Annotated in this window: 54 protein-coding genes and 1 pseudogene (2 of these 55 only partly in view); 30 read left to right on the forward strand and 25 right to left on the reverse strand. The window is 60.3% G+C overall.

Annotated features, from left to right (window positions below):
* Positions 1-1,060 carry the 3' portion of a glutamate-1-semialdehyde 2,1-aminomutase gene (hemL, locus tag ABDX87_RS10610; RefSeq protein WP_346832826.1) on the forward strand. It extends 224 nt beyond the left edge of the window, so only the last 1,060 of its 1,284 coding nucleotides appear in the window; the start codon falls outside the window, past its left edge; the stop codon is at positions 1,058-1,060.
* Between the two features lie 376 nt (positions 1,061-1,436).
* Positions 1,437-2,000, forward strand: a complete 564-nt coding sequence (locus ABDX87_RS10615) for a tetratricopeptide repeat protein (protein ID WP_346832827.1) — start codon at positions 1,437-1,439, stop codon at positions 1,998-2,000.
* A 621-nt stretch (positions 2,001-2,621) separates the two neighbouring features.
* Here the strand turns inward: ABDX87_RS10615 and ABDX87_RS10620 are convergent.
* The gene (locus tag ABDX87_RS10620) at positions 2,622-2,948 is read right to left on the reverse strand and encodes a DUF1820 family protein (protein WP_062384926.1); all 327 of its coding nucleotides are present in this window, start codon (positions 2,946-2,948) and stop codon (positions 2,622-2,624) included.
* Positions 2,949-3,077: 129 nt separating this feature from the next.
* Here ABDX87_RS10620 and miaB point away from each other — a divergent pair, with 129 nt between their 5' ends.
* From miaB to lnt, 5 genes are all read left to right on the forward strand, one after another.
* Positions 3,078-4,406, forward strand: a complete 1,329-nt coding sequence (gene miaB, locus ABDX87_RS10625) for a tRNA (N6-isopentenyl adenosine(37)-C2)-methylthiotransferase MiaB (RefSeq protein WP_346832828.1) — start codon at positions 3,078-3,080, stop codon at positions 4,404-4,406.
* Between the two features lie 289 nt (positions 4,407-4,695).
* Positions 4,696-5,700 (forward strand): PhoH family protein, encoded by a 1,005-nt coding sequence (locus tag ABDX87_RS10630; protein ID WP_346832829.1) that lies wholly within the window; start codon positions 4,696-4,698, stop codon positions 5,698-5,700.
* On the forward strand, positions 5,693-6,193 hold the full coding sequence (ybeY, locus tag ABDX87_RS10635; protein ID WP_346832830.1) for an rRNA maturation RNase YbeY: 501 nt from the start codon (positions 5,693-5,695) through the stop codon (positions 6,191-6,193). The genes ABDX87_RS10630 and ybeY overlap by 8 nt, the downstream gene beginning before the upstream one ends.
* A 5-nt stretch (positions 6,194-6,198) precedes the next feature.
* Positions 6,199-7,041 (forward strand): HlyC/CorC family transporter, encoded by an 843-nt coding sequence (locus ABDX87_RS10640; protein ID WP_074757034.1) that lies wholly within the window; start codon positions 6,199-6,201, stop codon positions 7,039-7,041.
* Positions 7,042-7,068: 27 nt separating this feature from the next.
* Positions 7,069-8,589: an apolipoprotein N-acyltransferase gene (lnt, locus tag ABDX87_RS10645; RefSeq protein ID WP_346832831.1), complete on the forward strand. Its 1,521-nt coding sequence runs from the start codon at positions 7,069-7,071 to the stop codon at positions 8,587-8,589.
* A gap of 139 nt (positions 8,590-8,728) precedes the next feature.
* Here the strand turns inward: lnt and ABDX87_RS10650 are convergent, their stop codons facing one another.
* Positions 8,729-9,490: a YdcF family protein gene (locus tag ABDX87_RS10650; RefSeq protein WP_346832832.1), complete on the reverse strand. Its 762-nt coding sequence runs from the start codon at positions 9,488-9,490 to the stop codon at positions 8,729-8,731.
* Positions 9,491-9,576: 86 nt separating this feature from the next.
* Complete coding sequence (locus ABDX87_RS10655) at positions 9,577-9,960, reverse strand: hypothetical protein (protein ID WP_346832833.1); 384 nt, start codon at positions 9,958-9,960, stop codon at positions 9,577-9,579.
* Between the two features lie 303 nt (positions 9,961-10,263).
* Here ABDX87_RS10655 and leuS point away from each other — a divergent pair, with 303 nt between their 5' ends.
* From leuS to ABDX87_RS10680, 5 genes are all read left to right on the forward strand, one after another.
* Complete coding sequence (leuS, locus tag ABDX87_RS10660) at positions 10,264-12,870, forward strand: leucine--tRNA ligase (RefSeq protein WP_346832834.1); 2,607 nt, start codon at positions 10,264-10,266, stop codon at positions 12,868-12,870.
* A gap of 87 nt (positions 12,871-12,957) precedes the next feature.
* Positions 12,958-13,563 (forward strand): LPS assembly lipoprotein LptE, encoded by a 606-nt coding sequence (gene lptE / locus ABDX87_RS10665; RefSeq protein ID WP_346832835.1) that lies wholly within the window; start codon positions 12,958-12,960, stop codon positions 13,561-13,563.
* Positions 13,564-13,605: 42 nt separating this feature from the next.
* The gene (gene holA, locus ABDX87_RS10670) at positions 13,606-14,643 is read left to right on the forward strand and encodes a DNA polymerase III subunit delta (protein WP_346832836.1); all 1,038 of its coding nucleotides are present in this window, start codon (positions 13,606-13,608) and stop codon (positions 14,641-14,643) included.
* A 286-nt stretch (positions 14,644-14,929) separates the two neighbouring features.
* Entirely contained in the window at positions 14,930-15,088 is a 159-nt protein-coding gene (arfA, locus tag ABDX87_RS10675) for an alternative ribosome rescue factor ArfA (protein WP_346832837.1), read from the forward strand.
* A gap of 87 nt (positions 15,089-15,175) precedes the next feature.
* The gene (locus ABDX87_RS10680; protein WP_346832838.1) at positions 15,176-16,510 is read left to right on the forward strand and encodes a lytic murein transglycosylase; all 1,335 of its coding nucleotides are present in this window, start codon (positions 15,176-15,178) and stop codon (positions 16,508-16,510) included.
* 257 nt (positions 16,511-16,767) lie between these two features.
* Here ABDX87_RS10680 and lipA read toward each other — a convergent pair whose 3' ends face one another.
* The 12 genes and pseudogenes from lipA to ABDX87_RS10740 form a co-directional block, all read right to left on the reverse strand.
* Positions 16,768-17,808, reverse strand: coding sequence for a lipoyl synthase (gene lipA / locus ABDX87_RS10685; protein WP_346832839.1), 1,041 nt, complete (start codon positions 17,806-17,808; stop codon positions 16,768-16,770).
* Position 17,809: 1 nt separating this feature from the next.
* Entirely contained in the window at positions 17,810-18,457 is a 648-nt protein-coding gene (lipB, locus tag ABDX87_RS10690; RefSeq protein ID WP_346832840.1) for a lipoyl(octanoyl) transferase LipB, read from the reverse strand.
* On the reverse strand, positions 18,457-18,732 hold the full coding sequence (locus tag ABDX87_RS10695; RefSeq protein ID WP_074757012.1) for a DUF493 domain-containing protein: 276 nt from the start codon (positions 18,730-18,732) through the stop codon (positions 18,457-18,459). Before ABDX87_RS10695 ends, lipB begins: the two co-directional genes overlap by 1 nt.
* Before the next feature lie 96 nt (positions 18,733-18,828).
* Complete coding sequence (locus ABDX87_RS10700; protein WP_346832841.1) at positions 18,829-19,989, reverse strand: D-alanyl-D-alanine carboxypeptidase family protein; 1,161 nt, start codon at positions 19,987-19,989, stop codon at positions 18,829-18,831.
* Between the two features lie 196 nt (positions 19,990-20,185).
* Positions 20,186-21,217 (reverse strand): septal ring lytic transglycosylase RlpA family protein, encoded by a 1,032-nt coding sequence (locus ABDX87_RS10705; protein ID WP_346832842.1) that lies wholly within the window; start codon positions 21,215-21,217, stop codon positions 20,186-20,188.
* On the reverse strand, positions 21,217-22,227 hold the full coding sequence (gene mltB, locus ABDX87_RS10710) for a lytic murein transglycosylase B (RefSeq protein ID WP_346832843.1): 1,011 nt from the start codon (positions 22,225-22,227) through the stop codon (positions 21,217-21,219). Before mltB ends, ABDX87_RS10705 begins: the two co-directional genes overlap by 1 nt.
* A 41-nt stretch (positions 22,228-22,268) precedes the next feature.
* Entirely contained in the window at positions 22,269-23,372 is a 1,104-nt protein-coding gene (gene rodA, locus ABDX87_RS10715) for a rod shape-determining protein RodA (RefSeq protein ID WP_062384967.1), read from the reverse strand.
* Positions 23,373-23,403: 31 nt separating this feature from the next.
* Positions 23,404-25,305, reverse strand: a complete 1,902-nt coding sequence (gene mrdA / locus ABDX87_RS10720) for a penicillin-binding protein 2 (protein WP_346832844.1) — start codon at positions 25,303-25,305, stop codon at positions 23,404-23,406.
* Between the two features lie 31 nt (positions 25,306-25,336).
* Entirely contained in the window at positions 25,337-25,804 is a 468-nt protein-coding gene (gene rlmH, locus ABDX87_RS10725) for a 23S rRNA (pseudouridine(1915)-N(3))-methyltransferase RlmH (protein WP_062384870.1), read from the reverse strand.
* Positions 25,805-25,813: 9 nt separating this feature from the next.
* Positions 25,814-26,191, reverse strand: a pseudogene (rsfS, locus tag ABDX87_RS10730) (ribosome silencing factor); the annotation flags it as partial.
* A 114-nt stretch (positions 26,192-26,305) separates the two neighbouring features.
* The gene (gene nadD / locus ABDX87_RS10735) at positions 26,306-26,932 is read right to left on the reverse strand and encodes a nicotinate-nucleotide adenylyltransferase (protein ID WP_431061249.1); all 627 of its coding nucleotides are present in this window, start codon (positions 26,930-26,932) and stop codon (positions 26,306-26,308) included.
* A 100-nt stretch (positions 26,933-27,032) separates the two neighbouring features.
* On the reverse strand, positions 27,033-28,307 hold the full coding sequence (locus tag ABDX87_RS10740) for a glutamate-5-semialdehyde dehydrogenase (protein WP_346832845.1): 1,275 nt from the start codon (positions 28,305-28,307) through the stop codon (positions 27,033-27,035).
* 247 nt (positions 28,308-28,554) lie between these two features.
* Here ABDX87_RS10740 and ABDX87_RS10745 point away from each other — a divergent pair, with 247 nt between their 5' ends.
* Both ABDX87_RS10745 and ABDX87_RS10750 read left to right on the forward strand, forming a co-directional pair.
* Complete coding sequence (locus ABDX87_RS10745) at positions 28,555-29,238, forward strand: DNA-3-methyladenine glycosylase (RefSeq protein ID WP_346832846.1); 684 nt, start codon at positions 28,555-28,557, stop codon at positions 29,236-29,238.
* Positions 29,239-29,241: 3 nt separating this feature from the next.
* On the forward strand, positions 29,242-30,558 hold the full coding sequence (locus ABDX87_RS10750; RefSeq protein ID WP_346832847.1) for a bifunctional DedA family/phosphatase PAP2 family protein: 1,317 nt from the start codon (positions 29,242-29,244) through the stop codon (positions 30,556-30,558).
* A gap of 58 nt (positions 30,559-30,616) precedes the next feature.
* Here the strand turns inward: ABDX87_RS10750 and ABDX87_RS10755 are convergent, their stop codons facing one another.
* Genes ABDX87_RS10755 through ABDX87_RS10765 form a run of 3 tightly spaced genes read right to left on the reverse strand, consistent with a single transcriptional unit; the run spans position 30,617 to position 32,293 of the window.
* Complete coding sequence (locus ABDX87_RS10755; RefSeq protein ID WP_346832848.1) at positions 30,617-31,207, reverse strand: LON peptidase substrate-binding domain-containing protein; 591 nt, start codon at positions 31,205-31,207, stop codon at positions 30,617-30,619.
* A 10-nt stretch (positions 31,208-31,217) separates the two neighbouring features.
* Positions 31,218-31,934, reverse strand: coding sequence for an LrgB family protein (locus ABDX87_RS10760; RefSeq protein ID WP_346832849.1), 717 nt, complete (start codon positions 31,932-31,934; stop codon positions 31,218-31,220).
* Positions 31,931-32,293, reverse strand: coding sequence for a CidA/LrgA family protein (locus ABDX87_RS10765; protein WP_346832850.1), 363 nt, complete (start codon positions 32,291-32,293; stop codon positions 31,931-31,933). Before ABDX87_RS10765 ends, ABDX87_RS10760 begins: the two co-directional genes overlap by 4 nt.
* 327 nt (positions 32,294-32,620) lie before the next feature.
* Here ABDX87_RS10765 and ABDX87_RS10770 point away from each other — a divergent pair, with 327 nt between their 5' ends.
* The 3 genes from ABDX87_RS10770 to ABDX87_RS10780 all read left to right on the forward strand — a co-directional run bounded on the left by ABDX87_RS10770 (position 32,621) and on the right by ABDX87_RS10780 (position 35,712).
* Positions 32,621-33,076 carry a MaoC family dehydratase gene (locus ABDX87_RS10770; protein ID WP_346832851.1) on the forward strand — a complete coding sequence of 152 codons (456 nt, stop codon included), beginning with the start codon at positions 32,621-32,623 and terminating at the stop codon, positions 33,074-33,076.
* 141 nt (positions 33,077-33,217) lie between these two features.
* Entirely contained in the window at positions 33,218-34,942 is a 1,725-nt protein-coding gene (locus ABDX87_RS10775; protein ID WP_346832852.1) for a C13 family peptidase, read from the forward strand.
* 128 nt (positions 34,943-35,070) lie between these two features.
* A complete protein-coding gene (locus tag ABDX87_RS10780) occupies positions 35,071-35,712 on the forward strand; it encodes an oxidoreductase (RefSeq protein WP_346832853.1) in 642 nt (213 codons plus the stop codon).
* Positions 35,713-35,882: 170 nt separating this feature from the next.
* Here ABDX87_RS10780 and ABDX87_RS10785 read toward each other — a convergent pair whose 3' ends face one another.
* From ABDX87_RS10785 to ABDX87_RS10800, 4 genes are all read right to left on the reverse strand, one after another.
* Complete coding sequence (locus ABDX87_RS10785) at positions 35,883-36,173, reverse strand: YceK/YidQ family lipoprotein (protein ID WP_346832854.1); 291 nt, start codon at positions 36,171-36,173, stop codon at positions 35,883-35,885.
* Positions 36,166-36,795, reverse strand: coding sequence for a flavin prenyltransferase UbiX (ubiX, locus tag ABDX87_RS10790; protein ID WP_074756983.1), 630 nt, complete (start codon positions 36,793-36,795; stop codon positions 36,166-36,168). Before ubiX ends, ABDX87_RS10785 begins: the two co-directional genes overlap by 8 nt.
* The gene (gene mpl / locus ABDX87_RS10795) at positions 36,792-38,141 is read right to left on the reverse strand and encodes a UDP-N-acetylmuramate:L-alanyl-gamma-D-glutamyl-meso-diaminopimelate ligase (protein WP_346832855.1); all 1,350 of its coding nucleotides are present in this window, start codon (positions 38,139-38,141) and stop codon (positions 36,792-36,794) included. The genes ubiX and mpl overlap by 4 nt, the downstream gene beginning before the upstream one ends.
* A gap of 245 nt (positions 38,142-38,386) precedes the next feature.
* Positions 38,387-40,303, reverse strand: coding sequence for a sigma-54-dependent Fis family transcriptional regulator (locus ABDX87_RS10800; protein ID WP_346832856.1), 1,917 nt, complete (start codon positions 40,301-40,303; stop codon positions 38,387-38,389).
* 322 nt (positions 40,304-40,625) lie between these two features.
* Between ABDX87_RS10800 and exaC the strand changes: the two genes are divergently transcribed.
* From exaC to ABDX87_RS10865, 13 genes are all read left to right on the forward strand, one after another.
* Complete coding sequence (gene exaC / locus ABDX87_RS10805) at positions 40,626-42,146, forward strand: acetaldehyde dehydrogenase ExaC (protein WP_346832857.1); 1,521 nt, start codon at positions 40,626-40,628, stop codon at positions 42,144-42,146.
* A 348-nt stretch (positions 42,147-42,494) separates the two neighbouring features.
* A complete protein-coding gene (locus ABDX87_RS10810; protein ID WP_346832858.1) occupies positions 42,495-42,947 on the forward strand; it encodes a GNAT family N-acetyltransferase in 453 nt (150 codons plus the stop codon).
* 348 nt (positions 42,948-43,295) lie between these two features.
* Positions 43,296-43,943 carry a DedA family protein gene (locus ABDX87_RS10815; protein WP_346832859.1) on the forward strand — a complete coding sequence of 216 codons (648 nt, stop codon included), beginning with the start codon at positions 43,296-43,298 and terminating at the stop codon, positions 43,941-43,943.
* A gap of 4 nt (positions 43,944-43,947) precedes the next feature.
* A complete protein-coding gene (locus tag ABDX87_RS10820; RefSeq protein WP_346832860.1) occupies positions 43,948-44,766 on the forward strand; it encodes a zinc-dependent peptidase in 819 nt (272 codons plus the stop codon).
* A gap of 107 nt (positions 44,767-44,873) precedes the next feature.
* Positions 44,874-45,401: an inorganic diphosphatase gene (gene ppa / locus ABDX87_RS10825; protein WP_062384817.1), complete on the forward strand. Its 528-nt coding sequence runs from the start codon at positions 44,874-44,876 to the stop codon at positions 45,399-45,401.
* Positions 45,402-45,913: 512 nt separating this feature from the next.
* On the forward strand, positions 45,914-46,636 hold the full coding sequence (locus ABDX87_RS10830; protein WP_346832861.1) for a LexA family transcriptional regulator: 723 nt from the start codon (positions 45,914-45,916) through the stop codon (positions 46,634-46,636).
* A gap of 843 nt (positions 46,637-47,479) precedes the next feature.
* The gene (locus tag ABDX87_RS10835) at positions 47,480-48,505 is read left to right on the forward strand and encodes a glycosyltransferase (protein ID WP_346832862.1); all 1,026 of its coding nucleotides are present in this window, start codon (positions 47,480-47,482) and stop codon (positions 48,503-48,505) included.
* Positions 48,502-49,626, forward strand: a complete 1,125-nt coding sequence (locus tag ABDX87_RS10840) for an NAD(P)/FAD-dependent oxidoreductase (RefSeq protein WP_346832863.1) — start codon at positions 48,502-48,504, stop codon at positions 49,624-49,626. The genes ABDX87_RS10835 and ABDX87_RS10840 overlap by 4 nt, the downstream gene beginning before the upstream one ends.
* Positions 49,613-51,112, forward strand: coding sequence for a hypothetical protein (locus ABDX87_RS10845; RefSeq protein ID WP_346832864.1), 1,500 nt, complete (start codon positions 49,613-49,615; stop codon positions 51,110-51,112). The genes ABDX87_RS10840 and ABDX87_RS10845 overlap by 14 nt, the downstream gene beginning before the upstream one ends.
* Complete coding sequence (locus ABDX87_RS10850) at positions 51,109-51,891, forward strand: pyridine nucleotide transhydrogenase (RefSeq protein WP_346832865.1); 783 nt, start codon at positions 51,109-51,111, stop codon at positions 51,889-51,891. Before ABDX87_RS10845 ends, ABDX87_RS10850 begins: the two co-directional genes overlap by 4 nt.
* Entirely contained in the window at positions 51,888-52,724 is an 837-nt protein-coding gene (locus ABDX87_RS10855; RefSeq protein ID WP_346832866.1) for a sugar phosphate isomerase/epimerase family protein, read from the forward strand. Before ABDX87_RS10850 ends, ABDX87_RS10855 begins: the two co-directional genes overlap by 4 nt.
* On the forward strand, positions 52,721-53,077 hold the full coding sequence (locus ABDX87_RS10860) for a multidrug transporter (RefSeq protein WP_346832867.1): 357 nt from the start codon (positions 52,721-52,723) through the stop codon (positions 53,075-53,077). Before ABDX87_RS10855 ends, ABDX87_RS10860 begins: the two co-directional genes overlap by 4 nt.
* A complete protein-coding gene (locus tag ABDX87_RS10865) occupies positions 53,077-53,901 on the forward strand; it encodes a glycosyltransferase family 2 protein (protein WP_346832868.1) in 825 nt (274 codons plus the stop codon). Before ABDX87_RS10860 ends, ABDX87_RS10865 begins: the two co-directional genes overlap by 1 nt.
* 189 nt (positions 53,902-54,090) lie before the next feature.
* On the opposite strand, the gene ABDX87_RS10870 is transcribed toward ABDX87_RS10865, so the two are convergent.
* The 3 genes in view from ABDX87_RS10870 to ABDX87_RS10880 are tightly spaced (at most 58 nt apart) and all read right to left on the reverse strand, a layout consistent with a single transcriptional unit that may run on beyond the window.
* On the reverse strand, positions 54,091-54,972 hold the full coding sequence (locus ABDX87_RS10870; RefSeq protein ID WP_346832869.1) for a LysR family transcriptional regulator: 882 nt from the start codon (positions 54,970-54,972) through the stop codon (positions 54,091-54,093).
* Between the two features lie 58 nt (positions 54,973-55,030).
* The gene (locus ABDX87_RS10875) at positions 55,031-55,783 is read right to left on the reverse strand and encodes a maleate cis-trans isomerase family protein (protein ID WP_346832870.1); all 753 of its coding nucleotides are present in this window, start codon (positions 55,781-55,783) and stop codon (positions 55,031-55,033) included.
* Positions 55,784-55,805: 22 nt separating this feature from the next.
* Positions 55,806-56,645, reverse strand: the 3' portion of a protein-coding gene (locus tag ABDX87_RS10880) for an MFS transporter (RefSeq protein WP_346832871.1). The gene runs 480 nt beyond the window's last position; 840 of the gene's 1,320 nt are visible here — the last part of the coding sequence; the start codon falls outside the window, past its right edge — the gene reads right to left on this strand; its stop codon occupies positions 55,806-55,808.

Consider the following 56,645-nt stretch of genomic DNA (forward strand, 5'->3'; position numbering starts at 1 on the left):
GCGCAAGCAACTGGAGCACGGCCTCTCCTATGGCGCGCCAACCGCGATGGAAACCGAAATGGCCGATCTGGTCTGCTCGATCGTGCCGTCGATGGAAATGGTGCGCATGGTCAGCTCCGGCACCGAAGCGACCATGAGCGCGATTCGACTGGCGCGCGGCTACACCGGCCGTGACAGCATCATCAAATTCGAAGGCTGCTACCACGGCCACTCCGACAGCCTGCTGGTCAAAGCCGGCTCCGGCGCCCTGACTCAGGGCGTGCCGAGCTCTGCTGGCGTGCCAGCGGCGTTCGCCAAACACACGCTGACCCTGCCGTTCAACGACATCGACGCGGTCAAGGCGATGCTCGCGGAAGTCGGCCAGGAAGTGGCGTGCATCATCGTCGAGCCTGTCGCGGGCAACATGAACTGCGTGCCGCCTGCGCCCGGCTTCCTGCAAGGCCTGCGTGAAGAATGCGACAAGTACGGCGTGGTGCTGATTTTCGACGAAGTGATGACCGGCTTCCGCGTTGCCCTCGGTGGCGCTCAGGCGTACTACGGCGTCACCCCTGACCTGAGCACCTTCGGCAAGATCATCGGTGGCGGCATGCCGGTCGGTTGCTTTGGCGGCAAACGCGAAATCATGTCGCACATCGCGCCGCTCGGCCCGGTCTATCAGGCCGGCACGCTGTCGGGTAACCCGTTGGCGATGGCGGCCGGTCTGACCACCCTGCGCCTGATCAGCCGTCCTGGTTTCCATGACGAGTTAAGCGCCTACACCACGCGCATGCTCGAAGGCTTGCAGCAGCGTGCGGACGCGGCGGGGATCCCGTTCGTAACCACGCAGGCTGGCGGTATGTTCGGCCTGTATTTCACCGACGCCAAGGCAATCGTCACCTTCCAGGACGTGATGAGCAGCGACGCCGACCGCTTCAAGCGCTTCTTCCACGCGATGCTCGAAGGCGGCGTGTACCTGGCGCCGAGTGCGTTCGAAGCTGGCTTCACCTCGATCGCCCATGGCGAAGCAGAGTTGCAGTTGACGCTGGATGCCGCCGAGAAGGCGTTTGCGAAGCTGAAGTAATGAGCCACCGGTGAAACGACGGCTGCTCAAAACTCGTAGGAGCGTGGCTTGTCCCGCGATCTGTCGCGCAGCGACAGCAGAATCGGTGAACGCGGAGTGTCAGAGATAATCGCGTCAGTAGGGGTTACTGCCGGTACCCGGCAGATCGCGGGACAAGCCACGCTCCTACAGTTGAACTGCGTTGTTCTCGGGTTATTTTGTTAGATATTTACTTTCGCAGATCGGCCAGACCGCCTGAATACAGGCGAATCAAGCCCGCGCAGCAGAAATTCTGCAAAGACTTTGTAAGGTTGGCCCTGCTTATTTCATAATGCGCAGCCAGCACGTTTAGCTGGACGGGCATGCCCGCACCTTTTTCAGAGGTAAGTCGACTTCCATGAACCGCACCGGCCGCACCCTTGCATTGGGCTGCCTGTTGCTTCTTCATCCCCTGCTGGCGAACGCAGGTGGCAACTCGTTGTTAATCCCAGCGGTGGGTCGTTGCACCCTCAATACCCAGCCAGACAACCTGCCCGCAGCGTTGTCGGCCTGCCAGCAGGCGGCACAAGGCGGGGATGCGCAGGCGCAATACGAGTTGGGACAGTTCTATTACGACGGCAAAAGTACGCCGCGTGATCTCACTCAAGCGCTCAACTATTTCGAACAGGCTTCGTTACAGGGTCATGCACAGGCGCAGTATCAACTGGGTCTGATGTTTTTCCGTGGCGAGGGCGTCCAGGCCAATAATATTCAGGCTTACATCGTGCTGAAGATGGCGGCGGTCAACGGTTCGGAAGATGCGCTGGATCAGGCCGACGAAGTGTCGGAGCAGATGAAGAAGGAAGATCTGGAAGTGGCGACCCAAGTATTGGGACAGATCTTCCGCAAGTATCTGCTCGAACTGCAAACGGCTGAAGGGCGTACGCCGTTTGCGCCTTTTCCTGATAGCAACAAGCCCTGAATCTATTTCTTCTGAGAGTGCGGCTGAGCAGAACGGGTGAATTGGGTGTATATCCGTTATCGAGGGTGATGCCTATGCCCCTTTCCGCCCTTACGGCGGGTCACTTTTTCCAAGAGCCGAAATGTCGGACCACGAAAAAGTAACCAAAAAGGCCTGCTCCTGGTTTGGCCCTCCTCCGTCGGGTTCCTTCACTCCGGCGATGCCTGCACCCAAGTCGCGATGTGTTTCGTCTGGACTATCGAGTACGAAGATCAAAAGCAAAGCAAGAACAGAGCTGCGAATGACCGCTCTGCTTTTGATTCTGCCGAAGGCGTAGGAGCGCGGCTTGTCCCGCGATCTGCCGGGAACCGGCAGCAATCCCTGTGAATACGGTGTGTCAGGTACAACCGAGTCGTCTGATTTTGCTACCGCTGCGCGGTAGATCGCGGGACAAGCCACGCTCCTACAGGTAGTGCGTCAAGCTGATGTTTCTGTTTCTACTGTTGATTTTGCTTTCGACATCAAGGGTGCAGACACCACCTACAAAAATGACCCGCTGTAAGAGCGGGACCGTAATCCGCCGTTACCGCAGAAACGGATATTCACACCATCCAAAAGCCAACAATCAGAAAACCAGAAAACCTACTTATCAGGCATCGGCATCGGAAACGGCATCACATTCCCGGTCTGACGCGCCTCGCTGATCTTCGCCGTCCCCATCCGCTCGACCTCATCGATGCGCACGATCGAATGCATCGGCACGAAACTGCGCACCACACCGTCGAACTGCGCCTTCAACTTCTCTTCGCTAGGGTCCACCACCACCGTCGTACGCTCACCAAAGACGAACTCCTCGACCTCCAGGAAGCCCCACAGATCACTCTGATAGATCTGCTTGGCGTACATTTCGTACACCTGTCCCTGGTTGAGAAAAATCACCTTGTAGATTGGAGCTTCGCGTTTGGTCATAACAGGCAGGCAATGATCGGGGTTTGAAAAAGGGCGCGAACTATAACATGCCGCTCGGTAGACGACGCTAGGAACCCGAGGCCATGGTCACTATAATGCGCGGTTCTTTGAATCACCTGATGAACCCGCATGGCCAAGAAGCTTTACATCGAAACCCACGGTTGCCAGATGAACGAGTACGACAGCTCGCGCATGGTCGACCTGCTGGGCGAACATCAAGCACTGGAAGTCACCGCTCGCGCGGAAGATGCCGACGTCATCCTGCTTAACACCTGCTCCATCCGTGAGCGGGCGCAGGACCGCGTCTACTCCCAGCTTGGCCGCTGGCGCGAACTGAAACTGGCCAATCCTGAGATGGTGATTGCCGTCGGTGGTTGCGTCGCCAGTCAGGAAGGCGCGGCGATTCGTGATCGCGCGCCTTACGTGGACGTGGTCTTTGGCCCGCAGACGCTGCACCGCCTGCCGGACATGATCGACGCCGCACGCGCCACCCGCCTGCCTCAGGTCGACGTGTCTTTCCCGGAAATCGAGAAGTTCGACCATTTGCCCGAGCCGCGCGTCGATGGCCCGAGTGCTTATGTGTCGGTCATGGAGGGTTGCAGCAAGTACTGCACGTTCTGCGTGGTGCCCTACACCCGCGGCGAAGAAGTCAGCCGCCCGTTCGATGACGTTATCACCGAGGTTTTCCATCTGGCGGAAAACGGCGTGCGCGAAGTGACGCTGCTTGGCCAGAACGTCAACGGTTATCGCGGCACGACCCATGACGGTCGCGTTGCGGACCTGGCTGAACTGATTCGCGTGGTGGCGGCCATCGACGGCATCGACCGTATCCGCTACACCACCTCGCACCCGCTGGAGTTCTCGGACAGCCTGATCCAGGCCCACGCCGAAGTCCCCGAACTGGTCAAACACCTGCACTTGCCGGTGCAGTCGGGCTCGGACCGTATTCTGGCGGCGATGAAACGCAACCACACGGTGCTTGAGTACAAATCTCGCCTGCGCAAACTGCGCGCGGCGGTGCCCGACATCTGCATCAGCTCGGACTTCATCGTCGGCTTCCCTGGCGAAACCGAGAAGGACCACCAGCAGACCATGAAGCTGGTCGAAGACGTCGGCATGGACTTCTCGTTTTCCTTTGTTTACAGCGCCCGACCAGGCACGCCTGCCGCGGACCTCGCCGATGACACCCCGGAAGAGGTGAAGAAAGAGCGACTGAAGCAACTGCAGGACCTGATCAACCGCCAGGGCTTCGAAATCAGCCGCAAGATGGCGGGGACCGTGCAGCGCATCCTGGTGACCGACTACTCGAAGAAAGACCCGGGCGAGCTGCAAGGCCGTACCGAGAACAACCGCATCGTCAACTTCCGCTGCGACAACCCGAAGCTGATCGGTCAGTTCGCCGACGTCTACATCGACAGCGCGCAACCGCATTCGCTGCGCGGGTCGTTGTTGCAGTAAGGCCGAAACGCTCGCATCTGGGAGGCGATACGCCAAAGACTTTGCGGACGACTGCATGACCTGTGGGAGCGAATTCATTCGCGAGGCGTACTATCAGGCGATAAATCCTTATCGACAGTACGGGCCTGTCGCGAATGAATTCGCGCCTACAGGGTCATGCATCCGGCTTGACGACAATGTGCGATTGCACCCGTGACCCAACCATTAGTAAGTGAGCCCTTTCGGACACCGTCCACAGGGGTTATCCTTCATTTCACCTTTATTGCCGTCGGGCGGCTAAAAAACCACTTTGAACGCACCTATCGAACCACATCGTTTCAGCCTCGAACCTATCGAGGCTCACCGCTTCGCCAATCTGTGCGGGCAATTCGACGAGCATTTGCGCTTGATCGAACAGCGCCTGGACATCGAGATCCGCAATCGCGGAGGCCAGTTCGAGATGATCGGTGAGCGAAAACAAACCACTTCGGCAGAAAACCTGCTGCGCAGGCTGTACCGGGAAACCAAAAGTACCGAGCTGTCGCCAGACATGGTGCATCTGTTCCTGCAGGAGTCCGGCGTTGAAGAGCTGGATAACCACCCTGCCGCCGAAGTCGGCGTAGCCCTGCGTACCAAGAAAGGCATGATTCGCCCTCGCGGCCTGAATCAGCAGCGGTACGTGAAGGAAATCCTCGCCAACGACATCAACTTCGGCATCGGGCCAGCCGGTACCGGCAAGACCTACCTTGCCGTGGCTGCCGCTGTCGACGCGCTGGAGCGAGAGCAGATTCGCCGCATCCTGCTGGTGCGTCCGGCGGTCGAAGCAGGCGAAAAGCTTGGCTTCCTGCCCGGCGACCTGGCGCAAAAGATCGACCCTTACCTGCGACCGCTCTACGACGCGCTGTACGAGATGCTGGGCTTCGAATACGTGGCCAAGCTGATCGAAAAGCAGGTCATCGAAGTCGCGCCGCTGGCCTACATGCGTGGCCGGACCCTTAATAACAGCTTCATCATTCTCGACGAGAGTCAGAACACCACTGTCGAGCAGATGAAGATGTTCCTGACCCGTATAGGCTTCGGCTCAACGGCCGTGATCACCGGTGACATCACCCAGATCGACCTGCCAAAAGGCACGAAATCCGGTCTGACCCACGTCATCGAAGTGCTCAAGGACGTGCCGGGCATCAGCTTCACCCACTTCAAGCCCAAAGACGTCGTGCGCCACCCGCTGGTGCAGCGCATTGTCGAGGCGTACGAGCGCTTCGAGGAGCGCAACGATCAGAACGGCTCACGGGACAACCGCCGCGATGCTTGAGCTGGATCTGCAGGTCGCCAGTCAAGCCAGCGCGCCGAGCGAAGCCCAATTCCGCCTCTGGTGTGAAATGGGCCTGCGCCAGCGTTCGGCGGATTCTGAGATGACCATCCGCCTCGTCGACGAAGCCGAAGGCCGGGAACTGAACCACACCTGGCGGCACAAAGACTACGCCACCAACGTGCTGTCGTTTCCCGCCGATGTACCCGATGAACTCCTGGATATCCCGTTACTGGGCGATCTGGTGATCTGCGCTCCCGTCGTGGCCCGCGAGGCTGCCGAACAGGGCAAGGCACTGGACGCGCACTGGGCCCATCTGGTGATTCACGGCTGCCTGCATTTGTTGGGCTACGATCACATCGACGATGACGAAGCCGAAGAGATGGAAGCACTGGAACGAGAGTTGCTTGCAGAGTTGGGCTATCCGGATCCCTACGCCGACGATGAATGCGTCGACACCCCCCATACAGAAACACCAGGCAAGGACCACGAGTAAGGGCTATGAGCGAAGACCGATCGAGCAACGGGCAAAAGTCATGGTTGGGCAAACTGACCCAGGCATTTGCCCATGAGCCGAAAAACCGCCAGGAGCTGCTTGAGCTGCTGCGCGAAGCCCATCAAAACAAGCTGCTGGACAGCGAAGCACTGGCCATCGTCGAAGGCGCCATTCAGGTCGCAGACCTGCAGGTCCGCGACATCATGGTGCCGCGCTCCCAGATGATCAGCATCAAGGCCAGCCAAAGCCCTCGTGAATTCCTGCCGGCGGTAATCGATTCCGCGCACTCGCGCTACCCGGTGATTGGCGAAAGCCACGACGATGTGCTTGGTGTCCTGCTCGCCAAAGACCTGCTGCCCTTGATCCTGAAAGACAACGGTGGCGCTGGCGACGTCAAGAACCTGCTGCGTCCGGCGACGTTCGTACCGGAATCCAAACGTCTGAACGTCCTGCTGCGTGAGTTCCGCGCCAACCACAACCACATGGCCATCGTCATCGACGAATACGGCGGCGTGGCGGGTCTGGTGACGATCGAAGACGTGCTGGAGCAGATTGTCGGCGACATCGAGGACGAACACGACGTCGAGGAAGACAGCTACATCAAGCCGCTGCCAAGCGGCGACTTTCTGGTCAAGGCGCTGACGCCGATCGAAAGCTTCAACGAGTTCTTCGACAGCGAGTTCTCCGACGACGAATTCGACACCGTCGGCGGTCTGGTGATGAATGCGTTCGGGCACCTGCCCAAGCGTAATGAAATCACCGAAATCGGCGCGTATCGTTTCCGCATCCTGAATGCCGACAGCCGTCGAATTCACCTGCTGCGCCTGAGCCCGATCTCCCGCTCGTAAGGTCTTATCCCTTAATAAGGAATGTAAATGCGCTGGATCACCCGCCCCGGCTGGCCCGGTAACCTGCTGGCCATGGCGGCCGGCGCGCTGATCACCCTGGCGTTGGCGCCTTTCGATATCTGGCCACTGGCAATCGTTGCGCTGGTGGTTTTTTACCTCGGGTTGCGTGACCTCAAACCACGGCAGGCCCTGTGGCGTGGCTGGTCTTACGGTTTCGGTCTGTTCGGCGGCGGCACCAGCTGGATCTACGTCAGCATCCACACCTACGGCGAAGCACCGGTCTGGCTCGCCGTCTTCCTCATGGTGTTGTTCTGCGCTTCTGTCGCCTTCTTCTTTGCCCTGCCCGCGTGGCTGTGGGCGCGCTGGATCCGCCGCAACGAAGCGCCGCTGGCTGATGCGCTGGCGTTTGCTGCGCTGTGGTTTGGTCAGGAGATGTTTCGCGGCTGGTTTCTGACCGGCTTCCCGTGGCTCTACTCCGGATACAGCCAGCTTGATGGGCCGCTGAAGGGCCTCGCACCGCTCGGCGGCATGTGGCTGATCTCCTTCAGCCTGGCGCTGACCGCAGCGCTGCTGTGCAACCTGCACCGCTTGCGCGCACGCAAAAGCTTTCTGGCGACCGCCATCGTTTTACTGCTGACACCCTGGGTGATCGGCATGGCACTCAAGCAGCACGCCTGGACCGAACCGTCAGGTGAGCCGCTGAAGGTCGCGGCGATGCAGGGCAACGTCGAGCAAAGCATGAAGTGGGACCCGGCAGCGTTGAATGCCCAGCTCGCGCTCTATCGGGACATGACGTTTACCGCCCAAAAGGCCGATCTGATCATCTGGCCCGAAACGGCCGTGCCCGTTCTCAAGGAGTCGGTCGAGGGCTACCTGTCGGTGATGGGTAAATTCGCGGCCGAACGCAATTCAGCCTTGATCACCGGCGTTCCTCTGCGTCAGAAAGGCGGGCGTGGCGAATATCGCTACTACAACGCTATTACCGTTGTCGGGGAAGGCGATGGCACCTACCTGAAACAGAAGCTGGTCCCCTTCGGCGAATACGTGCCCTTGCAGGACCTGCTGCGCGGGCTGATCACCTTCTTCAACCTGCCGATGTCGGACTTCGCTCGCGGACCGGCTGACCAGCCACTGCTCCAGGCCAAGGGTTATCAGATCGCGCCGTTCATTTGCTATGAAGTGGTGTACCCGGAGTTCGCGGCCAGCCTGTCGGCACAAAGCGACTTGTTACTGACGGTGAGCAACGACACCTGGTTCGGCACGTCCATCGGACCTTTGCAGCACCTTCAGATGGCGCAGATGCGAGCACTGGAAGCCGGCCGCTGGATGATCCGCGCGACCAACAACGGCGTCAGTGCGCTGATCGACCCTTTCGGCAAGATCACCACCACCGTGCCGCAGTTCGAGCGAGCCGTGATGTACGGCGAAGTCACCCCCATGCACAACCTGACGCCTTACCTGCACTGGCGTTCGTGGCCACTGATCATTGTGTCGGTGCTATTGATTGGCTGGGCGCTGGTGGCGAGCCGGATTGCCAAGACGGTTTAACAGGCTCGCAGCGACGAAAATCATCTGTGGGAGCGACTTCATTCGCGATGCGTTTGTACATCCAATCAAAATCTGTCGGATGTAACGCCCCTTCGCGAATGAATTCACTCCCACAATTGAATCCGACTCGTCAGCCCGATCATCGGTAAAACAACCGATACCCGATCGATCCCGCCGCTTCGTTCAACAGCTGACCGCTCTGCCAGACCGCCTTTGACTCAGGCATCCAGCCGCCAAACGGCCGCGCGTTGTCCACGCTCAAAAACCCGACCGGCGCCGGCACCACGCTAAATCCGGCCTTTTCGAAACTCCACACCGAACGCGGCATGTGCCAGGCCTGGGTCACCACCACCACGCGCTTGATCCCCTGCGGCAGCAGAATCGCGGCGGTCATGTTGGCGTTTTCCCAGGTCGTGCGGCTCTCGCCTTCCTGCCAGCGCACATTCACGCCGAAGTCATCGCGCAACGAATCGGCCATGATCGCCGCCTCACTGGGCGGCTCACCATAATGCAGGCCGCCCGTTGTCAGAATCGGCAGACCGGACGCCTTCGAAAGTCTTGCCGCAAAGCGCATTCGCTCCAGCGCCACGCCAGTGGGAATATCGCTGCCCCACGTCGGATCCTTTCGCTCCCGCCCGGACCCCAGCACCACAATGGCGTCCGCGCGCTGAGCCAGCGTGGTCCATTGATCCTGTGGCAACGGCGGGATGCTTTCGATGCCGCGGGCCGACCACTGCACCACGAGGGGGAGGCTCATGGACAACATGCCGACAAACCCGATCACAAACAGCGCGCGCGCCATGCGCGGTCGCGAACGGCGCAACCACCAGGCCAATAATAAGAACAGCAGGAAGATGCCGGGCGGCAACAACAGGTTTTTGATGAAGTAACGAAAAGGCATCGGGCATCTCCATAAGATGCCCGAAGCCTAAAAGGATTGACGCTAAGCAACAATGCTTAATCAGACGGGGTTAACACCCGTGAAGGTTAACGCTTGAAATGTTTGCTGGAACTGTAACGACTCAACTTCGCCGACACTTTGGCGCGACGCTGATCCTTCAGCCAGATGACATTGGCTAAAGGGTGCGGGGCGCGGACCGGCTCCGAAGGCTCCCGTGAAGTGCTGGAACTCCCCTTCCTGGTATTCAGTGAATCCTCTTTTACCCCGACTTCCTTCGTTTCCGGACAAGCATCCAGATACGCCTCGATCAACTGGAATTCGGCTTGGCTCAATCCACGCAACTCCAGTTCAACGGGGTATTCATTGCGAAGCCGGACTGATGTTTTCGCCATGTCCAGGGCAAGCCCCAGACGATCAATCAAACGGTCATACAGATCAGGTTTCTTTACTTGGTGCCGCAGCTCTGCCATCCGTTCACCTCACTGAAGATAAACACATACCCTCGTGATTGAGCTTAGCGGCACTGCAAAAACAGGCGCGATGCCGCGACCAACGGCGGCTCCCGGGACTTATGCGGTTATGAACAGCACAATCTTGGTTTCCCTCGATCCTTCGGCCTCATGTATGCTACGGCGCTTTCCTGTAATTCCACTTCGGCTCACTCGGACCCGAATGCACCGCACCGCCGAAGGCTCAGCCAGGCAAGCGAATGTGTCCGTCCCGGGAACGCAGCGAAGCGGTCAAGGGTCACCAATCTCTAGTCAAAAGTAGCCATGCACGAACTCTATCAGCCCCGCGAAATCGAAGCCGCCGCTCAGTCGTTCTGGGACGAGCAAAAGTCCTTTGAAGTCAGTGAACAGCCAGGCAAGGAAACGTACTACTGCCTGTCGATGTTCCCTTACCCAAGCGGCAAGCTGCACATGGGTCACGTGCGCAACTACACCATCGGCGACGTTATTTCCCGCTACCAGCGCATGCTCGGCAAGAACGTCCTGCAACCCATGGGTTGGGACGCCTTCGGGATGCCGGCTGAAAACGCCGCGATGAAGAACAACGTAGCGCCTGCAAAATGGACCTACGAAAACATCGCCTACATGAAAACCCAGCTGCGCAGCCTGGGTCTGGCAGTTGACTGGTCTCGCGAAGTCACCACCTGCAAGCCGGATTACTACCGCTGGGAACAATGGCTGTTCACTCGCCTGTTCGAAAAGGGCGTGATTTACCGCAAGAACGGCACCGTGAACTGGGACCCGGTCGACCAGACCGTTCTGGCGAACGAGCAAGTGATCGACGGGCGCGGCTGGCGTTCGGGCGCGGTCATCGAAAAACGCGAAATCCCGATGTACTACTTCAAGATCACGGCCTACGCCGATGAACTGCTGGAGAGTCTCGACGAGCTGACCGGCTGGCCTGAGCAGGTCAAGACCATGCAGCGCAACTGGATCGGCAAGTCGCGCGGCATGGAAGTGCAGTTCCCGTACGATCAGGCTTCCATCGGAGAAGCCGGTGCGCTGAAAGTCTTCACGACCCGCCCTGACACTTTGATGGGCGCCACTTACGTAGCCGTCGCTGCCGAGCACCCACTCGCGACTCTGGCCGCGCAGAACGACCCAGAGCTTCAAGCGTTCATTCACGAATGCAAAAGCGGCAGCGTCGCCGAAGCCGACGTCGCCACCCAGGAAAAGAAAGGCCTGCCGACCTCGCTGTTCGTCGAGCACCCGCTGACAGGCGAAAAATTGCCGGTGTGGGTCGCCAACTATGTACTGATGCACTACGGCGATGGCGCTGTAATGGCAGTCCCGGCCCACGACGAGCGTGATTTCGAATTCGCCACCAAATACGACCTGCCGATCAAACCGGTGGTCCGTACCAGCGCGGGCGACACGTCCCCTGCTCCGTGGCAGGACGCTTACGGCGAGCACGGTCAACTGATCAACTCCGGCGAGTTCGACGGCCTGGATTTCGCGGGCGCCTTCGATGCCATCGAAGCCGCTCTGCTCAAGAAAGAGCTCGGCAAGTCGCGCACCCAGTTCCGCCTGCGTGACTGGGGTATCAGCCGCCAGCGTTACTGGGGCTGCCCGATCCCGATCATTCATTGCGATGCCTGCGGCGACGTACCGGTGCCGGAAGACCAACTGCCTGTCGTCCTGCCGGAAGACGTGGTGCCGGACGGTGCAGGTTCGCCATTGGCGCGCATGCCTGAGTTCTATGAGTGCAAATGCCCGAAATGCGGGCAGGCTGCCAAGCGTGAAACCGACACCATGGACACGTTCGTCGAGTCGTCGTGGTACTACGCACGCTATGCTTCGCCGCACTTCGAAGGTGGCCTGGTCGAGAAATCCGCAGCCGACCACTGGCTGCCAGTCGACCAGTACATCGGCGGTATCGAACACGCCATCCTGCACCTGCTCTATGCGCGCTTCTTCCACAAGCTGATGCGTGACGAAGGCCTGGTGAGCTCCAACGAGCCGTTCAAGAACCTGCTGACCCAAGGCATGGTGATCGCCGAAACCTACTACCGTCGCGAAGCCAACGGTGCCTACACCTGGTTCAACCCGGCGGATGTCGAACTCGAGCGTGACAGCAAGGCCAAGGTCATCAGTGCCAAACTGATTGCAGACGGCCTGCCGGTCGAGATCGGCGGCACTGAGAAGATGGCCAAGTCGAAGAACAACGGCGTCGATCCACAGTCGATGATCGACCAGTTCGGCGCAGACACCTGCCGCCTGTTCATGATGTTCGCGTCGCCACCTGACATGAGCGCGGAATGGTCCGACTCGGGTGTCGAAGGTTCGCACCGCTTCCTCAAGCGCGTCTGGCGCCTGGCGCAAGCGCACGTTTCTCAGGGCTTGCCGGGCAAACTCGACGTCGCCAACCTGAATGAAGAGCAGAAAGCCGTTCGCCGTTCGATTCACCTGGCCATCAAGCAGGCCAGCCATGACGTCGGGCAGAACCACAAATTCAACACCGCCATCGCTCAAGTCATGACGCTGATGAACGTGCTGGAAAAAGCCGCGCAAGCCACCGAACAGGATCGCGCGCTGCTTCACGAAGGCCTGGAAACCGTAACCTTGCTGTTGGCACCGATCACACCGCACATCAGCCATGAGCTGTGGACCCGATTGGGTCACGCCGACGCGGTGATCGATGCAGCCTGGCCCGTGCAGGATGACAGCGCCTTGGTACAGGACAGCCTGACGCTGGTGATTCAGGTCAACGGCAAGCTGCGTGGCCAGATCGACATGCCGGCCAGCGCCAGCCGGGAAGAGGTCGAAGCCGCAGCACGGACCAACGAGAACGTCCTGCGCTTCATCGACGGCCTGACGATCCGCAAAGTGATCGTGGTGCCCGGCAAACTGGTGAATATCGTCGCCAGCTGATTGGATCGGGCGCCTGGTAAGCCGGGCGCCCAACATACTTCCAGGACCCGCACTTCGGGTTCAAACGGATTCAAGGGGAGCAACAAGATGATCAAACGCAATCTGCTGGTAATGGGCCTCGCTGTCTTGCTGAGCGCCTGCGGTTTCCAGCTGCGTGGCACCGGCACCAACGCCTTGTCGATCAAGGAACTGGACGTGAGCGCGCGTGATGCCTATGGCGAAGTCGTGACTCAACTGCGTCAGACGCTGACCAACAGCGGCGTACACGTTTACACCGGCGCGCAATACAAGCTGTTCCTGGCCCGTGAAGACGAAACCCAGCGCACTGCGAGCTATGTTGGGTCGGGGCGCTCGGCTGAATACGAGCTGACCACCGTCCTGAAATACGAAATCCAGGGCAGCAAGGGCGTTCCGCTGCTGAACGATAACGTTCAATCGACCAAAATCTTCGTTCACGACGGCAACAACCTGATCGGTTCCGACCAGGAAGCCGATCAAATCCGCAAAGAGGTGCGCAGCGACCTGGTGCAGAAGATGCTTGCCCGCCTGCAACAGTTGACACCTGAGCGTCTGGACGAACTTCAAGCCAAGGCCGATGCTGCTGCCCGCGCGCAAGCCGATGCAGAAGCAGCTGCTCAACGGGTTCGCGATGAGACGCCACAGCAGTCTCCCGTCGAAATCCCGACCAAGTAATGGCACTGGGGCCGGTTCGCCGGCCCCAACCTTTTCTGACTCATGAAACTCGCTCCCGCCCAGCTCTCCAAACACCTCCAGGGTACGTTGTCGCCTGTTTACATCGTCAGTGGCGATGATCCGCTGCAATGCCAGGAGGCCTGCGACGCCATCCGTGCTGCCGCCAGGCAACAGGGCTTCGATGAACGCCAGGTCTTCAGCGCCGACTCAAGCTTCGACTGGGGCACATTGCTTCAGGCGGGCGCAAGCATGTCGCTGTTCGCCGAGCGCCGCCTGCTGGAACTGCGTCTGCCGTCTGGCAAACCCGGCGACAAAGGTGCCGCGGCACTTCTGGAATACTGCAACCGCCCTGCCGAAGACACGCTGCTGCTGATCAGCCTGCCCAAGCTCGACGGTTCCGCCCAGAAAACCAAATGGGGCAAGGCGCTGGTTGAAGGCGCACAAACCCAGTTCGTGCAGATCTGGCCGGTGGATGCGAGCCAGTTGCCACAATGGATTCGCCAACGGCTTTCCCAGGCAGGTCTGGCCGCCAGTCCCGACGCCGTCGAACTGATCGCCGCGCGCGTTGAAGGCAACCTGCTGGCAGCGGCGCAGGAAATCGAAAAGCTCAAACTGATGGCCGAACAGGGTCAGATCACCGTCGAGACCGTGCAGGCTGCCGTGGCGGACAGCGCGCGCTTCGACGTGTTCGGGCTGACCGATGCCATTCTCAATGGTGAAGCCGCCCATGCACTGCGGATGCTGGAAGGTCTGCGCGGCGAAGGCGTTGAGCCTCCGGTGATTCTCTGGGCGCTGTCCCGCGAATTGCGCGTGCTCGCCAACCTGGCCTTGCAATACAGCCAGGGCGTGCCACTGGACAAGGCGTTCAGCCAGGCGCGACCGCCCATCTGGGACAAACGCAAGCCACTGATGAGCAAAGCGCTGCAACGGCATTCCGCGCGTCGCTGGGCTCAATTGCTGATGGACGCGCAACACATCGACGCGCAGATCAAGGGTCAGGCCCAGGGCTCAGTGTGGAACAGCTTGAGCCGGTTGTCCCTGCAGATGGCCGGACAGCGGTTGGCGTTGCCGTCAGAATAATTCACACGGCCCCGCTGGCGTTGCCGCCGGAATGATGCACACCGCCCCCCCTGTAGGAGCGTGGCTTGTCCCGCGATCGGCGACGCAGTCGTCGTAAATTCGAAAGACGCGGTGTGTCAGCCAAGCTGCATTTGCCTGATTTTGCGGCGGGTTCCCCGCCGATCGCGGGACAAGCCACGCTCCTACAGATAGCACGTCTAACCCATAGCGCAGATCAATTAGACCTCTGCGTTGACATGCCCGATGATCACCCCCGCTTCACCCACCCCTCAGAGAGAGACCTGCCATGAGCAAGCCAAAAAAACGGCCGAACAAGGCCAAATCCATCATCGCCCAGCCACTGTTCCGAAGCCGTCAGGAACGACCTGCCAAGGGCAAAGGCAGCTACCGCCGCGAAGCCTTCCAGTCGAACAACTGGGAGGCTTCTTCCGTTATGGCGGCCTGAAACATTTCAGGTTACTGACCGGCGCCCCGCCAACCGGGCCAGCATGTTAAGGTCTGCACCTTACGGTTTATACCTGTGGACCCCAGAATGCCCTTTAGCTTTCCCCGTCGTTGGCCTGTTCGCCAACTGATCGCCGCCTCCAGTCTCTCTGTACTGGTCGCCTGCGCGGAGCAACCCACCGCTGCCGTCGCCACGCCGCTTCAAGCCGCTCCTCTTAATGTCGCCAAAGCTTCGCCCTCTGCGCCTTCTACGGTGGCCCAGCCCGACGACGCCAACTTTGAAATCCAGCCTGCGATGAGCTTCAGCGAGTGGCAGAGCATGTTCCGCGCCCAAGCGCTGAATGCAGGCATTCGTCCTGACGTGTTCGACCGCGCCTTCGCCGGTGTCACTCCGGACATGAGCGTGGTCAAGGCCGATCGCAGCCAACCCGAATTCACCCGTCCGGTCTGGGAATACCTCGACAGCGCGATGTCTGCCGTGCGCGTGCGCAAAGGCCAGGCATTACTGGTGCAATACGCAGACGCACTGACGGCGATCGAACAACGCTACGGCGTGGATCGCCAGGCACTGATCGCGGTCTGGGGCATGGAAAGCAGCTTCGGGCAGTTCCAGGGCACGCAATCGGTGATCCGCTCACTGGCGACCCTGGCCTACGAAGGCCGCCGTCCGCAATTCGCTCAGGATCAGTTGATCGCCGCCCTGCAAATCATCCAGCACGGCGACATCGATGCACCGAGCATGCTGGGCTCGTGGGCCGGCGCGATGGGACAGACGCAGTTCATTCCCACGACCTACAACACCCACGCCGTGGATTTCGATGGTGACGGTCGCCGCGACATCTGGAACTCGCCACTCGATGCGCTGGCGTCCACCGCGCACTATTTGCAAAGCTCGGGCTGGCAGAAAGGCCAACCGTGGGGCTTTGAAGTGCAACTGGCTCCGGGCTTCGATTACGCCCTGGCCGACGCCTCGACGCGCAAGACCATCGCCGAGTGGCAGCAGTTGGGCCTGAAGCTGCCCAACGGTTCGTCGCTACCGGCCAATCTGCTACAGCAGCAAGCCGCCTTGTTGTTGCCAGCGGGCTACAAAGGCCCCGCGTTTCTGGTCATGGATAACTTCCGGGCGATCCTCAAGTACAACAACTCTTCGTCCTATGCATTGGGCATCGGGCTGTTGTCGGAACGCTTCACCGGCGGTGGCTACGTGCTGGGCCAATGGCCGCGCGGCGATCGCCCTCTGAGTCGCTCTGAGCGCATCGAACTGCAAACCCTGCTCTCGGCCCGCCAGTACGATGCCGGCGCCCCAGACGGGATTATCGGGGCCAACACACGCAAGGCCATCCGCAGTGCCCAGCAATCCTTTGGCTGGCCGGCTGACGGCTATCCGACTCAGGAACTGTTGGACAACCTGCGCAAACCGTAATCGAACAGCTTCTGTCCGGAGGGCGTGGGAGCCTGGCTTGCCAGCGATCTGGCGCGAAGCGGCAGCAAAAGCGGAAAACGCGTTCCGTCAGCGTTACCCGATTTGCAGGTTTCATGGCTGCTTCGCAACCAATCGTCGGTAAGCCGGCCTCCCACGCCCTCCGGGCAGAATCAAAGGCGAGACCCACTAAATCCCCGAAAAAAAAGGGGCCGGATATCGCTATCCGGCCCCTTTTTACACGTCAGTCGCGAAGGCGATCAGCCCGCCGTCAGCAACGACTTGGTCAGCTTCGCCTGCTCGTCGGCGTGGTACGAAGAACGCACCAGAGGACCCGACGCGACGTTCTTGAAGCCCATCTTGTAACCTTCTTTGGCGAACCAGGCGAAGGTGTCCGGGTGCACGAAGCGCTGAACCGGCAAGTGGCTGCGCGAAGGCTGCAGGTACTGGCCCAGCGTCAGCATGTCGATGTTGTGCTCGCGCATGCGCTGCATCACTTCGATCACTTCTTCGTCGGTCTCGCCCAGGCCCAGCATCAAGCCGGATTTGGTCGGCACGTGAGGGACCATTTCCTTGAAGCGTTGCAGCAGGGTCAGCGACCACTGATAGTCCGAACCCGGACGCGCGGCCTTATACAGGCGTGGCACGGTTTCCAGGTTGTGGTTGAACACGTCAGGCGGCGTTGCGGCTGTGATTTCCAGCGCAATGTCCATACGGCCACGGTAGTCCGGCACCAGCGTTTCCAGTTGCACGTTCGGCGACAGAGCGCGGATTTCACGGATGCAGTCGGCAAAGTGCTGAGCGCCACCGTCACGCAGGTCGTCTCGGTCAACCGAGGTGATCACCACGTATTTGAGTTTCAGGTCGGCAATGGCAACCGCCAGGTTCTTCGGCTCGTCGATGTCCAGTGCTTTCGGGCGGCCATGGCCGACGTCGCAGAACGGGCAACGACGGGTGCAGATGTCACCCATGATCATGAAGGTTGCGGTGCCGCCGGAGAAGCACTCGCCCAGGTTCGGGCAGGAAGCCTCTTCGCACACGCTGTGCAGCTTGTGCTTGCGCAGCAGCGCCTTGATACGGTCGACCTCAGGCGATACCGGAATACGGACGCGAATCCAGTCCGGCTTTTTCGGCAATTCCACCGTAGGGATGATCTTTACCGGGATGCGCGCCACTTTTTCCGCGCCACGCAACTTCACACCCGCTTCAACTTTCGGACGCGCAGCACGCTCAGGCGTCACCACGTTCGCTGTCGGGATCAGGGTTTGCACGGCATCTGCCGTCTCATGCGCAGTAGTCATATCAGTCGATTCCGCCCGTTAGGGTCGTCTGCTCAGCGTAGTCGAGGTGTTTGACGAGCTGCGCACGCAGCCGGGCACTAACCTCGGCAAATTCAATCGGGCCTGCCTGTTCACGCAGCTGGGTCATCGCCAGCCCCGCATACCCGCAGGGATTAATCCGTTTAAACGGGTCCAGATCCATGTCGACATTCAGCGCCAGTCCATGAAATGAACAGCCATTACGGATACGAAGGCCCAGGGACGCAATTTTCGCCCCGTCGACATAGACCCCCGGTGCTTCGGGTTTGGCTGCTGCCGTTACGCCGTAACTGGCCAGCAGGTCGATCAGACTGTGCTCGATCCGGGTGACCAGTTCGCGCACGCCATAACCCAGGCGACGGACATCCAGCATCAGATAGGCCACCAGTTGACCGGGGCCATGATAAGTCACTTGGCCACCGCGATCGACCTGTACCACCGGAATATCACCCGGAAGTAGTAGATGTTCGGGTTTTCCGGACTGTCCCTGAGTAAAAACCGGCGGGTGCTGTACCAGCCACACTTCATCGGGCGTGTCGCGGTCGCGTCCGTCCGTGAAGCGTTGCATGGCCTGCCAGGCGGGCTCGTAGGCGACCGTTCCCAGATCGCGAAAGCCCAGACAACCGCCCATCACAGCACCATGTGCACTTTGCCCGTGGCGCGCAGCTCGCTGTTGATGTCGTAAAGCTGATCCTGGCCCGTGGCAACGATGTGCAGCTGCAACGTGGTGTATTTACCGTTGCTGCTCTGGCGCTCGGCCTCCTTCTCATCGAGAAGCGTTGCGTGCTTCTTGACGATGGCGATGACCTCGTCTCTGAAGCCCACGCCAGTGTCGCCGATGATCTTGATCGGGTAGTCAGCGCAAGGGAATTCGATTTTCGGTGCTTTTACTTCGGAATCTGTCATGGCAGTGACGGCCTCGTAAGCCGGAAAACGGACAGTCCCCCACCGCGATGGCGGCAGGGGCGTAGGGAGCAACGGTCAGTCAGTGATCAATCGCGATCAGTTGAACAGACTGTAGAAGAACATGCGAATGCTGTCCCACAGGCGGCGGAAGATACCACCTTCTTCGACAGCGTCCATGGCGATGAGATTAGCGGTGCGAACGACCTTGTCGTCCAGCTTCACTTCAACCTGACCGATCACGTCACCCTTGGCGATTGGAGCTACCAGTTTCGGGTTGATGGTCATGCTGGCGGTCAGCTTCTTCATCTCGCCCTTAGGCATGGTCATGGACAGGTCATCCGCCAGACCGGCCTTGACCTGACGCTCGGTGCCTTTCCAGACGGCGGCCTGAGCCAGCTCGGTGCCTTTCTGGTAGAAGGTCTGGGTTTCGAAGAAACGGAAACCGTAGGTCAGCAGCTTCTGGGTTTCAGCAGCACGAGCCTGTTCGCTGTTGGTGCCGAACACCACGGCGATCAGACGCATGCCGTCACGAACGGCCGAGGACACCATGCAGTAGCCGGCTTCTTCGGTGTGACCGGTTTTCAGACCGTCGACGGTCTTGTCACGCCACAGCAGCAGGTTACGGTTTGGCTGCTTGATGCCGTTCCAGAAGAACTCTTTCTGCGAGTAGATCGCGTAGTGAGCCGGGTCTTCGTGGATGATCGCGCGGGCCAGCAGCGCCATGTCGTGGGCGGTGGCGTAGTGGTCAGGGTTCGGCAGACCGGTAGGGTTCATGAAGTGGCTGTTGACCATCCCCAGATCGCCTGCCGTTTTGTTCATCATGTCGGCGAACGCGTCTTCGCTGCCGGCGATGTGCTCGGACAGCGCAACGCTGGCGTCGTTACCCGACTGGATGATGATGCCGTGCAGCAGGTCGCTGACGGTCACCTGGCTGCCCACCTTGATGAACATCCGCGAACCGCCGGTACGCCAGGCGTTTTCGCTGACGGTGACCGGGTCGTTCTCACCGATCTGGCCACGGCGGATTTCCAGCGTAGCGATGTAAGCGGTCATCAGCTTTGTCAGACTGGCGGGCGGCAGACGCTGGTCACCGTTGTTTTCGACCAGAACGTTGCCACTGTTGGCATCCATCAACACGTAAGCCTTGGCAGCCAGTTGAGGTGCCGACGGTGTCATCTGTTCTGCTGCGAACGCGACAGGTGCGGTGAATAGCGGAATTAACAGGCAAAGGCGTTTTGCAAAGGTGGTGATGTTCATCCGTCTCTCGAAAATGCTAATGGGCAAACATGCCCTCGCGGGCAAAGCGGTGGTGCCGGGCTACCCCGGCAAACGGGCTCACATTCTACAGATGAACCCGTGAAATGCTGCTGACAACGCTTGCTCTGGCGGCAAGTCGCTTGCCAGGCAGCTTCGATTCGTCCCCGTTGCCGAGGCGCGAATCACTGATCTGACGTTACTGATCCGATGTAACCACGCTTGGCGAGCCCAGATTGGCCGACCTTACGCTGTTTTGCAGTTGCTGGGCTTCACCCGGCGTGTCGACCGGTCCCATCCGCACGCGATAGAGCGTCTGTTGATTGCGCGCTATCGAACTCACGAACACCGGGGCCCGAACCATCCCGCTCAGTTTCGACCTCAGGAGTTCCGCAGCGTCCGGGTTGGCGAAGGCTCCCACTTGGAGAAACAGCCCAGACGCTTGTCCGGAAGCGTTTTTTTTTGCGTCGATCGGAACAGGCGATACCGGCGCGGCGTGTTGGGCCGGTGGCGGCGTCCACTGCTCGATGGTGCCCGCCGATGCGGTGATCACCGGCGCTGCAACCGGCGCCTGCCGTGGCGCAGGATTGCTCGCCACTTGCGGCTGATCGAGCATCAACGGCGCAGGTTTGCCACGCTGTGCCCAATACTGCGCGGGATCGATGCCCTCGACCTTCACCCGAGCGGTGCCGATTTCGGCATAACCCAGCTTTTTCGCCGCCGCGTAAGACAGGTCGATGATGCGATCCGAATAGAACGGCCCGCGATCGTTGACCCGCAGGATCACCGAGCGGTTGTTGTCCAGGTTGGTGACGCGTACGTAACTGGGAAGCGGCAGCGTCTTGTGCGCCGCGCTCATCCCATACAGGTCATACACTTCGCCGTTGGCGGTGTTTTGACCGTGGAATTTGGTGCCGTACCAGGACGCAGTGCCGGTCGCGGTGTAATTGCTGGAGTCGCTGAGCGGGAAATAGGTCTTGCCCAGTACGGTGTACGGGTTGGCCTTGTATGGACCGGTGTGCAGGGTCGGCACGGCATCGGGAATGCGCGAAACGTCGACGTCCCACCACGGCGCACCGTCTTTGTGGGCGCGGTTGATGTCCAGCCCCGGCTGCGAGCGGATAACGTTGCCCTGCTGGGTCGGTCGACTGGTGGAGCAACTGACGACCAGCAATGCCAGCGCCGCGAAGGCCATCAACTTCAATGGTTGTTGCATCGGCAATGACCGCATTACTTGACGCCCCGAGCTTGAACAAGCATTTCAGACAGCTGATGCACGGCCATGGCGTACATCACGCTGCGGTTGTAACGCGTGATTGCGTAAAAATTCTTCAAACCCATCCAGTATTCAGGGCCGTTGTCGCCTTCGAGGCGAAACGCCGTGACCGGCATATCATCGCGCAGCGCATCATGACTCGCCCACCCCAAGGCTCGCAACTCCCCGACGGTCTTCACCGGTTCGATTCCCGGGCTTAAACCCTCATCGACCCGATCACCGCGCACGCTGGCCTGGCTGACCACAGGTTCACCCGCGACCCAGCCATGGCGTTTGAAATAGCTGGCGACGCTGCCAATTGCATCATCCGGATCGTTCCAGATATTGATGTGGCCATCGCCGTCGAAATCCACCGCGTACGCGCGGAAACTGCTGGGCATGAACTGCGGCAGACCCATGGCGCCCGCATAGGAACCTTTGAGGGTCAGCGGGTCCACCTGTTCCTCACGGGACAGCAGCAAAAACTCGCGCAGCTCCTTGCGGAAAAACTCGGCACGAGGAGGATAGTCGAAACTCAGCGTCGATAAAGCGTCGATTACCCGGTAATTTCCGGTATTGCGACCAAAAAAGGTTTCCACTCCGATGATCGCGACAATCACCTGAGCGGGCACGCCGTACTCTTGTTCAGCACGCGCCAACGCCGCTTCATGCTGCCGCCAGAAGTCCACGCCCCGCGCAATACGCGCGTCGGTCAGGAACATCGGACGGTAATCCTTCCACGCCTTGACCCGCTCGGCGGGCCGCGAAATCGCGTCGAGAATTGACTGTTTGCGCTCGACATTGCGAAACACTTCGATCAATTGCTCGCCGGCAAATCCGTAATCCCGGGTCATGTCACTGACGAACTGAGCGACCTGAGGCGAACCCTCATAGTCACCCGCAAGCGACTCCTGCACTGAACCGAGGATGCCCATCAGACCGACCAGCGGCACATATCGAGCAGCCCAGCCACGCACTACTTGCATTGAGTTCCTGACCTTAAAACCTGAGCGGTTATCCACTTTAATCAAACCTGAGCGATCCACTTGCGATGGGTATGGATCGACATCAAAACCCCAAACGCTGACAGCAGTGTCACCAGCGAAGTTCCGCCGTAACTAATGAAGGGCAATGGCACGCCCACCACCGGCAGCAAGCCGCTGACCATACCGATGTTGACGAAAACATACACAAAAAACGTCATGGTCAGGCTGCCCGCGAGCAGCTTGCCGTAGAGCGTCTGCGCCTGAGCCGTGATGACCAGACCGCGACCGATCAACAGCAGGTAGATCAGCAACAGGGCACAAATACCCACCAGACCGAATTCCTCGCCCAACACCGCAATGATGAAGTCGGTGTGGCTTTCCGGAAGGAAATCCAGGTGAGACTGGGTGCCCAGCAACCAGCCCTTGCCGAAAACCCCGCCCGAGCCAATCGCGGCCTTGGACTGAATGATGTTCCAGCCGGTGCCCAGCGGATCGCTCTCAGGGTCAAGGAAGGTCAGGATGCGTTGCTTCTGATAGTCGTGCATGAAGAAGAACCACATCGCCACCGCGACGGGCACAGCCGCCGCGATCACGCCAATGATCCAGCGCCAGCGCAGGCCCGCCATGAACAATACGAAGGTCCCGGACGCCAGAATCAGCAGCGATGTGCCGAGGTCCGGCTGGCGCACGATCAGGATGAACGGCAATCCGATCAAGCCGAGACTGACGGCCACGTGCTTCAGATGCGGCGGCAATGTGCGCTTGGACAGGTACCAGGCGATGGTCGCCGGCATGATGATCTTCATGAATTCCGACGGCTGGAAACGGATCACGCCGGGAATGTTGATCCAGCGCGTCGCGCCCATGGCGTTGTGGCCCATGACGTCCACCGCGACCAGCAACAACACGCCGAAGACGTAGGCGATCGGCACCCAGCGTGCCATGAAGCGCGGCTCCAGCTGCGCGATCACGAACATCGACACCAGGCCGATGCCGAACGAGGTGGCTTGCTTGATCAGCAGGTCCCAGCTCTTTCCGCTGGCGGAATACAGGACGAACAGGCTGCCGGCCGCCAGTGTCAGCAACAGGATCAGCAACGGGCCGTCGACGTGGATTTTCTGCAGGAAGGTGGCGCGACGGCGCATCACATCTTCGCTGGAGAGGATGCGGTCGAAATTACTCTTCACGGGCCGCGGTCTCCGGAGGCAGTGTATTGCTGGCGTATTCGGGTTTCAGATGACCCTGAGGGTCCAGAAGCCAGGCATCCATGACCTGACGCACGACAGGTGCAGCGGCGCCGGAGCCCGATTCACCGTTTTCAATCATGACCGCGACCACGATTTTCGGGTTGTCGGCTGGCGCAAAGCCCACGAACAACGCGTGGTCACGGTGGCGTTCCTGCACTTTGGAGCGGTCGTATTTTTCACCCTGGCGAATCGCGACGACCTGCGCCGTACCGCTCTTGCCCGCGATGCGGTATTGCGCGCCGATGGCGGCCTTGCGCGCGGTACCACGGGCACCGTGCATCACCTGCTGCATCCCGTGGTTGACCTTGCCCCAGTCGGACGGGTCGCGCAGGACAATATCGGGCATCGGGTTCTCATCTACCGGCTTCTGACCTTCGATGGTCCTGGCCAGATGCGGACGATTCCATTTGCCCTTGTTCGCCACCAGCGCCGTGGCCTGTGCCAGTTGCAGCGGCGTGGCCTGCATGTAGCCCTGACCGATACCGAGGATCAATGTTTCGCCCGGGAACCAGGCCTGACGCCGCGTGACGCGCTTCCAGTCGCGGGACGGCATCAGACCGGGCGACTCTTCGAACATGTCCAGCGAGACCTTTTGCCCGATACCGAACTTGTTCAGGTACGCCGACAGCCTGTCGATGCCGACCTTGTGCGCCAGGTCATAGAAGTAGGTGTCGTTGGAACGCATGATTGCGGTGTCCAGATCGACCCAGCCGTCGCCGGTGCGATTCCAGTTACGGTATTTGTGATCGTAGTTGGGCAGCATGTAGTAGCCGGGGTCAAACACCCGGGTACTGGCGGTCACGACGCCCGAGTCGAGACCCGCGATGGCCACGGCGGGCTTGATGGTCGAACCCGGCGGGTACAGGCCCCGCAGAATACGGTTGAACAGCGGCCGATCCACCGAATCTCGCAGTTCCGAGTAAGCCTTGAAGCTGATGCCTGTGACGAACAGATTAGGATCGAAGCTTGGCTGACTGACCATCGCCAGCACTTCGCCAGTGTTCGGGTCCAGCGCTACCACGGCGCCACGACGTCCGGCCAGGGCGGCTTCGGCGGCTTCCTGCAACTGGATATCGAGGCTCAGGACAATGTCCTTGCCCGGCACCGGATCGGTCCGTTTCAGGACCCGCAGCACCCGACCACGCGCATTGGTCTCGACTTCTTCGTAGCCCACCTGACCGTGCAGCTCGGGCTCGTAGAATCGCTCGATCCCGGTCTTGCCCATGTGATGGGTGCCGCTGTAATTCACGGGATCGAGACTCTTCAGTTCTTTCTCGTTGATGCGCCCCATGTACCCCACCGAGTGCGCGAAATGCGCGCCCTGCGGGTAGTGTCGAATCAACTGCGCGACCACCTCGACGCCCGGCAGGCGGAACTGGTTGACCGCAATCCGGGCGATCTGCTCCTCGGTCAGCTCGAACAGGATCGGCACCGGCTCAAACGGACGGCGCCCCTGCTTCATGCGTTTTTCGAAGATGATCCGGTCGTCCGGCGTCAGTTCCAGCACTTCAATGATCGTGTCGAGGACCTTGGCCCACTCGCCCCCCGCGCGCTCGCGGGTCATGCTCAGGTTGAAGCTGGGCCTGTTGTCGGCGATCACCACGCCATTGCGGTCAAAGATCAGCCCGCGGCTAGGCGGAATCGGCTGCACATGAACCCGGTTGTTTTCCGACAGGGTCGAGTGATAGTCGTACTGGATGACCTGCAGGAAATACAGGCGCGCCACCAACACGCAGATCAGCACGATCACGATGCCAGCGCCGACCACGACACGGTTACGCACCAGGCGTGCGTCCTTTTCGTGGTCTTTCAGGCGAATCGGCTGAGACATTTAGGGCGTGTTCACAGTGAAGGCAGCAGCGCTACTTGTGATAAGGGTGACCGGACAATACTGTCCAGGCACGATAAATCTGCTCACCGATGAGGATGCGCACCAGCGGGTGCGGCAACGTCAGCGGCGACAACGACCAACGCTGCTCGGCACGGGCACAGACTTCCGGCGCCAGCCCTTCCGGGCCACCGACCATCAGGTTGACCGTGCGCGAATCCAGCCGCCAGCGGTCGAGCTCGACCGACAGCTGCTCGGTGCTCCACGGTTTGCCGTGCACTTCGAGGGTCACGATCCGCTCGCCCGGCTGCACCTTTGCCAGCATGGCCTCACCTTCCTGACGGATCAGGCGTGCCACGTCGGCGTTTTTGCCACGGGTGTTGAGCGGAATCTCTACCAGTTCCAGCGCCAGTTCGGATGGCAGACGCTTGGCATATTCATGCCAGCCTTCTTCCACCCACTTGGGCATGCGTGAACCGACAGCAATCAGACGCAGACGCACGATGAGCCCTTATTGTTGCTCTTTGTTGAGCTTGGTGAAGTGCTCATGCGCGACGTCCGGGCTGTGGTGTGCAGCACTGGCCGAACGGCTCTGCTCGGCACCGGCCCACAAACGCTCCAGGTCGTAGAACTGGCGGGCGGAGGCGGTCATCATGTGCACGATGGCGATGTCCAGGTCCAGCAGCACCCAGTCGCTGTCGCCCTTGCCTTCTTCGCCCAACGGCTTGAGGCCGTTCTTCTTGACCTCTTCGCGAACCTTGTCGAGCATCGCGTTGATCTGGCGATTGGACGTACCGGTCGCGATGATCATGTAGTCGGTGATGCTCTGCTTGTCGCGCACGTCCAGCACCTGAATGTCCTGCGCCTTCACGTCTTCCAGGGCATCGGTGATCACTTTGATCATCGGGTTTTCAATCACTGCATCTTTGTTCGTCATATAAAACTCATTCAGCTCGTATGTTTGGGTGTTTCTTCGCGCTCTTGGCAGCGTCGAAACACACCTTCAGTTCGACGCACGGTACAGCCCGTGCATATCGATATAGGCCAGTACCGCGTCTGGCACCAGAAAACGTACCGACTTCCCGCTGGCCAGCAGTTGGCGGATCTGGGTGGCAGACACCGAAAGCGGCGTCTGCCAGACGAATGTAATCTGTCCGCCGGGGCCCTTGAGGGCCTTCGGATCGCTGACCGCGCGCGCCGCCAGCAGGTTACGCATGGCGTCCGGCGACTCGCTGTCGGCGTCCGGGCGTTGCAGCACCACGATATGGCAGTGCTCCAGCAACTCTTCCCATCGATGCCAGGAAGGCAGCCCGCAAAAGGCATCCCATCCCAGCAACAAAAACAGCTGGTCATCGACGGCCAGTTCAGCGCGCATCGATTCCAGCGTGTCGATGGTGTACGACGGCTTGTCCCGCAACAATTCGCGGTCATCCACCGTCAAGGGCGACACGCCCTGGACCGCGCACTGAACCATCGCCAGACGGTCCTGTGCCGAAACACTGGGCGTATCGCGATGAGGCGGTCTGGCGCTGGGCGTCAGACGCAACTCATCGAGTTCAAGCAGCGCGGCGACTTCCAGCGCGCCGCGCAAATGGCCGATGTGCACAGGGTCGAACGTCCCACCCAGCATGCCGATACGCTTCGGCTTGCGTGCAGTGGAAGGTGCCTCCCCGGCAGGCTCGATCACAGCTTTCGCATGGTTGCCTGCTTGTTGCCGAATATCGGCCAAGTCAGACAGGCCCCTGCCCACGCAACTGGCGGCCGTCACCGACGACGATGTATTTCTCGCAGGTCAGGCCCTCCAGACCAACCGGCCCACGGGCATGAATCTTGTCCGTGGAAATCCCGATCTCGGCACCCAGACCGTACTCGAAGCCGTCAGCGAAACTGGTGGGCGCGTTGATCATCACCGAACTGGAGTCGACTTCCGCCATGAAGCGGCGCGTCTGAGCCTGAGAGTCGGAGACGATGGCGTCGCTGTGGTGCGAGCCGTAATGGTTGATGTGCTCGATGGCCTGATCCAGCCCGGTCACTACGCGAATCGACAGGATCGGCGCCAGGTACTCGGTGTGCCAGTCTTCTTCGGTCGCCGGGATCGCATCGATCAGCTCGCGAGTACGCTCGCAGCCACGCAACTCGACGCCTTTCTCGCGGAACTGACCTGCCATCTGCGGCAGGAAATCAGCGGCAATCGCCTGATCCACCAGCAACGTTTCCATAGCACCGCAGATGCCGTAGCGATAGGTCTTGGCGTTGAAACAGATGCGCTGCGCCGACGCCAGGTCGGCGTGTGCACTGACATACACGTGGCAGATACCGTCCAGGTGCTTGATGACCGGCACCTTGGCATCGCGACTGACGCGCTCGATCAGACCCTTGCCGCCCCGTGGAACGATGACGTCCACGTATTCCGGCATGGTGATCAGAGCACCAACGGCGGCGCGGTCGGTGGTTTCAACCACTTGCACCACGGCAGCCGGCAAGTCCGCTTCGGCCAGACCGCGCTGAATGCAGGTGGCGATGGCACGATTGGAATGAATGGCCTCGGATCCGCCACGCAGGATGGTCGCGTTGCCGGACTTCAGGCACAGGCTGGCGGCGTCGATGGTCACGTTCGGACGCGACTCATAGATGATGCCGACCACGCCGAGCGGCACGCGCATCTTGCCGACCTGAATGCCCGAAGGCTGGAAATTCATGTCGCGGATTGTGCCAATGGGGTCGGGAAGGCTGGCGACCTGACGCAGACCGGCGATCATGCTGTCGATACGAGCCGGGGTCAGGGCGAGGCGTTCAAGCAAGGCAGGTTCAAGACCATTCGCGCGGCCAGCGGCCAGATCCTGCTCGTTGGCGGCGGTCAGATCGTCACGGGCAGCGTCCAGCGCAGCCGCCGTCGCGGCCAGCGCGCGGTTTTTCTGCGCCGTACTGGCACGACCGATCACGCGCGAAGCTTCGCGGGCGGCGCGACCCAGGCGGGTCATATAGTCAAGAACGGACTCAGTCATGGTCTCAGAGGTCTTGGCAGAGAGGAAAGCGGCCGATTATAGCTGTCGTGCGGGCTGAACGACAGCGGCGACAGGCGGATGGTCGATATAAGCCGGTTTTGTTCGGTGATAACCGGGTTTGCAATGACCGTTCCCACGCTCTGCGTGGGACTGATCATCAGCCATGTAGAAGCTCCCTCGCCATTCAGCTGCAATTAAGCCCGACATTGCTATCATCGCGGTCCGATCTGCGGATACCCCAAACACCATGCCCGACCAGCCCTCCCGCCCCTTGCCCGACAGCTTCTTCGACCGTGACGCCCAGACGCTCGCCCGCGATTTGCTGGGCAAAGTCGTCCGTCACAAGGTCGGTGAGTTATGGCTGTCGGCGCGCATCATAGAGACCGAAGCCTATTACCTCGAGGAAAAAGGCAGCCACGCCTCGCTCGGCTACACAGAAAAACGTAAGGCTTTGTTTCTGGAAGGCGGCCACATCTATATGTATTACTCACGAGGCGGCGACTCGCTGAACTTCAGCGCGCAAGGACCGGGCAATGCCGTGCTGATCAAATCGGCTTATCCGTGGGTGGATGCGTTCTCGGACGCAAACAGCCTGGCGCAGATGCAACTCAACAACCCCGACGCCAGCGGCAATATCCGCCCGCCAGAGCGCCTGTGCGCGGGACAAACGCTGCTGTGCAAAGCCCTTGGCCTGAAGGTGCCGATGTGGGACGCCAAGCGCTTCGATCCCCAACGGATCTTTGTGGAAGACGTCGGGCAGCGACCTGCGCGAATCATTCAAGCCACCCGCCTGGGCATCACCGCCGGACGCGACGAGCACCTGATGTACCGCTTCGTCGATGCCGAATACACGCGGTTCTGCACGCGGAACCCGTTGCGACGCGGACAAGTCGAAGGCCGCGACTACTTCATTATCGAGCAAGGACACTGACCCATGGGCGCATGGCTCGACAGCATCACCGCGTGGCTGACCGTCAACCCGTCGTGGCTGGGCGCTGCGATCTTTCTGGTCTCGTGCCTGGAATGCCTGGCCATCGCCGGCATCATTGTGCCGGGTACCGTGGCCCTGTTCGCCATCGCGGCGCTGGCCGGCAGCGGCATCCTGCCCTTGAGCGAAGCGCTGCTGCTGGGTTTTCTGGGCGGCCTGCTGGGCGATGTCGTTTCTTACTTTCTCGGACGGCGTTTCCATCAGAATATCCGCCGCCTGCCGGGTCTGCGTCATCACCCGGAATGGATCGCAGGCGCCGAGACGTACTTCCAGCGCTATGGCATCGCCAGCCTGCTGGTGGGTCGCTTCATCGGCCCGCTGCGCCCGATGCTGCCGATGGTGGCCGGGATGTTCGACATGCCATTCATACGCTTCGCCGGGGTCAGCGTGGTTGCGGCCGCCGGTTGGTCAGTCGCCTACATTCTGCCGGGCTGGGCGACCGGCGCCGCCATCCGCCTGCCGCTGCCTGAAGGGTTCTGGCCGGAGGCAGCGTTTGTGGGCGCGGGGCTGGCGTTGCTGCTCGGCGTGGCGATACAGAGCAGCCTGCGGGCCAGACGCAACGCGACCAAGCTGATCGCATTGACCAGCCTGATCATGCTGATCGCGGTTTTTCTGGGCTGGCCGTACCTGGCGCACCTCGATCAGGGCGTGATGACGCTGGTGCAGGAGCATCGCAGCGAAGCGGCGCAAAACTTCGTGATTTTGGTCACCGGTCTTGGCGACTTCAGGACACAGTTTTGCGCGGCCGCCCTGCTGCTGATCATCCTGGTGGTCACTCGCCAATGGCGTCACGCGATCTTCGCCTGCGCCACGACGCTGGGCGCGGCGATCATCAATCAGAGCATGAAGCACACGTTCGCCCGGGCGCGGCCGGAGGTGCTGGCCGAACCGCTCTCGACCTTCAGCATGCCGAGCGGACATGCCTCGGCGTCGTTTGCGCTGTTCATGACGCTGGCGGTTCTGGCGGGTCGAGGTCAGCCCGCCCGGTTGCGCCTGACGTGGTTGCTGCTCGGCGCGATCCCTGCGGCATCGATCTGCGTGTCGCGGGTTTACCTCGGCGTTCACTGGCCGACGGATGTACTGGCGGGAATGCTGCTGGCGTTCTTCACCTGCGCGGCGAGCCTGGCCTTCGTGCAGAACAAGGAAGTGTTGCCACCCTTGCCGTTGCGAGTGTGGTGGCTGCTGCTACCGGCCATGGTCGCGCTGCTGGGAGGGTTTGCCTTCCACTCCATGACGCACGGTTTGATTCGGTATGAGTATTGAGCGCAGCTCGAACGAGCTACGCAGTGCAGGGGCGCGCCTGCCGCTCAAGTAAGCAAGGTCACGCCTGCATATCGCCCTGCATCTCATCCAGCAAATCCTGGATAGCGTCGAGGCGCTCTTCCGCGTCGTCGATTTCCAGCAACTCGATCTTGTCTTCCTCGGCGAACGGCAGCAGGTAGGCCAACTGGTTGGACAGCGACTGTTGGCCACTGGCCGTCAGGCCCATGTTCAGCGCGGCAACCATCGGGTGCTCAGCCAGCGCGGCCAGCAGCGCAACGAGGTCTTCGTCCTCTTCCTGCAGCGGCTTTTCGTCCGGTTCCTCCAGCCACTCCACCTCGGCAAGCAACAGGTTATCGCGCTGGGTTTGGGCCTCGACCACCCGGAACCGTCGACCGCCGACCACGCGAATGCCCAGCAAGCCGTTGTCCTGTTGCTGAAAGTCAGTCACCAGCGCTTCACAGCCGATTTGCGAGAAACCTTCAGGCACATTGCCGACTTCACTGCCCTCGGTGATGCAGACCACGCCAAAGCCTTCACCCTGTTTCATGCAGCGGCCAATCATGTCCAGATAGCGCGCCTCGAAAATCTGCAGATCGAGTACACACCCCGGAAACAGCACAGCGTTCAGCGGAAACAACGGCAACGACATAAACACACCCTCAAGCAACCAGAGACACCGCCAACGGCAGGAACAAGGCCGTGGCGACACCCATCAAACTCATGGCCAGCGCCGCGAAGGCACCGCACTCTTCACCTTCCTGCAAGGCCGCCGAAGTGCCCACGGCGTGGGCCGTCAGCCCCAGGGCCATGCCCCTTGCTTCCGGGCTTTGTACGCCCGCCAGGGTCAACAGACCGGGGCCGAATATGCCGCCAATGACGCCGGTGATCAACACGAAAACCGCGGCCAAGGCCGCCACACCACCCATCTGTTCAGCCACCAGCATGGCAATGGGCGAGGTCACCGACTTGGGCGCCATGGTCATCAGGATCATGTGATCGGCGCCCAGCACGTAACCGAGCCCCACGCACAGCGCCGTCGCAAACACCCCACCAATCACCAGCGTAGTCAAGACCGGCCAGAACAACTGCCGGATACGCCGCAGATTCAGATAAAGCGGCACCGCCAGCGCCACCGTGGCAGGCCCCAGCAGGATGCTGAGGATCTCGGTGCTCTTGCGGTACTCGACGTAACTCAGCCCGCAGGTGACCAGCACGCCGATCACCACCAGCATCGAGACCAGCACCGGCTGCAGAAAGACCCAGCGGGTTTTCTCGTAACCGGCCAGCACCACTTGATAGGCGCCCAGCGTGATGGCGATGCCGAATAGAGGGTGATGGATCACGGACAACCAGGCGCCTTGCCAATCCAGACTCATGAGGGCTCCTGGCGTCGGGCCTGACGGTTGATGAGCTTCTGCATCAACCAGCCGGCGAAGGTGAGCGAGATCATCAGGGACAACACCAGCGACCCGACAATGGCCCAGAAATCGTCAGCGATCTGCCCGGCGTACACCATGACGCCCACCGCAGGCGGCACCAGCAACAACGGCAGATACCGCAACAAACTGCTGGCGGCCAGGCTGATAGGCTCGGTGACTTCTCCGCGGATCATCAGGTAGACCATCAACAGCACCAGCCCGATGATCGGTCCCGGCAGGATCGACAGGAACAAATGATTCAGCGCCGTCCCCACCAACTGGAACAGCACCAGCCACGTCAGGCCTCTTAGCAACATAGAAAACTCCAGCAAATTCGCGGCGCCATTATACGCACGCAGTCTCGTCAGCTATGGGTCGGTATTCGCAAGCCTTCGGATTCTTGACCAATGGCCCTTAGCGTGCTGATCTTCAAGTCCGGCGAAGCCCCTGTGGGCGTGAGCTTGCTCGCGAATCGCGAAGGGTCCGTCGACAGATGCATCACAGACATACCGCACTACCGGGCAAGCGCGCTCCTACATGCGCTCATAAACCGCAATCGAGCGAAGCAATAAAGAAGCCTATAGCCGCAGATCCCTGAAAAAACAAAACCGCATGCCGAAAACGATTCACTAAGGAGAGTATCGATGCCCTATGTACCTGTTGCAGCGCTCAAGAGTTATGAAGGCAAGGAACTGGGAAGTTCCGAATGGCTGACCATCGACCAGGAACGTATCAATCTGTTTGCCGAAGCCACCGGCGACTTCCAGTTCATCCACGTCGACCCGGTCAAAGCGGCGCAAACGCCGTTTGGCTCGACCATCGCCCACGGCTTTCTTTCCCTTTCGCTGATTCCCAAGCTCATGGAATCGCTGCTGGTGCTGCCTGAAGGCCTGAAGATGGTGGTTAACTACGGCCTCGACAGCGTGCGTTTCATTCAGCCGGTGAAAGTGGATTCGCGCGTTCGTCTAAAAGTTGCCCTCACGGAAGTCACCGAGAAAAAGCCTGGCCAGTGGCTGCTCAAAGCCACTGCAACGCTTGAAATCGAAGGCCAGGACAAACCTGCGTTCATCGCTGAACCGCTCTCCCTCGCCTTCGTGTAAAACCCCTGAAACGTGAAACAGTCGTAACAGACTGTTTCACCACGCTTCCCGGCTGCGGCATACTCGCTGCGGCTGTGTGAGCGACTCGATACAAGTCCACGAATCTGATCACGCCGAAACACCTCATTTTCGGGATTTACCATGCGCGCGCTTGCTCCTCTGGCCCTTACCCTTCTGATTACCGCGTGCGGTGACGGCGAATCGCTGTTGCCGGCTGACGCCCGCTTGCCTGACGGTGGCCGCTATCGGGGTGATGTCGTCAATGGCGTGCTGCAAGGCAAGGGTCGCATCGACTACCCCAACGGCAGCTGGTACGCCGGGGAATTCGCCAAGGGTCAGTGGAACGGTCAGGGCGAGTGGCACGCGAACAATGGCGATGTCTACAAAGGCGGCTTCCGGGACGGCTTGTTCGACGGTCAAGGCACGCTGACGACCAACGGCGGCAGTTACGTCGGCGGCTACAAACTGGGGCGACGCGAAGGCGAAGGCACGCTCAAAGAGCACGGCATGAGTTACCGCGGCGAGTTCAAAGCCGACCTTTACGACGGCCTCGGCCATCTGCAACTCGAAGACGGCAGCGAATACCAGGGCCAGTTCTCCCACGGCAAACCCAACGGCGAAGGCCAGCGCAGCGACGCGGCGGGTAACCAATTCAGTGGCAAATTCGTCGATGGCCAGCTGGAAGGCACCGGCAACTTCACCAGCGCCGATGGCGATCAATATGTCGGCGGCTTCCACAACAATCAGTTAAACGGTCGCGGCCGCTATGAAAACGCCGATGGCGATGTCTGGTCCGGCCAGTTCAAGGACGGCGCATTTACCGGCAAAGGTGAGCTGATCGGTTCGGACGGCACCAACTATCAGGGGCAATTCCGTAACTGGCGCTTCGCAGGCGAAGGCCGCTTGAAAATGCCCGATGGCAGCCTGTACGTCGGCCAGTTCGACAACGACAATTACGATGGCCCCGGTGTATTGACCGCCGCAGACGGCAGTGTGCAAAGCGGTACGTGGTCCAACGGTCAGCGCGTGCGCGACGCGATGGGCAAGCTGCTGCCCGATCCGCTGGAAGTCGGCTTGCTCGCACAAGGTCCGTTGCTGGAAAAAGCCCTCGCCGCCGTACCGGCCTCTACGCCCGCAACTGAGCTGTACAGCCTGGTGGTCGGTGGCGACGGAAAGCAGAGTGTTTTCCTGCGCGAAGCGGATTACGTGAACAAGCTGCTGTCGAGCCGCTTCGGGGCTTACGGCCAGATTTCACTGGTCAACCACCGCGACCACATGGCCGACCGCCCGCTGGCGACCCGCGAAAACATCAGCCGCGCCGTGCAAACCCTCGCCCAGCGCAGCGGCCCGGAAGACCTGATCTTCATTTACCTCACCAGCCACGGCACCCACGAGCACGAACTGGTGCTGGACCAGCCGCGCCTCGAACTCTCGGACTTGCCCGCCAACGAGATGGCCGGCGTGCTCGCGCCGTTGAAGAACCGAGACAAGGTGGTGGTGATCTCGGCCTGCTACTCGGGCGGTTTCATCCCGGCCATCAAAGACGACAAAACCATGGTCATCGCAGCCTCCCGTGAGGATCGCGTGTCGTTCGGTTGCTCCGAAGAAGCTGACTTCACCTATTTTGGCGAAGCACTGTTCGGCAAGGCGCTGGTGGAAACCGATGACCTGATGCAAGCCTTCAACGACGCCAAAACCATCGTCGCGCAACGTGAGATCGAAGAGAACTTTGAAGCCTCCGAGCCGCAGATCTGGGCGCCCAAAGGCGTGCTAGCACGCTGGCAACAGCTGCGTAAAAGCCAGGCAGAACGTGCGTTGAACACCGTGTCGGTCGGCAAGGGCATGAAAGCCGCGGCCAGCCACTGATGCCCGGCTTCGGCCGGACGAAATCGCCGCGACATGAAAAATTCGTGAGTTTTGTGAAACCAGCGTCATCCGCACACAGTCTGTTCCGATAGAGCGCCTATGCTTGTGCGTATCAAGGGAGAAAGACCATGTACTTGACGCCGCAACACATCCTGCTTGCCGGAGCGACTGGATTGACGGGCGAACACCTGCTCGATCGCTTGCTCAATGAGCCCACCGTCAGCCGCGTATTGGCGCCAAGCCGGCGCCCGCTGGCCGAACACCCTCACCTGGAAAACCCCGTAGGCGACTTCACCTCTTTGCTCGCAGAACTCGGCGGTCGGGTCGATATCGCCTTCTGCTGCCTGGGCAGCACGATCAAACAGGCGGGCTCTCAAGATGCGTTTCGCGCCGTCGACATGGACATGGTCGTGGCCTTTGGCAAGCGCGCCCGGGAAATGGGCGCACGTCATTTGCTGGTCATCAGCGCCGTAAACGCCGACCCTGAATCCAGCATTTTCTACAGCCGCGTCAAAGGCGAAATGGAAGAAGCGCTCAAGGACCAGAACTGGCCGCAACTGACCATCGCCCGCCCTTCCCTTTTGATTGGCGAGCGCGAAGACCAGCGCTTGGTGGAGCAGTTGGCCGCGCCGATTGCCAAGCTGATTCCCGGCAAATACGGCGGCATCGAAGCCTGCCAACTCGCCCGCGCACTATGGCGCCTGGCGCTGGAAGAGCAGGACGGGGTTCGTGTGGTCGAGTCGGATGAGTTGAGGCGGTTGGGGAAATAACACGCCTTGCAGCGCTGCAGGATGCCCTGTGGAATGCAGTCCCCTGTGGGAGCGAGCTTGCTCGCGAATGGCCAGCAAAGCCGACACATTTGTATCGGTCGAAAGATCATTCGCGAGCAAGCTCGCTCCCACAGGTCGTTTATCAGTTCATTTCTCAGCCATCAACAGACCTACAACCCACCTGTCGCCTGAAACCCTACGCCCAGCGCCGTCAGGATAGATAGCGGCAGCAGTAAAGTGTCCAGCAACGCGCTGCCCGGCAGGTCCAGCATCGGGTATTTCGGCGCTTCGGCACCGAACCGGTCCTTCTCGCAGCAACCGCCTTGAATCGCATACAGATCCAGCCGCGTACCTGAATACACCACAGGCGCGCCCGGCTGATTGGCATCCAGCGTGCGCACCGTTGAACAACCGGTGGCGAGCAAAAGGCCGAGGGTGAGGACGAACAGCTTCTTATTCATCGGCGCCAAAGTGATGCTCGCCCCAACGCGGCAGCATGTCCTGAGGAATGTTCAGAAGATTGAGAATCCGGGCGACGACGAAGTCGACCAGGTCATCAATGGTCTGCGGCTGGTGATAGAAACCCGGCGAGGCCGGAAGAATCACCGCGCCCAGATTCGACAGCTTGAGCATGTTTTCCAGATGAATGCTGGAAAACGGCGCTTCGCGCGGCACCAGAATCAGCTGACGGCGTTCCTTGAGGGTGACGTCCGCAGCGCGCTCGATGAGGTTGTTGCACGCGCCCGTGGCGATGGCAGACAAGGTGCCAGTCGAGCACGGCACGACGACCATGGCGCTCGGCGAGCCCGAACCGGACGCCACCGGGGACATCCAGTCTTCTTTGCCGTACACCCGAATCTGCCCGGCAGCCGCGCCGGTGTATTCCGTCAGGAACGCCTGCATCATTTGCGGTTTGGGCGGCAGAGTGACGTCGGTCTCGGTGGCCATCACCAACTGCGCGGCCTTGGAGATCAGGAAATGCACTTCGCGATCTTCACGCACCAGGCAGTCGAGCAGACGCAGGCCGTATTGCGCGCCGGATGCGCCGGTCATCGCGAGGGTAATGCGTTCAGGGCCGCTCATTTCAGCGCCTCGGCCAGTTTGCCGTGCAGACCGCCGAAGCCGCCATTGCTCATGATCACCACGTGAGTGCCCGGCTGGGCCAGACCCTTCACGCGCTCAATGATGCCTTCCAGCGAATCGCAGACCACGGCCGGCACCTTGCACTGAGCTGCGGTGGCGCCCAGGTCCCAGCCCAGATTGGACGGGGCGTACCAGACCACCTGATCGGCCTGATCAACACTTTCCGGCAGACCGTCCCGGTGCGCGCCAAGCTTCATGGAGTTGGAGCGTGGCTCGACGATGGCAATGATCGGTGAATCGCCGACCTTCTTGCGTAAGCCATCCAGCGTGGTGGCGATGGCGGTCGGGTGGTGGGCGAAGTCGTCATAAATGGTGATGCCGCGTACTTCAGCGACTTTTTCCATGCGCCGCTTCACGCTTTTGAACGCACTCAATGCTTCGACGCCCTGTTGCGGCACCACGCCGACGTGCCGCGCGGCCGCCAGCGTGGCGAGCGCGTTGGCGACGTTGTGTTGACCGGTCATGCCCCAGTCCACGACGCCTTGGGCGACGCCTTCAAAGAGGACTTCGAACTTCGAGCCGTCCTCGCTCAGCAGCTTCGCCTGCCACTGACCGCCTTGCCCGGTGGTTTGTACCGGCGTCCAGCAACCCATTTCAATCACGCGCTGCAGCGCAGGCTCAGTGGTCGGATGAATCACCAGACCTTCACTCGGAATGGTGCGCACCAAGTGATGGAATTGGCGCTCGATGGCAGGCAGATCGGGGAAGATGTCGGCGTGATCGAACTCAAGGTTGTTGAGGATCGCAGTGCGCGGGCCGTAGTGAACGAATTTTGAGCGTTTATCGAAGAACGCACTGTCGTATTCGTCGGCCTCGACCACGAAAAACGGCGTGTCGCCCAAGCGGGCGGACACCGCAAAATTCTGAGGCACGCCACCGATCAGGAAACCCGGTGCCATGCCCGCGTGTTCCAGCACCCAGGCCAGCATGCTGCTGGTCGTGGTCTTGCCATGGGTGCCGGCAACCGCCAGCACCCAGCGACCGCGCAATACGTGATCGGCCAGCCACTGCGGCCCGGACACATACGGCAGGCCTTTGTTGAGGACGTATTCAACCGCCGGATTACCGCGCGACATGGCGTTGCCGACCACCACCAGATCCGGTGCAGGTTCCAGGTGTGCCGGGTCGTAACCTTGCATCAACGTGATGCCCTGCGCTTCGAGCTGCGTGCTCATCGGCGGGTAGACGTTGGCATCGGAGCCGGTGACTGTATGGCCCAAATCCTTGGCGAGAACCGCCAGCGAACCCATGAACGTGCCGCAGATACCCAGAATATGAATGTGCATGACCGACCTCTTAAAACGTTCGCGCAGGTTAGCGTAGAGAGGGTCAATTCGCACAGGTCAATTGCTGGAATACAGCCATGAGATCAAAGACTCCGTGGGATGGATACATCAAACGTCCAGGACGTTGTTGCCCTCTGTGGGAGCGAATTCATTCTCGACTGGCCAGTGAAACCGACACTTGTCTGTTGGCTTAACTATTTTTCGCGAATGAATTCGCTCCCACAGGGAATACGCTGGAGTCGAGCTTAGCGATTGATCCCATGCTTACGCAGCTTTCTATAGAGGGTGTTGCGACTGACGCCCAACTCCTTCGCCGCGTGGGTCATGTGCCAGCGTTGCGCCTCCAGGGTCGCGACCAATGCAGAGCGCTCGGCATCGTCCAGTGGCGACTCGCTGTGTTCAGCCTCGACGGCTTTTTGCGCAGCGCTCTGACGAATCAATGCCGGCAAATCGGCGAAACATATCTGATCGTCCTCGCACAACGCCGCCAGCGTTCTCAGGACATTGCGCATCTGCCGCACGTTGCCCGGCCAGTTGAAGGCCAGCAGTGAGTCCCTCGCCGCGGGCTCAATGACCACGGCATGGCCACCCGCCTCTTCCTCCAGCAGAAAATCCAGCAACTGACATTTATCACTGCGTTCACGCAACGGCGGGAGCGCGATCTCCAGGCCGTTGAGCCGATAGTAGAGGTCCTCACGGAAGCTGCCGTCCTCAACCCGCCCCAGCAAATTCCGGTGCGTCGCGCTGATGATTCGTACATCCACGGGCTGCGGTTCACCGCCAATCGGCACCACCAGGCGATCCTCCAGCACCCGCAGCAAGCGCGTCTGCAAGGCCACCGGCATGTCGCCAATCTCGTCGAGGAACAACGTGCCGCCATCGGCTTGCTGCAACTTGCCGCGCATCCCTTCCTTGCGCGCGCCGGTGAAGCTGCCGCCGCGATAACCGAACAGCTCGCTTTCGATGAGGCTTTCCGGAATCGCCGCACAGTTCAGCGCCACAAAAGGCTTGCCTGCCCGCTGACTGGCCTGATGCACGGCCTTGGCGAACGCTTCCTTGCCAGAGCCGGTTTCGCCATTGATCAACAGCGGCACATCGCGCTCAAAGACCTTGAGCGCGCGACGAAAATCCGTTTGCAGCGACGGATCGCCCAAGCAGATCCCGCTTAGCGCCGGCTGCAAAGTCGGTTTGCTGGCAATGGGAATAGAAAGCGGTTTCGCTCCGGGCCGCGACTGCCCACGCAGGAGTGCGAAGAATCCGCGCCCGTCCCGCGTCCGCAAGGGCCAGCGGGTGGTTGCATCGGGCGACGCACGGCCCATCAGTTCGTCCAGCGAACACTCGAATAACGTCGCGACGGACTGCCCGACCAGTTCGGCGCGCCCCAGACTCAACAGGTTCAGCGCACTTTGATTCAGCGCACTGACGCGACCCTCGCCATCGAACGCCAGCAAGCCTTCGCTGAACAGCCCGACCGATCCCGCCTGCAAATGGAAACGCAGCAGCCACTGATCGTCGCAGTGACGAAGGAAATAACTGCTTTCAATCATCTTCGCCGACAGATTGACCAGCGCCATGGTGTGAAACTGGCTTTGCCGGGACACGTCATGCCGAGCGGAGGAAACGTCCAGCACCGCGAGCAGGTCACCGTGAGGATCGAACACCGGGCTCGCCGAACAGGTCAGCCCGGTGTGCCGGCCGCGAAAGTGCTCGTCGCGATGAATCGTCACCGACTGCCGCTCGACCAGGCAGGTGCCAATGCCGTTGGTGCCCTCGCGCGCTTCACTCCAGTCCGCGCCCAGCCACAACCCGGCACGCTCGAAAATCCTGCGCTCGCCGGGCTCGGTCACACAATTGAGGATGACGCCTCGCGCATCGGTCAGCAGCACGGCATTGCCGCCCGATAACTGCTGATGCAGGTTGTTCATTTCGCCACCGGCAATCGTCAGCACTTGTTGCAGGCGCTCGCGGCTTTCCAGCACCCGGGCGTGCTCAAGCACCGTCGGCGCCATTGGCTGGGCGGGGTCGAGGTGATAGTCCTCAAGGCAACGCAGCCACGAACGAGCGATGGAAGGATCGGCGCCGGGGCCGTATTGATGATGAGCGTTGCCTTGGGCAACAGTCAGGACTTGTTGGGCATGTCGAGAGAAGGGGCTGCTGTGCATTTTTATTGTTCTTCCTAGGTTCTGCCTGGGGAGCTGTGAACCAGCATCCTCCTCGTCCCCGGTCATTGCAATGCTTCCAAAGGCGCAGCCCGGCGGGGTGTCCCACATTCGATACAAAGTGTCATTCGGGCCGTATCGAGGCTGGCACAACGACATCCTCCAATCCCCTCCTTTATCAGCAAAACCCTTATAAACCGGGGGCCTCGCGGCAATGGCCCGCGCTTTGCTCTACGCTCTTATCAAGCACAGCCGCCTCACCGCCGCTGGAGCAAGCAGCCGTGCGTTATCCCCACACAATCACAAGAGCAAGGAGATATTCACCATGCGTTATGCCCATCCCGGTACTGAAGGCTCGCTCGTTACCTTCAAGACCCAATACGGCAACTACATCGGTGGCGAATTCGTGCCGCCGGTCAAAGGCCAGTATTTTGAAAACACTTCGCCGATCACCGGCAAGCTGATTGCCCAGTTTCCTCGTTCCACTGCCGAAGACATCGATAAAGCGCTGGATGCCGCTCACGCTGCAGCCGATGCGTGGGGCAAGACCTCCGTTCAGGAACGCTCCCTGACCCTACTGAAAATCGCTGACCGCATCGAGCAGAATCTCGAACTGCTGGCCGTGACCGAAACCTGGGACAACGGCAAAGCCGTTCGCGAAACCCTGAACGCCGACATTCCGCTGGCAGTCGATCACTTCCGTTATTTCGCTGGCGTGCTGCGGGCTCAGGAAGGCTCCGCCGCTGAGATCGACGGCAACACCGTCGCGTACCACATTCACGAACCACTGGGCGTGGTCGGTCAGATCATCCCGTGGAACTTCCCATTGCTGATGGCGGCTTGGAAGCTCGCCCCTGCATTGGCGGCTGGCAACTGCATCGTGCTCAAACCCGCCGAGCAAACTCCACTGGGCATCACCGTTCTGATGGAGCTGATCGGCGACCTTCTGCCGAAAGGCGTGCTCAACGTCGTGCAAGGTTATGGCCGTGAAGCCGGTGAAGCGCTGGCCAGCAGCAAGCGTATCGCCAAAATCGCGTTCACCGGCTCGACACCAGTGGGCTCGCACATCATGAAACTGGCGGCCGACAGCATCATTCCGTCCACCGTGGAGCTGGGCGGCAAGTCGCCGAACATCTACTTCGAAGACGTGATGAGCGCCGAGCCTGAATTCATCGACAAATGCGCAGAAGGCGTGGTTCTGGCGTTCTTCAATCAGGGCGAAGTCTGCACCTGCCCTTCGCGCTGCCTGGTTCAGGAGTCCATCTATCCGCAGTTCATGGAAGCGGTGATGAAGAAGGTGCTGAAGATCAAGCGCGGCGACCCGCTGGACACCGACACCATGGTCGGCGCTCAGGCGTCGCAGCAGCAGTTCGACAAGATCCTCTCCTACCTCGACATCGCCCAGGGCGAAGGCGCCGAGCTGCTCACCGGCGGCAAGGTCGAGAAAATGGAAGGCTCGCTGGCGACCGGTTACTACATCCAGCCGACGCTGCTCAAAGGCAACAACAAGATGCGCGTGTTCCAGGAAGAAATCTTTGGTCCGGTGGTCAGCGTCACCACCTTCAAGGATGAAGCCGAAGCCATCGCCATCGCCAACGACACCGAGTTCGGCCTGGGCGCTGGCGTCTGGACCCGCGACATCAACCGCGCCTACCGCGTGGGTCGTGCGATCAAGGCCGGTCGCGTGTGGACCAACTGCTACCACCTGTATCCGGCCCACGCCGCGTTCGGTGGCTACAAGAAGTCCGGCGTCGGTCGCGAAACCCACAAGGTTGCCCTCGAGCACTACCAACAGACCAAAAACCTGCTGGTGAGCTACGACATCAACCCGCTGGGCTTCTTCTGATTCAGCGAAAACGCGTCACATGACGGCCTCTTCGGAGGCCGTTTTTATTGCAGGCGAGCGCACATTTTGGCCACCCCACCGTACCTGTAGGAGACGTCGGAGGTTACGACGGCAGCGATAGCGGTGGATCAATCACAGTTGAGTTGCCTGACACACCGCCTTCGCTGCCCTCGTAACCTCGGACGTCTCCCACAGAGGTGGGCGGTGTTGCGGACTTCGCGAACAGGAATCCAATCCGCTTTTGGATTGCGCTTTCTAAACCGCTTAGGCACAGTCAAAACCGTCTGTCCCAGTGCCAGGCGCGTCCTCCCCCGTTCATGAAATGCACTATGAAGCTGAGGCCCAACCATGCGGATCATCCAAGCCACCCTGGAGCACCTGGACCTGTTGACCCCGTTGTTCGTCAAATACCGTGAGTTTTACGGCGAACTGCCTTTCCCCGATTCCTCCCGCGCGTTCCTCGAAAAACGCCTGCGTCGCGAAGAATCGGTGATTTACCTGGCTTTGCACGATGAAGACGACAGCAAGCTGCTGGGCTTCTGTCAGCTCTACCCAAGCTACTCCTCGCTCTCGCTCAAACGCGTCTGGATCCTCAACGACATCTACGTCGCCGAAGACGCCCGCCGCCAGCTTGTCGCCGACCACCTGATCCAGAAAGCCAAGAAGATGGCCCGGGAAACCCAGGCCGTGCGCATGCGTGTCTCCACCAGCGCCAACAACGAAGTCGCCCAGAAGGTCTACGAATCGATCGGGTTTCGCGAAGACACCCAGTTCAAGAACTACGTGTTGCCGATTAATTGAACCAATGCCGCAGCTTCCATGTAGGAGCGCGCTTGCCCGCGATGGCGTCGGGTCAGTCGGCATCGGCGTTGCAGGCACACTGTAATCGCGAAACAACGCCGCAGCTCCCCGCGTAGGAGCGCGCTTGCCCGCGATGGCGTCGGGTCAGTCGACATTGACGCTGCAGGCCTACGGTGTTCGCGGGCAAGCGCGCTCCTACAAGGGGTCTGTGTTGCATCACTACCAAATGTTTCAATTGATGAGTCCCTCTAAGCAACACCCCGTTTCTTCCCTCTATAATGCGGCCCACATCGCTTCCACTTAACGACTCGCACGACCCGGATCGGGTCTCACACTCAGGTGCCGTACATGGACTTCAACCCCCTCGACATCATTCTTCACCTCGACGTCTACCTCGACATGCTGGTGACCAACTACGGCACCTGGGTCTACGCCATTCTGTTCCTGGTGATTTTTTGCGAGACGGGGCTGGTCGTCACACCGTTCCTGCCGGGTGATTCGCTGCTGTTCATCGCTGGCGCCGTCGCGGCCGGCGGTGGTCTGGACCCTGTGCTGCTGGCGTGCCTGTTGATGGCCGCCGCCATTCTGGGCGACAGCACTAACTACGTGATTGGCCGAACGGTAGGCGACAAGCTGTTCAAGAACCCCAACTCCAAAATCTTCCGTCGCGACTACCTGACCAAAACCCACGAGTTCTACGAGCGCCACGGCGGCAAGACCGTCACCCTGGCGCGTTTCCTGCCGATCATCCGCACCTTCGCCCCGTTCGTTGCCGGTCTGGGCAAGATGAACTACCTGCGCTTCGTGAGCTTCAGCGTGCTGGGTTCGATCCTCTGGGTCGGCGGCCTGGTGACGCTCGGTTACTTCTTCGGCAACATCCCGTTCATCAAGAAGAACCTCACCCTGCTGGTGCTGGTGATCATCCTGATCTCGCTGCTGCCGATGATCATCGGGCTGGTTCGCAGCCGCATGGGCCGTTCCGCCGAGGCGCGCTGATTCCATGTGGTCGCTGGGCGGCTGGCTCAAGCGCCGCACGCTGGCGCGCAACCCCGTTGATCCCGAGCTCTGGGATCGGGTGCGCCAGCGTTTGCCGATCCTCGATGGCATCAGCGCCGAAGAGGATCGCTACCTGCTCGACAGCTGCGTGCTGTTCCTGCAGGCCAAACACCTCACGGCGCTGGAAGGCGTCAATCTGGATGACGAGTCACGGCTGTTCCTCGCCGCGCAGGCGCAACTGCCTTTGTTGGCGCTGGGCGACCTGGACTGGTATCAGGGGTTTCACGAGATCGTCCTCTATGGCGACGACTTCATCAGCCCGCAGAAGCACCGCGACGCCAACGGCATCGAACACGAGTGGGACGGTGAACACAGCGGCGAAGCCTGGTCGCAAGGCCCGGTGATCCTCGCCTGGCCGGGCGTGCTGTCGAGCGGCGGCTGGGAAGCCTATAACCTCGTTATCCATGAGCTGGCACACAAGCTCGACATGCTCAACGGCGACGCCAACGGCCACCCGCCGCTGCACAACGACATGCGCATCCGCGACTGGACCGAGGCGATGCAAACGGCCTACGACGACATGAACCGTCAGCTGGACGCCGACCCCGACGCCGAAACCGCCCTTGATCCCTACGCCGCCGAAAACCCTGCGGAGTTTTTCGCCGTCACCAGCGAATACTTCTTCAGCGCCCCGGATTTATTGGTCGACGCCTATCCAGCGGTGTATCAGCAGCTCAAGGCGTTCTATCGGCAGGATCCTTTGGCGCGCTTGACGGCACTTCAAGCGGAAAACCCGGTCTATCAGGCTCAACACGACGCCTGAAGCCGACCGCCACGCATGGCATCGCTTCTCGAATGTGCCTATAATCCGGCCCACTTTTTGGCGTTGCACGCCAGATTCTGAATGGTCAACCAAGGGGGCAAAGCCCAATGAGCTACAGCAAGATTCCGGCCGGTAAAGACCTGCCGAATGACATCTACGTCGCAATCGAGATCCCGGCCAACCACGCGCCGATCAAGTACGAAATCGACAAAGAAAGCGACTGCCTGTTCGTTGACCGTTTCATGGCCACCCCGATGTTCTACCCGGCCAACTACGGTTTCATCCCGAACACTCTGGCGGACGACGGCGATCCCCTGGACGTGCTGGTTGTCACCCCGTACCCGGTCGCGCCAGGCTCGGTCATCCGTGCCCGTCCAGTCGGCGTGCTGAACATGACCGACGACGGCGGCGGCGACGCCAAAGTCATCGCCGTCCCACACGACAAGCTGTCCCAGCTGTACGTCGACGTGAAGGAATACACCGACCTGCCACCGCTGCTGATCCAGCAGATCGAGCACTTCTTTGCTAACTACAAAGACCTCGAAAAAGGCAAATGGGTGAAGATCGAAGGCTGGGCCGGCGCAGACGCTGCTCGCGAAGCCATCACCAAATCGGTCGCTGCCTACAAAGGCTGATCCGATTCGCTCGCTTCAGAACGCCCGCCTCGGGTGTTCTGAAGGGGCACCCCTCGGAAGTCGACTCATCCCCCTGTGGAAGCGAATTCATTCGCGATCGGCTGCGAAGCAGTCGCAAACCCTCCCCCTCCTCCGCTTTTGACGCCCCCTCGTCTTCAAACACCGTCTCAATTCCCCACTATTTCCCATTCAAATGTTTAATCACATCGACGTTCAAACAATTCGTTTACCCCAATAGAACACTTGCCTATTCAGGCAACAATCAGGGCGCTTATATTCATCAATAACCCAACAACCCCCGCTCTAAAAAGCCAACCTCTGCAACGCCCCCGCAAAACCGCGACTCGTACGCCCATTCGAACACTGTTGAGCTCAAACAAAACAGTGAAAGAAACAACCTACAAACGCCATCAAACCCTGTAATCCCAAGACTTGATTACAACTTTGAAGCTCCACTCATTTGAACACTTCGTTCATTTAAACAAATTTGAACCTTCCGTAAACTTCGGGCCATGAATACATCAGGTGATCGACTACGCGTCCTTCTGCGGGAGTGCCATCTCTCCGCCACAGACTTCGCCGCCAACCGAAAGGTGACGCCGCAACACGTGAACAACTGGTTCAAACGCGGCATCCCCATGGCACGCATCGAAGAAATCGCCGAACTGCTCAGCGTCAACGGGCGCTGGCTGCGCACGGGCGAGGGCCCCAAACACCCGGGCGAAGAGCGCGGCAAACGCGGCTTGGGCGGCCTTGCGAAACTGCGCACGGAGCGCGGCGGCCGCGAAGAACTGGACATCCCGCTGTACACCGAACTGCCCACCCAGAACCCCGGCCAGACCACCGTCAGCGAAACGCCCAACCACCGCGTCAAACTCTCACGACGCATACTCGAAGCCATGGACGTCGAACTGCAAAACGCCATCTGCGTCGCCATGTTCGGCAACAGCATGGCCGACAAGATTCAGGACGGCTCCCTCATCGGCGTCGACCGAGGCCGCACCCACGTCATCGACGGCGAAATCTACGCCCTCGAACATGACGGCATGCTGCGCGTGAAATACCTCTACCGCCTCCCCGGCGGCGGCCTGCGCCTGCGCAGCCACAACGCCGCCGAATACCCCGACGAAATCTTCAGCGCCGAACAGATCCAGCAACAGAACATCCACGTCCTCGGCTGGATCTTCTGGTGGTCCACCCTCAACAACCGCCGCCACCCCGCGACAATGCCTTGATGTACAAGGAAAAGGACAAATGGCACCGCATCAACGCTGGGCATCCGCCACGAACATGAGTATCCTGCACGCCTTCGTTTCAACACCCCTCGGCTACCCGCGGAGGGGTGACCGACCAGGCAACGTCCCCGCGACCGCCTCGTCTACCTAACAAGCGCCTCCTCGTAGCGCGCACTTTTGCGGATGGGTGCGGATAGCCAAAAACTAACCAAACCTGTCACCGAGAAGCCGGCCACAAGCCGGCTTTTTAATGTCTGCAAGCCGCTCAAATTCGTCTTGACTGAGTCGTAGCCACTGCCCTTCCATGAGGATGAAGACTGGAACACCGAAATCGCCGTCGTCATCTAGCCCGACTTACACCTGATGCCGGAGAGCCGCCCAGCGTGACTGGCACCGTACCCGAACGTTCCGAGTCGTCTGGTTTTACTGCCGGTGCCCGGCAGATCGCGAGCAAGCTTGCTACTACGGCCTTCGGCCAGAATCAAAGGCGATCCAGCGTGCGATACACCAAACAATGACGCCAGTATTCCCTCCCTCCCCGCTTCACCTATGCAAACTTTAAATAACCTCCCCTCAACTTAATTCGCTGTAAAAACCCCTGACATCCGTCCCTCTCTAGGGATAAGCCACCCTCGCGCGTTACACCCAACCCATTGATTCAAAAGCCACTCGCGTAAACCTCCGCTATTTAACCACTCGAAAATTTGTCCGCCTAAACCTCAAAACCAGCCCGCTCTGGCTCTTTGAATAATTCCTGTTCCCTGCGTGTTCTCCTATCAATACCTGTCTGCACACCCTAATAAAAACACCGCCAGGGAAGGCCGTTTTTCAGAGTATTGCGCCATGGCCTTTTTTCCCTGTTTTCTGTCGGTGGTGTTTGTCGTTCGTAATCAGGCCGATGGGCTTGAGGGGATGTTGTGCGAGGCGACGGAGGTGATTGCGTCGATGGTGTCGGACTATGAGTTGATCATTGTCGACAACGCGTCGAGCGATGACAGCGTGGCGCAGTTGAAGCGGCTGACGGCTGAGGATGGGGTGGCGAATCTTCAGGTGTATGCGCTGACCAAGGAGGTCGATCTGGACACGGCGTCGTGGGTCGGTCTGGAGAATGCGCTGGGCGATTATGCGGTGGTGCTGGACCCGCTGGCGGACGACATTGCGTTTTTGCCGAACATGCTGGAGCACGCGGCGCGGGGCGCGGATGTGGTGTTTGTCTGCAACACCGAACACACGCCGCAGCCTTTGTTGTATCGCTTTGCCTTCAAGCTGTTTCACCGGGCGTATCGCTGGTGCAACGGGATTCACCTGGTCAAGGACGCGCCGCAGTTTCGGTTGCTGACCAAGAAGGTGATCAATTTCATTCTGCAGCACCCTAAACCCACGATGATTTATCGGCATTTGCCGGCCACGGGCGGTTTTGCGCGCACGTGCCTGACGTATTCGGCGCCACCCAAGGCGCAACCGCGCAAGCACCTCGGGGAAAGTGTCGACCGGGGCATTCGGATGCTGGTGTCGAGCACGCGCGCGCCGATGCGGCTGGTGACGGCGCTGTCGTTGTTTGGCGCAGTCATGAACCTGCTGTATTGCGCGTATGTGGTCGGCATCGCGCTGTTCAAGACCGATGTGGCAGCGGGCTGGATCAGTCTGTCGTTGCAGGAGTCGGGGATGTTTTTCCTGATTTCGCTGGTGCTGCTAGTGCTCGGTGAATACATCCTGAACATGGGAAGTTTTTCCGGCGACGGGCCGCTGTATTACATCGGGCAAGAGTTCACGAGTTGCCGGATGACCCGGCTTGAAAAGCTCAACGTCGAGGACGCTGCGCCAGTGATCAGCATGGCGAGAGCCTGGGGCGGAGAGCGCGCATCTTGATAAGCGATCCAGCGCCTTGCCATGAGGCGATCATCATTGGCGGCGGCTTCTACGGATCGGCGATTGCGATCCATCTGGCCCGACAACGCGGTTTCAAGCGCATCGTTCTGTTGGAGCGCGAAGGCGGCTTGCTCAGGCGCGCGTCCTACAACAATCAGGCGCGCGTGCATAACGGCTATCACTACCCGCGCAGCTTCACCACGGCCTATCGCAGCCGGGTCAACCTGCCGCGTTTCGTGGCCGACTGGCCCCAGGCGGTGAAGCGCGATTTCACCAAGCTGTACGCGATTGCGCGGCACAACTCGAAGGTCACTGCGCGGCAGTTCGAACGGTTTTGCCGCGATATCGGTGCGCAGATCCGGCGAGCGGATTCAGCCGCCCATGCGCTGTTCGAGCCGCGCTTGATAGAAGAGGTGTTTCAGGTTCAGGAGTACGCGTTCGACGCCACGCAACTGGCGCGGTGGGCCGTGCAGGAGCTTGAAGCATGCGGCGTGCAGGTGCGGTTGCTCACCCGCGCGACGGAGATCTATCAGGGCGCAGACCATACGCTGCAGGTGGTGACCGACAGCGAAGGCGGCCTTCAACGCCTGAGCTGCCGCTATCTGTTCAATTGCACGTACAGCGGCAGCAATCACTTCAACGGAGACTTTCCGGGGCTGGACACGGACCTGCGCCACGAGATCACCGAAATGGCGCTGATGCAGATGCCGCCTGCCCTCGAAGGCCTTGGCGTGACCGTCATGGACGGGCCGTTCTTTTCGATGATGCCGTTTCCGTCCCGCGACCTGCACACCTTGTCCCACGTGCGTTTTACCCCGCATGTGCAGTGGGACGACGACAAGTCGATCAACCCTTACGACAAGCTCGCCCGGCACGAGCGCTCCAGTCGTGTCGAGCGAATGGTACGGGATGTCGGTCGTTATATTCCGGCGATCCTCGACTCGCGGCACAGGGACTCGCTGTACGAAGTCAAGACTGTGCTGGCGAAAAACGATCGCAACGACGGCAGGCCGATTCTGTTCGAGAAACACGCCAGCTTACCGGGCTGTTACTCGGTGCTCGGCGGCAAGATCGACAACATCTACGACGTGCTGGAGAAACTGGACAATGAAGTCTTTTGATCTGCCGCGTATCGCCCCGGCGCTCGTCCTGCCCATCGCAATCGCGGTGCTGGCGAGCCTGTTCCTGACCCTCGCCACACGCTCGATCTGGATCGACGAAGCGATGCTGCTCAAGGACATCATCGCCTTGCGCAGCCCTGCCGAATTTCTCAAACCCCTGCCTTATTACGATCAGGCCGAGCCGGTGCTGGCGTCGCTGTTTTTCAAGGGAATCATGTGGCTGTTTCACTACAACATCGAGCCTTTGCGGCTGTCGGTCCTGGCGCTGTCGTGCGTACTCATCTCGCCGATGTTCGTGGTGTTTCGGCAATACCGCTGGGGCGCGGTGGTGTTTCTGTTGGCGCTGATCGGCCACTCGTTTTCGATAGGGCTGTTTCTGACCGAGCTCAAGCATTACTTCCTGGAAGTGTCGGTGAGCTTTCTGGCGATCTTCGCGCTGTGGCAGGCCGAGGAGCATGACAACCTTTATTGGCCGATCGTGATGGCCGCGCTGCTGAGCGTGCTCGGCTTCTCGACGCTGATCGTCTCGGGTGCGCTGCTGGTGTATGCGTTTCTGCGGCTCGCGTTTCGGCCGTGGGATGAACGTGGCAAGGCGACGATGGCCGCGCTCTTCGCCTCGGCATTGATCGTCGTCGCGGCGTACGCCTACATGAAGTACCTGACGGTGTACCAGCTGGGCAACTACGACGATTACTACTCGACCTCGCCGCTGGGCTCTCTGGGCGTGTTGAAGGAGGCGATTCTTGGCGCGTACGGCAAGGCGTTGCTGATCGTGTCGGCCGTGGCCAACGTTGCGCTGCTGTTCACCCACAAGCGCGGCTTCGTGTTCACGCTGAACCTGTTTTTCATCGGCATTCTGGTGGTGGTGATTGTCGGCAGAATCGTCGGGTTCTATCCGGCGACCTATCCGCGTCATGTGGTCTGGCTGGTGCCCTTCAGCATGACCCTCGCCTGCTGCGCGGTGCTGGAGTTCACCGCCAGCCCGTCTCGCCCGCTCAAGGCGTTGGGTCTGGTGTTGCTGGTGTTGATGACGCTGCAGGCTGGCAAGGCCTGTTACAACAACGTCAAGGGCGTGAACTACGAATACGTCGACAACAACGCGCTGTACGAGCACGTCGCACAAATGCCGCCCACCGAGTTTCTGGTGTACCCCGACGCTCAACCCTCGCTGGAGTACTACACGTTGCTGGACCCGCGCCTGAGCAAGCATCAGTACGTGCGTGTGTACGACGAAATCACCAAAGCCCGCGACCCGAACATGGGCAGGGTCGAGTACCAGGACTCGCTCGCCGAACTGCTGCGGCAGCGGCCCTCCCGGGATTTTTCCGTGCTGGTGTCCCACGTCAACCTGGACAAGGACATCAGCGGCCGAGGCAAGGCGCTGGAAGCCGAAATCAATCGACTCAACTGCTCCTACACCTCGTATTTCTACGTCTACAACGCCCAACTGATCCGGGTACATTGCCCGCTGGATGCGCAATTATGAGCAACGGTCTGATCGGCTTCACCGGTTTTGTCGGCTCGACCCTGATGCGTCAGGCGCGATTCGACGCGCTCTTTCGCTCGACCACTATCCACGAGATCGAGGGGCGCACGTTTGACACGCTGGTCTGCGCGGGGGCTTCGGCGCAGAAGTGGATCGCCAATCGCGAGCCCGAGGCCGACCGCAAACGCATCGAGAACCTCATCGATCATCTGCGCACCGTGCGCTGCAAGACCTTCGTTCTGATCAGCACCGTGGACGTGTTCCATACCCCTATCGGTGTGGATGAAGACTCGCTCGTGGATGAGGTCGGCCTGCATGCCTACGGCATGAATCGGCGCCTGCTGGAGTGTTTCGTCGAGGACTTTTTTCCACGTCATCTGATCGTGCGTCTGCCAGGGCTGGTCGGTCCGGGACTGCGCAAAAACGTGATTTACGATTTCCTCAACGAGAACAATCTGACGGCCATCGACAGCCGCGGCCTCTTCCAGTTTTACCCGATGGTCAACCTCGCGTGCGACATCCAGATCGCCCTCAATGCAGGCCTGAAGCTGGTTCACCTGTGCGCCGAGCCGATTACGGTCGCCGAGGTCGCAGAGCAAGGGTTCGGCGTTCCGTTCGACAACGTGCGCGGGGTCATGGCCGCGCGGTATTCGATGCAGACCTGTCATGCGGCGCTGTACGGTGCCCGGGGCCGTTATCAGTACAGCGCCCGGGAAACGTTGCAGGCGGTGCGCGCATATGCGCAATCGGAACCGCGCTCGATGGGAGTGAAAGCATGAAGCTGGCCATCTCCAACATTGCCTGGGACATCGTCGAGGACCAGGCCATCGCCGCGTTGCTCAGGCGCTATGGGGTCGATGCCATCGATGTCGCGCCAGGCAAATACTTCCCCGACCCAGTGGCGGCAACCAAGCGCCAGATCGCGGAGGTGCGCGACGCGTGGGCGGACCGGGGCATCGACATCACCGGCATGCAAGCGTTGCTGTTCGGCACCCAAGGCTTGAACGTGTTCGGTTGCGCCGCCAGTCAGGCGTCGATGCTGCAACACTTGAGCGAGGTCTGTCGTATCGGTGCCGGACTGGGCGCCACCCGACTGGTGTTCGGCTCGCCAAAGAACCGAGACCGCAACGGCCTGAGCGATCGGGAAGCTCAGGACATCGCGGTGCCGTTCTTCCGTTCGCTCGGCGACATCGCCCAGGATTACGCACTGGCGTTTTGTCTGGAGCCGAACCCCGAGTGCTACGGCGCCAACTTCATGACCGATACCCCGTCAACGGCGCAAGTCGTGCGCGAGGTCGATCACCCGAACATTTTCATGCAGCTGGACACCGGTTCTCTGACGATCAATGGCGAAGATCCTTTCGCGGTGCTGAAAGAAAACGCTGACCTGATCGGCCATGTACACGCCAGCGAACGAGATCTTCTGACACTCGGCGACGGCGATACCGCACACGCCGACATGGCGGCCGCGATCAGCCGCTACCTGCCGGATCACGTCGTCAGCATCGAAATGCTGCCCAACCGGGTCGAACCGCATCTGGAGACCGTCGAGCGAGCATTGAATGTGGCCATCCAGCATTACCGTGCAGAAGTCACGGGGCAACAGCCATGAAATGGGCGATTCTGATTTTGGGGATTCTCTCCAACGCCTCTGCCAGTGTGCTGGTGAAGATGGCAATGATGCCGCCCCGTCGGTTTCCTTCGCTTAGCGCGCCGCTTGAAGCCCTGAGCAACTGGCCGTTCTGGGTCGGCCTTGGCCTGTACGGCACTGCGTTTCTGCTTTATGCCGCCGCCCTCGCCCGCTTGCCGCTGAACATCGCGCACCCGGTGCTGACCGCCGGTGCCGTGGCCGCCGTGGCCTGTTCTTCGATCCTGATTTTTCGTGAAACCTTCTACTGGACGACAGCGGCCGGCATCCTGCTGGTTATCGCGGGCGTCGCCCTGATCACTGCGCGGGTGGCCTGATGACTGACACAACCTTCTCTCCCGGACGACCGACACTGACCAAACTGTCCCGTCAGATCCCCTATTTCGAGACGCCCTTGTGGCTGGGGCGCCAGCATGCGTATTGCGTGGTCATCCCGGTGATCAACGAAGGCGAACGCATCGTCAGTCTGCTGGCGCGCATGGCCGCGCTGTCGATCAATCAACGGGCGGACATCATCATCGTCGACGGCGGCAGTTCCGATGGCTCACTCGCCCAGGACATGCTGATGGTGACCGGGGTTCGTGGCCTGCTGGTGAAAACCTCGCCGGGTAAACTCAGCGCTCAACTGCGGTGCGCCTATGCCTTCGCCCTTGATCAGGGCTACGAGGGCATTGTCACCATCGACGGCAACGACAAGGATGATCCGCAGGCAATTCCGCATTTCATCGAGGCGCTGCAACAGGGCGTGGATTTTGTTCAGGCGTCGCGTTTTCTCACGGGCGGCGTGGCGGAAAACACACCGAAATCCCGCGACATCGCGATCCGCTTCATACACGCGCCGATGCTCAGTATGGCCTCGGGTTTCGACTGGACCGACACCACGCAAGGCTTTCGCGCCTACAGCCGCAAGATGCTGCTCGACCCGCGCATCGCTCTCTTTCGCGATGTGTTCATGACCTATGAACTGCTGGCGTACCTTTCGTACAGGGCGCCGAGGCTGGGGTTTCGCTGCCTCGAACTGCCGACGGTCAGGCGGTATCCACAGGGCAACGTGCCGACCAAGATCAGCGGCGTGAAAGGCAATCTGGCGGTGTTGGCGGTGTTGGTGCGAGCGTGCTGCGGCGGGTATGACCCGAAGTGATGGCGAGGCCTGCCCCGTCTTGTAGGAGCCGGCTTGCTGGCGAACGCGATCCGTCATTCACCATTGATGTGTCTGTTTCACCGTGTTCGCCAGCAAGCCGGCTCCTACAGGAATTGCTGTGTGTCAAACGACCTATTTGATTCAGACACACCGCAATCGCGGGCAAGCGCGCTCCTACAGTGGGCTGTATCAACCCTCGAGCACATGCTCCAGAAACAGCTGCGCGGCGGTGGACAAGCCGGCCCTGGACCTCACGCAGACGCTGAGTTCGCGGCTGGCCCATTCTTCGTTCAAGGGCACGGCAGTCGCGCCGTCCATTTTGTAAATCTCCACGCTGCCCGCCGGCATGATGCCGATGCCGACGCCGGCCTGCACCATCAGGCACAGCGCATCGTAGCTGGAGACTTCCATGCGGATTTTCAGCGAGCGGCCCATGTCGTTGGCGGCTTTAATCAGCTGAAAGTTAAGGTGCGTGCCGCTGCGCAGGGTGACGTATTCGTGGTCCAGCGTTTCGTTGAAGGTGAGCGACGTGCGCCCGGCCAACGGATGTTCGTTGGGCACTAGCAATACCAGCCGGTCGGTGCGGAACGGGAACACTTCGATGTCGGCGCCATGGGGCAGGCGGGTAAAGATGCCGATGTCGGCGCGGTTTTCCGCCACGGCCTTGGTGATCGCCAGGCTTTGCTGCTCTTCCAGGCTGACGTTGATCAGCGGGTAGAGCGCCATGAACGACTTGATCAGCCCCGGCATGAACTGCGTGATCGCCGAAATGTTCGCCAGCACGTGCACCGACCCGCGACGCCCGTGGGAATAATCACGCATCTGCACGACGATTTCGTTGAGGTTGTTCAGCGCGCTGCGGGCCATGAACAGCAACGACAAGCCCGCATCGGTCGGCGTGATGCCTTTGTTGGTGCGGTTGAGCAGCTTTGAATCGAGCAGCTCTTCCAGCTCGCTGAGCCGCTTGCTCACCGCGGCCGCCGCGATGTGTTCACGCTTGGCGGCGGCAGCGATGGTGCCTTCTTCGACAACGCTGACGAAGAGGCGCAACGAGACAGGATCGAGCTTCATGTGAGGTACCGGACGTGCTGGCCAGAATGGCCGCCATAGTACCCCGTCATCCATCGGCTCAGAACTGACCGGACAGCAGATGACCGGCGTTTGGCACCTGAGCCTTGAGGCCCAGTGTTTTCAGCATCTGGTAAACGGTCGCCACCGACGCCGACAGCACCGGCTTGTCGAGACGATCCTGTACGACCTGAATCGCGGGCAGCGAGGGCATCTGCACGCAGCACGACAGCACCACGCCATCGGCCTGACCGATGTTCAACTTGTCAGCGTGGGCCACCAGATTCATCGGGTCCAGACGACCGACTTCGAGGTTGTCGGACACTTCCAGGCTGATGGAGTCGACCACTTCGATACCGGCCGCTTCGATGTAGTCGATGACCTGTTGGGTCAGCGGCTTCATGTACGGGGTGATGATCGAGATTTTCTTGTAGTTGAGCAAGTTCAGGCTGTCGATCAGTGCGCCCGCAGAGCTCAGCACCGGCGCGTTCGACTTGTTGGACACGACGGTCTTGCCCAGACGGTCCTGGGAGACTTTGTGATAACCCGCGCCCTGGCACATGATCGCAACCAGGCAGGCGTAGGCCATGACGTCAACGCGTGCATCGCTCAACTCCAGCGCGCAGCGGTCGCTGTCGATGTCCATCTTTTTCAGCTCTTCGGGGCTCACGTGCATCATGCGCATGCGCGACGAGTGGAAGGTGAAATGCTCTTCCGGAAACAGCGAGTAACGCGAGGTCAGCATCGCCGGGATTTCGGTTTCCATGGTGGTGTTGGAGCTTGGAACGATTTGGCCGATTCGAAAGTTTTTCATGGGTCTGTCCTCTGGATGCAGATCAGTTGCCGCTGGTGAGTTGAACGCCTTTGGTTTCCTGCAGCGTGAACACCATGACGGCGGCGATGGCGTAGGAAACGGAGGCAAGAGAAATGGTGGCGGTGAAGCCGATGAGCGGGATCAGCACAGGGACCAGCTTGATCCCGACAATGGCGCCAACCCGGCCGAAGTTGAAGCAGAAACCCGACGCGGTGGAGCGGATGCTGGTGGGGAACAGCTCCGAATACCACGCGCCGAAGCCGCTGAAGTAACCGGTGAAGAAGCCCAGCAGTGCAGCCAGCGAGCCCAGCATGATGATGTTCTGGGTGGTGAACATCAGCTTGCCGTCTGTCAGCGGCATCAGGGTCGCGGAGTAGGAAAACACCGGCACCATGATCGCCATGCCGCCAAAGAAGATCGCAAATGACAGGCGGCGTCCGACGACTTCTGCCAGATAGCCGTAGGCCAGGTAACCGATGGTGGCTCCGATGCCGATCCAGATGACAAACACCGGCGCCTGATCGATGCGCACGTTCAGAATGTTCTGCAGATAGGCCGGCATGAAGGTGGTGATGATCCAGTAGCCGTACATGCCGAGCACCGAAATGCTCAGACCCAGCAGGGTCATTTTCCGGTACTGCGGGCTGAAGATTTCCATCAGCCGACCTTTGTCGGTGTTGCGACGCATGAACTCGCGGTTCGCCAGCCAGACAGGCGACTCTTTGACGAACAGCCAGATGAACACCAGCGTGAAGTACGCCGGAATCGACGCGTAGATGAACAGCGTGCGCCAGGACTCAGGGTTGCCGCTGTCGAGGAAGCTCCAGGCAAAAATTGCAGCGAGCAAGCCGCCACCCGACCA

Origin of the sequence: Pseudomonas abietaniphila (assembly GCF_039697315.1) — a bacterium.
GTDB classification, from domain to species: domain Bacteria; phylum Pseudomonadota; class Gammaproteobacteria; order Pseudomonadales; family Pseudomonadaceae; genus Aquipseudomonas; species Aquipseudomonas abietaniphila_B.

Excerpts from the sequence above, each read along its gene's own strand:
- mpl (WP_346832855.1), bottom strand. The coding sequence starts at position 38,141 with ATGCACATTCATATTCTGGGTATCTGCGGCACGTTCATGGGTTCGCTG.
- lipA (WP_346832839.1), bottom strand. The coding sequence starts at position 17,808 with ATGACTACTGCGCATGAGACGGCAGATGCCGTGCAAACCCTGATCCCG.
- mrdA (WP_346832844.1), bottom strand. The coding sequence starts at position 25,305 with ATGTCTCAGCCGATTCGCCTGAAAGACCACGAAAAGGACGCACGCCTG.
- ABDX87_RS10785 (WP_346832854.1), bottom strand. The coding sequence starts at position 36,173 with ATGAATAAGAAGCTGTTCGTCCTCACCCTCGGCCTTTTGCTCGCCACC.
- ABDX87_RS10705 (WP_346832842.1), bottom strand. The coding sequence starts at position 21,217 with ATGCGGTCATTGCCGATGCAACAACCATTGAAGTTGATGGCCTTCGCG.
- ABDX87_RS10810 (WP_346832858.1), top strand. The coding sequence starts at position 42,495 with ATGCGGATCATCCAAGCCACCCTGGAGCACCTGGACCTGTTGACCCCG.
- ybeY (WP_346832830.1), top strand. The coding sequence starts at position 5,693 with ATGCTTGAGCTGGATCTGCAGGTCGCCAGTCAAGCCAGCGCGCCGAGC.
- ABDX87_RS10770 (WP_346832851.1), top strand. The coding sequence starts at position 32,621 with ATGCCCTATGTACCTGTTGCAGCGCTCAAGAGTTATGAAGGCAAGGAA.
- ABDX87_RS10865 (WP_346832868.1), top strand. The coding sequence starts at position 53,077 with ATGACTGACACAACCTTCTCTCCCGGACGACCGACACTGACCAAACTG.
- ABDX87_RS10875 (WP_346832870.1), bottom strand. The coding sequence starts at position 55,783 with ATGAAAAACTTTCGAATCGGCCAAATCGTTCCAAGCTCCAACACCACC.
- ABDX87_RS10700 (WP_346832841.1), bottom strand. The coding sequence starts at position 19,989 with ATGAACATCACCACCTTTGCAAAACGCCTTTGCCTGTTAATTCCGCTA.
- ABDX87_RS10615 (WP_346832827.1), top strand. The coding sequence starts at position 1,437 with ATGAACCGCACCGGCCGCACCCTTGCATTGGGCTGCCTGTTGCTTCTT.
- ABDX87_RS10835 (WP_346832862.1), top strand. The coding sequence starts at position 47,480 with ATGGCCTTTTTTCCCTGTTTTCTGTCGGTGGTGTTTGTCGTTCGTAAT.
- lptE (WP_346832835.1), top strand. The coding sequence starts at position 12,958 with ATGATCAAACGCAATCTGCTGGTAATGGGCCTCGCTGTCTTGCTGAGC.
- ABDX87_RS10680 (WP_346832838.1), top strand. The coding sequence starts at position 15,176 with ATGCCCTTTAGCTTTCCCCGTCGTTGGCCTGTTCGCCAACTGATCGCC.
- miaB (WP_346832828.1), top strand. The coding sequence starts at position 3,078 with ATGGCCAAGAAGCTTTACATCGAAACCCACGGTTGCCAGATGAACGAG.
- leuS (WP_346832834.1), top strand. The coding sequence starts at position 10,264 with ATGCACGAACTCTATCAGCCCCGCGAAATCGAAGCCGCCGCTCAGTCG.
- ABDX87_RS10855 (WP_346832866.1), top strand. The coding sequence starts at position 51,888 with ATGAAGCTGGCCATCTCCAACATTGCCTGGGACATCGTCGAGGACCAG.
- ABDX87_RS10640 (WP_074757034.1), top strand. The coding sequence starts at position 6,199 with ATGAGCGAAGACCGATCGAGCAACGGGCAAAAGTCATGGTTGGGCAAA.
- nadD (WP_431061249.1), bottom strand. The coding sequence starts at position 26,932 with ATGCTGGGTGGGACGTTCGACCCTGTGCACATCGGCCATTTGCGCGGC.
- holA (WP_346832836.1), top strand. The coding sequence starts at position 13,606 with ATGAAACTCGCTCCCGCCCAGCTCTCCAAACACCTCCAGGGTACGTTG.
- ABDX87_RS10695 (WP_074757012.1), bottom strand. The coding sequence starts at position 18,732 with ATGACAGATTCCGAAGTAAAAGCACCGAAAATCGAATTCCCTTGCGCT.
- ABDX87_RS10845 (WP_346832864.1), top strand. The coding sequence starts at position 49,613 with ATGAAGTCTTTTGATCTGCCGCGTATCGCCCCGGCGCTCGTCCTGCCC.
- ABDX87_RS10780 (WP_346832853.1), top strand. The coding sequence starts at position 35,071 with ATGTACTTGACGCCGCAACACATCCTGCTTGCCGGAGCGACTGGATTG.
- ABDX87_RS10760 (WP_346832849.1), bottom strand. The coding sequence starts at position 31,934 with ATGAGTCTGGATTGGCAAGGCGCCTGGTTGTCCGTGATCCATCACCCT.
- arfA (WP_346832837.1), top strand. The coding sequence starts at position 14,930 with ATGAGCAAGCCAAAAAAACGGCCGAACAAGGCCAAATCCATCATCGCC.
- ppa (WP_062384817.1), top strand. The coding sequence starts at position 44,874 with ATGAGCTACAGCAAGATTCCGGCCGGTAAAGACCTGCCGAATGACATC.
- ABDX87_RS10850 (WP_346832865.1), top strand. The coding sequence starts at position 51,109 with ATGAGCAACGGTCTGATCGGCTTCACCGGTTTTGTCGGCTCGACCCTG.
- lnt (WP_346832831.1), top strand. The coding sequence starts at position 7,069 with ATGCGCTGGATCACCCGCCCCGGCTGGCCCGGTAACCTGCTGGCCATG.
- ABDX87_RS10800 (WP_346832856.1), bottom strand. The coding sequence starts at position 40,303 with ATGCACAGCAGCCCCTTCTCTCGACATGCCCAACAAGTCCTGACTGTT.
- ABDX87_RS10830 (WP_346832861.1), top strand. The coding sequence starts at position 45,914 with ATGAATACATCAGGTGATCGACTACGCGTCCTTCTGCGGGAGTGCCAT.
- ABDX87_RS10740 (WP_346832845.1), bottom strand. The coding sequence starts at position 28,307 with ATGACTGAGTCCGTTCTTGACTATATGACCCGCCTGGGTCGCGCCGCC.
- ubiX (WP_074756983.1), bottom strand. The coding sequence starts at position 36,795 with ATGAGCGGCCCTGAACGCATTACCCTCGCGATGACCGGCGCATCCGGC.
- mltB (WP_346832843.1), bottom strand. The coding sequence starts at position 22,227 with ATGCAAGTAGTGCGTGGCTGGGCTGCTCGATATGTGCCGCTGGTCGGT.
- ABDX87_RS10820 (WP_346832860.1), top strand. The coding sequence starts at position 43,948 with ATGTGGTCGCTGGGCGGCTGGCTCAAGCGCCGCACGCTGGCGCGCAAC.
- ABDX87_RS10860 (WP_346832867.1), top strand. The coding sequence starts at position 52,721 with ATGAAATGGGCGATTCTGATTTTGGGGATTCTCTCCAACGCCTCTGCC.
- exaC (WP_346832857.1), top strand. The coding sequence starts at position 40,626 with ATGCGTTATGCCCATCCCGGTACTGAAGGCTCGCTCGTTACCTTCAAG.
- lipB (WP_346832840.1), bottom strand. The coding sequence starts at position 18,457 with ATGGGCGGTTGTCTGGGCTTTCGCGATCTGGGAACGGTCGCCTACGAG.
- ABDX87_RS10620 (WP_062384926.1), bottom strand. The coding sequence starts at position 2,948 with ATGACCAAACGCGAAGCTCCAATCTACAAGGTGATTTTTCTCAACCAG.
- rodA (WP_062384967.1), bottom strand. The coding sequence starts at position 23,372 with ATGCGCCGTCGCGCCACCTTCCTGCAGAAAATCCACGTCGACGGCCCG.
- ABDX87_RS10655 (WP_346832833.1), bottom strand. The coding sequence starts at position 9,960 with ATGGCAGAGCTGCGGCACCAAGTAAAGAAACCTGATCTGTATGACCGT.
- ABDX87_RS10775 (WP_346832852.1), top strand. The coding sequence starts at position 33,218 with ATGCGCGCGCTTGCTCCTCTGGCCCTTACCCTTCTGATTACCGCGTGC.
- ABDX87_RS10815 (WP_346832859.1), top strand. The coding sequence starts at position 43,296 with ATGGACTTCAACCCCCTCGACATCATTCTTCACCTCGACGTCTACCTC.
- ABDX87_RS10765 (WP_346832850.1), bottom strand. The coding sequence starts at position 32,293 with ATGTTGCTAAGAGGCCTGACGTGGCTGGTGCTGTTCCAGTTGGTGGGG.
- ABDX87_RS10650 (WP_346832832.1), bottom strand. The coding sequence starts at position 9,490 with ATGCCTTTTCGTTACTTCATCAAAAACCTGTTGTTGCCGCCCGGCATC.
- ABDX87_RS10870 (WP_346832869.1), bottom strand. The coding sequence starts at position 54,972 with ATGAAGCTCGATCCTGTCTCGTTGCGCCTCTTCGTCAGCGTTGTCGAA.
- ABDX87_RS10755 (WP_346832848.1), bottom strand. The coding sequence starts at position 31,207 with ATGTCGTTGCCGTTGTTTCCGCTGAACGCTGTGCTGTTTCCGGGGTGT.
- ABDX87_RS10745 (WP_346832846.1), top strand. The coding sequence starts at position 28,555 with ATGCCCGACCAGCCCTCCCGCCCCTTGCCCGACAGCTTCTTCGACCGT.
- ABDX87_RS10750 (WP_346832847.1), top strand. The coding sequence starts at position 29,242 with ATGGGCGCATGGCTCGACAGCATCACCGCGTGGCTGACCGTCAACCCG.